At 54.8% G+C, this 57,671-nt stretch carries 53 protein-coding genes (2 of these 53 running past the window's edge); 20 read left to right on the forward strand and 33 right to left on the reverse strand.

Annotated elements, in window-relative coordinates; all coding sequences use genetic code 11:
- The 3 genes in view from paoC to paoA are tightly spaced (at most 3 nt apart) and all read right to left on the reverse strand, a layout consistent with a single transcriptional unit that may run on beyond the window.
- Positions 1-518, reverse strand: partial view of an aldehyde oxidoreductase molybdenum-binding subunit PaoC gene (gene paoC / locus WH298_RS20335; protein WP_180823817.1) — the 5' portion only. Its footprint begins 1,681 nt before the window's first position; 518 of the gene's 2,199 nt are visible here — the first part of the coding sequence; the start codon lies at positions 516-518; its stop codon lies off the left edge, out of view.
- Between the two features lie 3 nt (positions 519-521).
- Entirely contained in the window at positions 522-1,472 is a 951-nt protein-coding gene (locus tag WH298_RS20340; RefSeq protein ID WP_180823818.1) for an FAD binding domain-containing protein, read from the reverse strand.
- A complete protein-coding gene (gene paoA, locus WH298_RS20345) occupies positions 1,469-1,993 on the reverse strand; it encodes an aldehyde dehydrogenase iron-sulfur subunit PaoA (protein WP_009127993.1) in 525 nt (174 codons plus the stop codon). The genes WH298_RS20340 and paoA overlap by 4 nt, the downstream gene beginning before the upstream one ends.
- Before the next feature lie 353 nt (positions 1,994-2,346).
- On the opposite strand from paoA, the gene katE reads away from it, so the two are divergent.
- A complete protein-coding gene (katE, locus tag WH298_RS20350; protein WP_180823819.1) occupies positions 2,347-4,611 on the forward strand; it encodes a catalase HPII in 2,265 nt (754 codons plus the stop codon).
- A gap of 38 nt (positions 4,612-4,649) precedes the next feature.
- Here katE and WH298_RS20355 read toward each other — a convergent pair whose 3' ends face one another.
- Complete coding sequence (locus tag WH298_RS20355) at positions 4,650-4,775, reverse strand: hypothetical protein (protein WP_255438374.1); 126 nt, start codon at positions 4,773-4,775, stop codon at positions 4,650-4,652.
- A gap of 266 nt (positions 4,776-5,041) precedes the next feature.
- On the opposite strand from WH298_RS20355, the gene WH298_RS20360 reads away from it, so the two are divergent.
- The gene (locus tag WH298_RS20360) at positions 5,042-6,889 is read left to right on the forward strand and encodes a glycoside hydrolase family 15 protein (protein ID WP_422616041.1); all 1,848 of its coding nucleotides are present in this window, start codon (positions 5,042-5,044) and stop codon (positions 6,887-6,889) included.
- A gap of 86 nt (positions 6,890-6,975) precedes the next feature.
- On the opposite strand, the gene WH298_RS20365 is transcribed toward WH298_RS20360, so the two are convergent.
- Both WH298_RS20365 and WH298_RS20370 read right to left on the reverse strand, forming a co-directional pair.
- Positions 6,976-7,197, reverse strand: coding sequence for a hypothetical protein (locus tag WH298_RS20365; protein WP_049851615.1), 222 nt, complete (start codon positions 7,195-7,197; stop codon positions 6,976-6,978).
- Between the two features lie 104 nt (positions 7,198-7,301).
- Positions 7,302-8,219, reverse strand: coding sequence for a LysR family transcriptional regulator (locus WH298_RS20370; RefSeq protein ID WP_180823821.1), 918 nt, complete (start codon positions 8,217-8,219; stop codon positions 7,302-7,304).
- A gap of 128 nt (positions 8,220-8,347) precedes the next feature.
- Here WH298_RS20370 and WH298_RS20375 point away from each other — a divergent pair, with 128 nt between their 5' ends.
- The gene (locus WH298_RS20375) at positions 8,348-8,611 is read left to right on the forward strand and encodes a DUF2798 domain-containing protein (protein ID WP_049851613.1); all 264 of its coding nucleotides are present in this window, start codon (positions 8,348-8,350) and stop codon (positions 8,609-8,611) included.
- 381 nt (positions 8,612-8,992) lie between these two features.
- Here the strand turns inward: WH298_RS20375 and WH298_RS20380 are convergent, their stop codons facing one another.
- On the reverse strand, positions 8,993-9,502 hold the full coding sequence (locus WH298_RS20380; RefSeq protein WP_180823822.1) for a GNAT family N-acetyltransferase: 510 nt from the start codon (positions 9,500-9,502) through the stop codon (positions 8,993-8,995).
- A 179-nt stretch (positions 9,503-9,681) separates the two neighbouring features.
- Here WH298_RS20380 and WH298_RS20385 point away from each other — a divergent pair, with 179 nt between their 5' ends.
- Together WH298_RS20385 and WH298_RS20390 are read left to right on the forward strand one after the other, a co-directional pair.
- The gene (locus tag WH298_RS20385) at positions 9,682-10,023 is read left to right on the forward strand and encodes a helix-turn-helix domain-containing protein (RefSeq protein WP_180823823.1); all 342 of its coding nucleotides are present in this window, start codon (positions 9,682-9,684) and stop codon (positions 10,021-10,023) included.
- A complete protein-coding gene (locus WH298_RS20390) occupies positions 10,020-11,294 on the forward strand; it encodes a type II toxin-antitoxin system HipA family toxin (protein WP_180823824.1) in 1,275 nt (424 codons plus the stop codon). The genes WH298_RS20385 and WH298_RS20390 overlap by 4 nt, the downstream gene beginning before the upstream one ends.
- 57 nt (positions 11,295-11,351) lie before the next feature.
- Here the strand turns inward: WH298_RS20390 and WH298_RS20395 are convergent, their stop codons facing one another.
- The 11 genes from WH298_RS20395 to WH298_RS20445 form a co-directional block, all read right to left on the reverse strand.
- Entirely contained in the window at positions 11,352-12,047 is a 696-nt protein-coding gene (locus WH298_RS20395) for a GntR family transcriptional regulator (RefSeq protein ID WP_180824284.1), read from the reverse strand.
- 47 nt (positions 12,048-12,094) lie between these two features.
- Positions 12,095-13,318, reverse strand: coding sequence for an amidohydrolase (locus tag WH298_RS20400; RefSeq protein ID WP_180823825.1), 1,224 nt, complete (start codon positions 13,316-13,318; stop codon positions 12,095-12,097).
- The gene (locus WH298_RS20405) at positions 13,311-14,801 is read right to left on the reverse strand and encodes a chlorohydrolase family protein (RefSeq protein ID WP_180823826.1); all 1,491 of its coding nucleotides are present in this window, start codon (positions 14,799-14,801) and stop codon (positions 13,311-13,313) included. Before WH298_RS20405 ends, WH298_RS20400 begins: the two co-directional genes overlap by 8 nt.
- Complete coding sequence (locus WH298_RS20410) at positions 14,801-15,991, reverse strand: amidohydrolase family protein (protein WP_180823827.1); 1,191 nt, start codon at positions 15,989-15,991, stop codon at positions 14,801-14,803. The genes WH298_RS20405 and WH298_RS20410 overlap by 1 nt, the downstream gene beginning before the upstream one ends.
- A 17-nt stretch (positions 15,992-16,008) precedes the next feature.
- The gene (locus WH298_RS20415) at positions 16,009-17,016 is read right to left on the reverse strand and encodes an ABC transporter ATP-binding protein (protein WP_180823828.1); all 1,008 of its coding nucleotides are present in this window, start codon (positions 17,014-17,016) and stop codon (positions 16,009-16,011) included.
- Entirely contained in the window at positions 17,013-18,008 is a 996-nt protein-coding gene (locus tag WH298_RS20420) for an ABC transporter ATP-binding protein (protein ID WP_180823829.1), read from the reverse strand. The genes WH298_RS20415 and WH298_RS20420 overlap by 4 nt, the downstream gene beginning before the upstream one ends.
- 9 nt (positions 18,009-18,017) lie before the next feature.
- Positions 18,018-18,986 (reverse strand): ABC transporter permease, encoded by a 969-nt coding sequence (locus WH298_RS20425; RefSeq protein WP_180823830.1) that lies wholly within the window; start codon positions 18,984-18,986, stop codon positions 18,018-18,020.
- Between the two features lie 9 nt (positions 18,987-18,995).
- Positions 18,996-19,958, reverse strand: a complete 963-nt coding sequence (locus WH298_RS20430) for an ABC transporter permease (RefSeq protein ID WP_180823831.1) — start codon at positions 19,956-19,958, stop codon at positions 18,996-18,998.
- A 70-nt stretch (positions 19,959-20,028) separates the two neighbouring features.
- A complete protein-coding gene (locus WH298_RS20435; protein ID WP_180823832.1) occupies positions 20,029-21,615 on the reverse strand; it encodes an ABC transporter substrate-binding protein in 1,587 nt (528 codons plus the stop codon).
- 103 nt (positions 21,616-21,718) lie between these two features.
- The gene (locus WH298_RS20440) at positions 21,719-22,123 is read right to left on the reverse strand and encodes a nuclear transport factor 2 family protein (RefSeq protein WP_009127959.1); all 405 of its coding nucleotides are present in this window, start codon (positions 22,121-22,123) and stop codon (positions 21,719-21,721) included.
- The gene (locus tag WH298_RS20445) at positions 22,114-23,052 is read right to left on the reverse strand and encodes a polysaccharide deacetylase family protein (protein WP_180823833.1); all 939 of its coding nucleotides are present in this window, start codon (positions 23,050-23,052) and stop codon (positions 22,114-22,116) included. Before WH298_RS20445 ends, WH298_RS20440 begins: the two co-directional genes overlap by 10 nt.
- Before the next feature lie 427 nt (positions 23,053-23,479).
- On the opposite strand from WH298_RS20445, the gene WH298_RS20450 reads away from it, so the two are divergent.
- The 3 genes from WH298_RS20450 to WH298_RS20460 all read left to right on the forward strand — a co-directional run bounded on the left by WH298_RS20450 (position 23,480) and on the right by WH298_RS20460 (position 26,652).
- Complete coding sequence (locus tag WH298_RS20450) at positions 23,480-24,472, forward strand: sugar phosphate isomerase/epimerase family protein (protein ID WP_180823834.1); 993 nt, start codon at positions 23,480-23,482, stop codon at positions 24,470-24,472.
- Positions 24,473-24,739: 267 nt separating this feature from the next.
- Positions 24,740-25,663, forward strand: a complete 924-nt coding sequence (locus tag WH298_RS20455; RefSeq protein ID WP_180823835.1) for a substrate-binding domain-containing protein — start codon at positions 24,740-24,742, stop codon at positions 25,661-25,663.
- Positions 25,664-25,827: 164 nt separating this feature from the next.
- Entirely contained in the window at positions 25,828-26,652 is an 825-nt protein-coding gene (locus WH298_RS20460) for a creatininase family protein (RefSeq protein WP_180823836.1), read from the forward strand.
- A 58-nt stretch (positions 26,653-26,710) separates the two neighbouring features.
- Here WH298_RS20460 and WH298_RS20465 read toward each other — a convergent pair whose 3' ends face one another.
- Complete coding sequence (locus tag WH298_RS20465) at positions 26,711-27,610, reverse strand: LysR family transcriptional regulator (RefSeq protein ID WP_180823837.1); 900 nt, start codon at positions 27,608-27,610, stop codon at positions 26,711-26,713.
- 109 nt (positions 27,611-27,719) lie between these two features.
- Between WH298_RS20465 and WH298_RS20470 the strand changes: the two genes are divergently transcribed.
- From WH298_RS20470 to WH298_RS20510, 9 genes are all read left to right on the forward strand, one after another.
- Complete coding sequence (locus WH298_RS20470; RefSeq protein WP_238344495.1) at positions 27,720-28,727, forward strand: BMP family protein; 1,008 nt, start codon at positions 27,720-27,722, stop codon at positions 28,725-28,727.
- Positions 28,728-28,743: 16 nt separating this feature from the next.
- Entirely contained in the window at positions 28,744-30,297 is a 1,554-nt protein-coding gene (locus WH298_RS20475; protein ID WP_180823838.1) for an ABC transporter ATP-binding protein, read from the forward strand.
- Positions 30,281-31,396: an ABC transporter permease gene (locus WH298_RS20480; protein WP_180823839.1), complete on the forward strand. Its 1,116-nt coding sequence runs from the start codon at positions 30,281-30,283 to the stop codon at positions 31,394-31,396. The genes WH298_RS20475 and WH298_RS20480 overlap by 17 nt, the downstream gene beginning before the upstream one ends.
- Positions 31,393-32,331 (forward strand): ABC transporter permease, encoded by a 939-nt coding sequence (locus tag WH298_RS20485; RefSeq protein WP_009127939.1) that lies wholly within the window; start codon positions 31,393-31,395, stop codon positions 32,329-32,331. Before WH298_RS20480 ends, WH298_RS20485 begins: the two co-directional genes overlap by 4 nt.
- 3 nt (positions 32,332-32,334) lie before the next feature.
- The gene (locus WH298_RS20490; RefSeq protein ID WP_009127937.1) at positions 32,335-32,757 is read left to right on the forward strand and encodes a cupin domain-containing protein; all 423 of its coding nucleotides are present in this window, start codon (positions 32,335-32,337) and stop codon (positions 32,755-32,757) included.
- A 1-nt stretch (position 32,758) separates the two neighbouring features.
- A complete protein-coding gene (locus WH298_RS20495) occupies positions 32,759-33,532 on the forward strand; it encodes a cysteine hydrolase family protein (RefSeq protein WP_180823840.1) in 774 nt (257 codons plus the stop codon).
- Positions 33,529-34,914 (forward strand): amidohydrolase family protein, encoded by a 1,386-nt coding sequence (locus WH298_RS20500; protein WP_180823841.1) that lies wholly within the window; start codon positions 33,529-33,531, stop codon positions 34,912-34,914. Before WH298_RS20495 ends, WH298_RS20500 begins: the two co-directional genes overlap by 4 nt.
- A gap of 73 nt (positions 34,915-34,987) precedes the next feature.
- Entirely contained in the window at positions 34,988-35,884 is an 897-nt protein-coding gene (locus WH298_RS20505) for a glycosyltransferase family 17 protein (protein ID WP_339541595.1), read from the forward strand.
- Positions 35,885-36,013: 129 nt separating this feature from the next.
- A complete protein-coding gene (locus tag WH298_RS20510; protein WP_180823842.1) occupies positions 36,014-37,117 on the forward strand; it encodes an NADH:flavin oxidoreductase/NADH oxidase in 1,104 nt (367 codons plus the stop codon).
- Positions 37,118-37,573: 456 nt separating this feature from the next.
- Here WH298_RS20510 and WH298_RS20515 read toward each other — a convergent pair whose 3' ends face one another.
- The 7 genes from WH298_RS20515 to WH298_RS20545 all read right to left on the reverse strand — a co-directional run bounded on the left by WH298_RS20515 (position 37,574) and on the right by WH298_RS20545 (position 45,182).
- Positions 37,574-39,217, reverse strand: coding sequence for a GMC family oxidoreductase (locus tag WH298_RS20515; RefSeq protein ID WP_007892503.1), 1,644 nt, complete (start codon positions 39,215-39,217; stop codon positions 37,574-37,576).
- Positions 39,214-39,732, reverse strand: coding sequence for a sorbitol dehydrogenase family protein (locus WH298_RS20520; RefSeq protein ID WP_180823843.1), 519 nt, complete (start codon positions 39,730-39,732; stop codon positions 39,214-39,216). Before WH298_RS20520 ends, WH298_RS20515 begins: the two co-directional genes overlap by 4 nt.
- The gene (locus tag WH298_RS20525) at positions 39,722-41,131 is read right to left on the reverse strand and encodes a c-type cytochrome (RefSeq protein ID WP_180823844.1); all 1,410 of its coding nucleotides are present in this window, start codon (positions 41,129-41,131) and stop codon (positions 39,722-39,724) included. The genes WH298_RS20520 and WH298_RS20525 overlap by 11 nt, the downstream gene beginning before the upstream one ends.
- 116 nt (positions 41,132-41,247) lie before the next feature.
- Positions 41,248-41,955 (reverse strand): cupin domain-containing protein, encoded by a 708-nt coding sequence (locus tag WH298_RS20530; protein WP_180823845.1) that lies wholly within the window; start codon positions 41,953-41,955, stop codon positions 41,248-41,250.
- Positions 41,956-42,039: 84 nt separating this feature from the next.
- Complete coding sequence (locus WH298_RS20535) at positions 42,040-43,188, reverse strand: lactonase family protein (protein ID WP_007892495.1); 1,149 nt, start codon at positions 43,186-43,188, stop codon at positions 42,040-42,042.
- Positions 43,189-43,224: 36 nt separating this feature from the next.
- Complete coding sequence (gene otnC / locus WH298_RS20540) at positions 43,225-43,863, reverse strand: 3-oxo-tetronate 4-phosphate decarboxylase (RefSeq protein WP_180823846.1); 639 nt, start codon at positions 43,861-43,863, stop codon at positions 43,225-43,227.
- Positions 43,864-43,874: 11 nt separating this feature from the next.
- Positions 43,875-45,182, reverse strand: a complete 1,308-nt coding sequence (locus WH298_RS20545) for an MFS transporter (protein WP_049853425.1) — start codon at positions 45,180-45,182, stop codon at positions 43,875-43,877.
- A gap of 263 nt (positions 45,183-45,445) precedes the next feature.
- Here WH298_RS20545 and WH298_RS20550 point away from each other — a divergent pair, with 263 nt between their 5' ends.
- Positions 45,446-46,480 (forward strand): LacI family DNA-binding transcriptional regulator, encoded by a 1,035-nt coding sequence (locus WH298_RS20550; RefSeq protein WP_180823847.1) that lies wholly within the window; start codon positions 45,446-45,448, stop codon positions 46,478-46,480.
- Here the strand turns inward: WH298_RS20550 and WH298_RS20555 are convergent.
- Complete coding sequence (locus WH298_RS20555; RefSeq protein ID WP_180823848.1) at positions 46,477-47,166, reverse strand: substrate-binding domain-containing protein; 690 nt, start codon at positions 47,164-47,166, stop codon at positions 46,477-46,479. The two genes, WH298_RS20550 and WH298_RS20555, sit on opposite strands and share 4 nt — an antisense overlap.
- A gap of 2 nt (positions 47,167-47,168) precedes the next feature.
- Positions 47,169-48,416 (reverse strand): alpha-hydroxy acid oxidase, encoded by a 1,248-nt coding sequence (locus tag WH298_RS20560; RefSeq protein WP_180823849.1) that lies wholly within the window; start codon positions 48,414-48,416, stop codon positions 47,169-47,171.
- A gap of 207 nt (positions 48,417-48,623) precedes the next feature.
- Between WH298_RS20560 and WH298_RS20565 the strand changes: the two genes are divergently transcribed.
- On the forward strand, positions 48,624-49,289 hold the full coding sequence (locus tag WH298_RS20565) for an aspartate/glutamate racemase family protein (RefSeq protein ID WP_180823850.1): 666 nt from the start codon (positions 48,624-48,626) through the stop codon (positions 49,287-49,289).
- Positions 49,283-50,563 (forward strand): 3-oxo-tetronate kinase, encoded by a 1,281-nt coding sequence (otnK, locus tag WH298_RS20570; RefSeq protein WP_180823851.1) that lies wholly within the window; start codon positions 49,283-49,285, stop codon positions 50,561-50,563. Before WH298_RS20565 ends, otnK begins: the two co-directional genes overlap by 7 nt.
- 52 nt (positions 50,564-50,615) lie before the next feature.
- Here the strand turns inward: otnK and WH298_RS20575 are convergent, their stop codons facing one another.
- The 5 genes from WH298_RS20575 to WH298_RS20595 all read right to left on the reverse strand — a co-directional run.
- Positions 50,616-51,836: an aromatic amino acid transporter gene (locus tag WH298_RS20575; protein ID WP_180823852.1), complete on the reverse strand. Its 1,221-nt coding sequence runs from the start codon at positions 51,834-51,836 to the stop codon at positions 50,616-50,618.
- A gap of 128 nt (positions 51,837-51,964) precedes the next feature.
- Positions 51,965-52,975 carry a bifunctional inositol 2-dehydrogenase/D-chiro-inositol 1-dehydrogenase gene (iolG, locus tag WH298_RS20580; RefSeq protein ID WP_180823853.1) on the reverse strand — a complete coding sequence of 337 codons (1,011 nt, stop codon included), beginning with the start codon at positions 52,973-52,975 and terminating at the stop codon, positions 51,965-51,967.
- Positions 52,976-52,996: 21 nt separating this feature from the next.
- On the reverse strand, positions 52,997-53,818 hold the full coding sequence (locus WH298_RS20585; protein WP_180823854.1) for a TIM barrel protein: 822 nt from the start codon (positions 53,816-53,818) through the stop codon (positions 52,997-52,999).
- 132 nt (positions 53,819-53,950) lie between these two features.
- Positions 53,951-55,387 carry a sugar porter family MFS transporter gene (locus tag WH298_RS20590; RefSeq protein ID WP_180823855.1) on the reverse strand — a complete coding sequence of 479 codons (1,437 nt, stop codon included), beginning with the start codon at positions 55,385-55,387 and terminating at the stop codon, positions 53,951-53,953.
- Positions 55,388-55,704: 317 nt separating this feature from the next.
- Positions 55,705-57,671 carry the final stretch of an autotransporter outer membrane beta-barrel domain-containing protein gene (locus tag WH298_RS20595; RefSeq protein ID WP_238344496.1) on the reverse strand. Its footprint extends 3,922 nt past the window's final position, so only the last 1,967 of its 5,889 coding nucleotides appear in the window; the start codon falls outside the window, past its right edge; its stop codon occupies positions 55,705-55,707.

Raw genomic sequence — 57,671 nt, forward strand, 5'->3', positions numbered from 1 at the left:
TCGGCAGCAGCGAAAGCCCGCTCAAAATCTCCGACGCGTTTATCCGGTTGATCTTCGGGCGCCGACGTGACCGCTGCTTTTTCGGCAGCGAGATCATAGGCGCCCTCTGCACGTTGACACTGCACCTGCACCAAACTGGCCGCCGCGCGTGCCTGTTCAAAGGTTTCAGCCACCACCAGCGCTACTGCCTGGTGATAGTGTTCAATGTTGCCCTCAGCCAGCAGCAGGGCGGTATTTTTATCACCTTTACCCAGCTCGCCGGCCCTCTCTGCGGTGACCACCGCAAGCACTCCTGGCGCACATTTAGCGGCGTGAGTATCGATTGCCGTGATTTTGCCTTTCGCAATAGGCGCGCCGACCACATAGCCATATGCGGCATCGGGTGCTTCGCTATGCCACTCGTAAGCATAATGCGCCAGACCGGAGGTCTTAAGCGGTCCATCGATACGATTAAGCGGCTGACCGACCACCTTAAGCTGATCGATGGGATTAGATCCTGCAGGCTTTTCGAACTTCATCAGTTAACCCCTCGCTTCCGCTAACACCGAGGCAAGCGTTCGCTTCGCCAGAATGATCTTGAATTCATTTTCCGCCGTTGGCTGCGCGCTGGCGAACAGCCGATCGCTTGCCGCCTGCGCACCTTGGATTAAGGCGTTGTCAGCCGCCTCCATGCGCCACGGCTGGTGCGCTACGCCACCGAGCGCCACGCGACCCGAACGATCGGGCTGAATGATTGCCGCCACGGAGACCAGAGCAAAGGCGTAGGATGCGCGGTCGCGCACCTTGCGATAGATATGGGTGCCACCCAGCGGCGCGGGTAAGCACACCGCGACAATCAGCTCGCCGGGTTTCAGCACCGTTTCCAGATGTGGCGTGGTGCCTGGCGCACGATAAAACTCCGCAATCGGAATCTGGCGTTCCGTGCCGTCCGGGCTGACGGTTTCAATCACCGCATCCAGCAGGCGCATGGCCACCGCCATGTCGCTGGGATGAGTGGCGATACAGGCCGGGCTCACGCCCACCACCGCATGTTGACGGCTGAAACCATCAAGGGCGGCACAGCCGCTACCGGGCACGCGCTTGTTGCAGGGCTGATTGGTGTCGTAGAAGTAGGGGCAACGCGTACGCTGCAGCAGATTGCCCGCCGTGGTGGCCTGATTGCGTAACTGTCCAGAGGCACCCGCCAGCAGGGCGCGTGCTAACACGCCATAGTCGCGTCGGACTCTGGCATCGGCCGCCAAATCGGTATTACGCACCAGCGCACCAATCCGCAAGCCACCTTGCGCCGTGGCTTCAATTTTATCCAGCTCAAGGCCGTTGACATCAATCAGATGAGCAGGGGTTTCGATTTCCAACTTCATCAGATCAAGCAGATTGGTGCCGCCGGCGATAAATTTCGCACCGGCGTGTTGCTGCGCACTGGCAGCCGCTTCGGCGGCGGTTTTCACACGTTGGTAGCTGAAGGCTTTCATGGCGTTTGTCCCTCCGCATACTCCTCAATTGCCGCCAGGATGTTGGCATAGGCGCCACAGCGGCAGATATTGCCGCTCATCCGCTCGCGAATTTCGTCAGCGGAGAGTGGCGGTGCCGAGACCAGATCGTGGGTAACGTGGCTGGGAATACCCGCTTTGATCTCCTCCAGCACCGCCAGCGAAGAACAGATTTGCCCCGGCGTGCAGTAACCGCATTGATAGCCGTCGTGGTCGATGAATGCGGTTTGCAGCGGATGCAACTGGTCAGGATTGCCGAGGCCCTCAATGGTGGTGACGTCGGCATCCTGCTGCATTACCGCCAACGTCAGGCAAGAATTGATGCGCCGCCCGTTGACGATCACCGTGCAGGCACCGCATTGGCCGTGGTCGCAACCTTTTTTGCTGCCGGTTAGGTGCAGATGCTCACGCAGGGCATCCAGCAGCGTGGTGCGGGTATCGACGTCGAGTTGCTGGCGTACGCCATTAACTCGCAGAGTCACTGATGCGCTATGGCTGCTCATGCCAAATCTCCAGTAAATGAAAAGAGAAATCAGGATAGAACCTGTTTTTGTATGGTTATAGAGAGATAAGCATAGTCGGCATTTGCAAAAGAATTATCCGGAATCTCTGCTAGTCGCTGATAAGCCTTTATAAGGTGAATTTTTCGGCGAAATAGATAATTAAAAATAAACCGAAGCGGTTATTTAGGGCGATATGTTGGCGTTATCGCGCGTTAATTAAGCGCCTCGCTTAAAATTACTTCAGTTTAAATTGAGACTAATTATCCCTTTGCGCATGATTTATAAGTGAAGCGGCTATTTAAGTGAAATTTTGCTCTACAGTTAATAGGGTCTTAACTGGAGGAGCATGTGACATGTCGAAAGATAAAAAAGAACAAAATTTAGAACATACCGCGCCACATAAGGGGCCAGAAACTTCTCAACCGGGATTAGGTGACTTAGCGCCTAAAGATGGCGGACACAAACCTGCCGCTGAGCCGACGCCGCCGGGAAAACAACCCACTGCACCCGGCAGCCTGAAAGCGCCAGAGATTAAAAACGATAAGCTCGATCAGCTGAATGAATACCGCAAGAATGGCGAAAACGCTGGGCTGACCACGAATCAGGGCACGCGCATTGCCAACGATCAGAATTCGCTGACTGCCGGCGCGCGCGGGCCGACGCTGCTGGAAGACTTCATTATGCGTGAAAAAATCACGCATTTTGACCATGAACGTATTCCTGAACGTATCGTGCATGCGCGCGGTTCTGCCGCACACGGCTACTTCCAGCCTTATCGTTCGCTGGAAGCGCTGACTAAAGCGGGTTTTCTCAGCGACCCCGACAAAGCCACACCCGTCTTTGTGCGTTTTTCCACTGTGCAGGGCGGCGCCGGTTCGGCGGACACCATGCGCGATATTCGTGGATTTGCCACCAAGTTCTATACCGATGAGGGCGTGTTTGATTTGGTCGGCAACAATACGCCGGTGTTTTTCATCCAGGATGCGCATAAATTTCCGGACTTTGTGCATGCGGTGAAACCTGAGCCGCACAATGAAATTCCGCAAGGGCAGAGCGCGCACGACACCTTCTGGGATTATGTGTCGCTGCAGCCTGAAACGCTGCATAACGTGATCTGGGCGATGTCCGATCGCGGTATCCCACGCAGTTATCGCACCATGGAAGGCTTTGGTATTCATACTTTCCGCTTGATCAACGCTGAGGGTAAAGCCACCTTCGTGCGTTTCCACTGGAAACCGGTAGCGGGTAAAGCCTCGCTGCTGTGGGATGAAGCGCAGAAACTCACCGGGCGCGATCCGGATTTCCATCGCCGCGATCTGTGGGAAGCCATCGAAGCCGGCGATTTCCCGGAATATGAGTTAGGCCTGCAGCTGATCCCGGAGGAGGACGAATTTAAATTCGATTTCGATATTCTGGATGCGACCAAACTGATTCCAGAAGAGTTGGTTCCGGTCGAGCTGGTGGGCAAAATGGTCCTGAATCGCAATCCGGATAACTTCTTTGCTGAAACCGAGCAGGTGGCGTTCCACCCAGGCCACATTGTGCCGGGGCTGGACTTTACCAACGATCCGCTGCTGCAAGGACGTTTGTTCTCCTATACCGATACGCAAATCAGTCGACTTGGCGGTCCGAATTTCCATGAGATCCCGATTAATCGCCCGGTTTGTCCTTACCATAACTTCCAGCGCCAGGGCATGCACCGCACGGAAATCGACACCAATCCGGCCAATTACGAACCCAACTCCATCAATAATAACTGGCCACGTGAAGTGCCACCGGCAGCCAAAGCGGGCGGATTTGAGAGCTATCAGGAGCGGGTGGAAGGCAGCAAGGTGCGCGAACGCAGCCCATCGTTTGGTGAGTATTATTCGCAGCCAAGACTGTTTTGGCTGAGCCAGACGCCTGAAGAGCAGCAGCATATCATCGGCGCGTATTCATTTGAGTTAAGTAAGGTGGCGCGACCGTATATCCGTGAGCGCGTGGTTGATCATCTGCTGCAGATCGACGTCACGCTGGCCGAAGGCGTAGCGAAAAATCTGGGGCTGAAACTGAGTGATGAGCAGCTGAACACGGCGCCGCCAAAAGATGTCAACGGTCTGAAAAAAGACGACAGTTTGAGTCTTTATGCGCAACCGAGCGGTGACATCAAAGGGCGTCAGGTCGCTTTGTTGCTCAGCGATGGCGCAAAAGCAGCCGATGTGCTGGCGGTGCTTCAGGCGCTAAAAGCGCAGGGCGTGCATGCCAAAATTCTGGCGGCGCACATGGGGCAGGTGTTGGCGGATGATGGCTCAGTGCTGCCAATTGATGCCACTTTTAGCGGGCTTCCATCACTGACGTTTGATGCGGTAATAGTTCCCGATGGCAACATTGACGCCTTACTGCTGAGCGGCGATGCGCGTTATTTCCTGCTCGAGGCTTACAAGCATCTCAAACCTATTGGTCTTAGCGGTGACGCGCGCCGGTTCAAAGCGCAGTTCAACGTGCAGGATAATGAGGCAGAAGAAGGTTTGGTCGAAGACGTTAAAGCAGAAGGGACCTTTATGGCAGATTTCCTTTCGGTAATGGCGTCGCACCGTGTCTGGTCACGCAGTAAAAAAGCCCTGACCGTGGCGGCGTAAACAGCTAAGGGCGGAATGTGAATTCCGCCCTTTATTCATCAGTTAGACGACAAGTGGCTGCTATGCTGGGCCATCACCGGCTTCACCTCGAAAACACCCTGAGATGCCATTACTGAACAACTGATCGCCGCCGCTAGCGTTACACCAATCCATATCTTTTTCATTCGTCATCTCCGCCGAAACTGTTATTACCTCTTCAGGTTTAGCAGCAATTATTTGAAAGTCGAGAATGGCTGAGTTTTTAAGAAATATCTTTAGCGCATCTCGCTAAATAATAATCCTGTCACGCGTTACTTAAAGTGGTTTATATGGGTGACTACTGTATTGGCTATATATTTCGACAAGCAATGACCTGAATGAAATCCGAATTTTCTGCCAGGATTGATGCGGGCTTAATTGCTTGGCCGCAGGGTTTGACCACTTCACTTTTATGCAATTCAGGAAAACCATTTTGGAAAATCAGCAATATTTAAATCCACAACGTAGTGAAGGATTCGCTGGACTGGGCGACTATGCGGCCATCGGGGAGGGCAGATCGGTTGCGCTCATCGCGCCTGATGGTTCGATTGACTGGTGGTGCGCTCCCAATCTTGATTCCAAACCCCTGTTTGACCAGATCCTTGACCCGCAGATTGGCGGGTTCTTTCAGATCGTGCCGCTGGCGGATTATCGGGTGACGCGCAATTATCGCGAACACAGTAATGTGCTGGAGACCCGTTACGATACCGAGAGCGGATCGGTACTGCTGACCGAGTCGATTAACAGCACGCTGGCAGGGCGCTTACCCTGGAGCGAGCTGGCCAGGCGTATTGATGGGCTGGAGGGGGAAGTCACCTTAAAAATTACGCTGCGGTTTGCCACTGCTGCCGAGACGCGCTCGCCGTGGATTGCTGACAGTGCGCAAGGCAAGGTGTATCACATTGCCGATTTGATGGCGATGCTGCGTACCAGCGAAGAGATCATCCTCGACCACGTCGACGATGAACGGATTAGTGGCACCTTAACCGTGAGTAAAGGTGCTCGTTCACTTTGCGCTTTGCTGGTAACGGAAAAAGAGCCGCTGGCGGTACCGGACATGAAGGCCATTGATGGGCGCATTGACACCAGCGACATGGCCTGGCGCGACTGGGTCAACAGTCTGAGCTACAGCGGCCGTTATTCGTCATTAGTCATACGTTCAGCGCTATCGTTAAAATTCCTGTGGTACTCCCCAACGGGCGCACTGGCAGCCGCAGCAACCACTTCGCTGCCCGAAGGCATCGGTAAAGAAAAAAATTACGATTACCGCTACGCGTGGGTGCGCGATGCCTGTCTGATCATTAAAGCTTTCATTTGCCTCGGCGCGCTGGAAGATTGTAAGGCCGCGTTTTCCTGGCTCACTAAAACCATTATCGATCACGGCGTCAGGTTGCGTGCCTGCTATACGCTGGAAGGCGATATCGTTCCTGAAGAACGCTTTCCAGCACTGCGCGGTTATCAGGATTCGCAACCGGTACGCGTTGGCAATAACGCGCGCGATCAGATTCAACTCAGCATGTATGGCGATATGCTGGCCACGGCGCAGGGCTTTGTGGAAGCCGGGCACGTATTGGATCTCACCACTGCGCGCTTGCTGGGTGAGCTGGCTAACTGCTGTGCGGATAGCTGGCGCCAAAAGGATTCTGGCATTTGGGAGTTGCCGGAGGAGCAACATTACACCCATTCGAAGATGGCGTGCTGGCTGGCGCTGGATCGCGCGGTGATTTTAGCCGAGCGAAAATACATCGAACCAACCTGGGTTGAACGCTGGAAGCGCGAGCGTGACCGTATCAGTCAGTGGATTGAAAGCCATTGCTGGTCGGAAAAACTGCAGAGCTATACCTTTTATGTCGGCAGCGATGAGCAGGTGGATGCCGCGCTAACGCTGATGCATCACTACGGCAACAGTGTTAACCCGGAAAGAATGCGCGCAACCTACCGCGTGATCCGTCGCGAGCTGGGTAATAACGGCGTGATGCTCTATCGCTACAGCGGCGTGGACCGCGAGGAGAGTACCTTCCTGGCGTGTTCGTTCTGGATGGTAGAAGCCTGGGCGGCGATGGGGGATGGTGCAGGCGCGGAAGAGATGATGACGGAGATTTTGGCGCTGCTCAATCGACGCGGTAACGTCGATATTTTCAATGAAATGTATGATGTCCGTACTCAGTCATGGCGGGGCAATATGCCGCAGGGACTGAGCCACTTAGCCCTGATATTTGCCGCGCAGGGTTTAAGCAACGCTGAGAAATGCAAAGAGTAACAACTGCGGATAATTGCCAGGCATCAATATTAAAGCGGCCCATCCGCGCGATGTGGATGGGCCGTTGAGCGACGCGTTATAAAAACTTACTTCGACTGCTGCTGTTTGCTATCCGCTTCTTTCTGTTTCTTGTTGGCCATATGATGACCCACAGCGCAACCCGCCGCCGCACCCGCAACGCCATGATGCGCCATATGACCGGCAACGCCGCCGACCGCAGCGCCTTTCAGGCAGCCTTTAGCTTCAACCTGGGATGTAACAGACAACAATAAACCGGCAGTGAGCACGATGAATGAAAACTTACGCATCTGGATTCCTTCCTTTCTAGTTAGCAGGGCACAATAAGCCCTGACACAGCATAGTCACGGTGAAAAAGCAGAGCGTTAAAAAGTGTAAACGCATGAGACAATGCCTAATGACTGGGCTGCTCAATCGCCTGTTCCAGAAACTGGATGAATGCTCTTACTTTGGCATTCAATGCCGAACGTTCGTTGACGCAGGCAAAGATATTCATCGGTAAGGATTGCGCTCGATTTTCATCACTTTGATCGGTGTCGAACAAGGCGATCAATTGGCCGCTGTCTAACAATGGCTGAGCAACAAAGCTTGCAAGACGGGCAATGCCGCCGCCGTTGACTGCTATTTTTGCAATGATATCAATATCATCGCTAATAAACTCAGGGTTGAGCCTGGCGCTAACTGATTGGCCATTAACCCTAAAAGTCCAGGGAAGAAAACGTCCATCTGTAGGATAGCGAAAAACCAGACAGGCGTGCAGGATAAGATCTTCGGGCGTTTTAGGCATGCCCGCGCGCTGCAGATAACCCGGAGAGGCGCAGAATACAAATGGCAGTGAAGCAATTTTTCGGGCGATCAGTTGGTCATTCAGCTGTGCTTCAATGCGAATACTGACGTCGATACCCTCCAGCCGATGATCAACATTACGGTCGGTGCTTATCAGTTCAACATCGATATCGGGATAAGAGTGCTTAAAAGCGGGCATCAATGGCGCCAGAACGTAGCGGCCAAACGCGGCCGTAGTCGCGATGCAAAGTGAACCCTGCGGTTTCGTTTCGATGGCCGCCGCCTGCGAGGCGAGATCGATATCCTGAGGAATATGACGAACCTTCTCAAAATAGCGTTTACCACTTTCGGTTAACGCCATGCTGCGGGTAGTGCGTGATAGCAAACGCACGCCGAGGTGTTGTTCCAGACGAGAAATACTCTGGCTTACCGCAGCCGGGCTCATCCCTTTGGCGCGCGCCGCCGCAGCAATACTGCCATTCTCCACCACACGAATAAACGTCCCGATTAACCCCAGCAAATCCATACTATCTCCAGCGCCTGATTCGTCACTTTTATTAAGTAATGATTAAAGCAGATGCGTGCTACAACCATCCCATTTAGCTTGATAGTTTAGCCGCTGTTGCGCAAACCCCGACTGAACAGGAGAAGTTAATGACTGAAGCTACCACGAGAAATTCTGCCCGCATCCGCCTGCCAAAGCACACCACACCCTACATCTTTGCTCTCTATATGGCGACCATCATGGCGTTTTTGATGAGTTTAGTCATTACTTTCGCCGAGTTTGGAGTAGGGCCGCATTACATGGAAAATGTGATGAATGCCTATCAGGTTGCGATGCCCGCGGCTTTTGTCTGCATTCTGGTGGTGCGCCCGATTGTGGTGCGGTTGGTTGGGTTTACGGTGCATGGACACTGATTTAAACCCACACAATTGCTTTGCCTGTTGAGTTTTCTGCACGGCTTGGATAATCATTTAACTCTTGAATTGCAGCTTGTTTGCCTGCTGAAACTTTTCTAAGGCAAGTGTTGTGTGGCCAAACCCGACGTAACTTTCATGTAGCAACGTCAGTATGCAGAGGTGAAGAGCCACATCAATGCGATCCTTGCCAGCAATGCAGCGTCGTGATTTAGCCGTTACAAATCAAAGTGCATGTAATGTATATTATGTTAAATGAGATATCTAAACGCGCACTCTAAACTTGTTCAGTCCTATCACCTGCTCTTTTGAAAAATCGCATTGGTAAATGTTCAACTAGCCAGTAAGCCTGCTGGCTAGTTGAAATGGCCTTCAAGCGCCTCACTTTGTCATCTGCAACTCATACACCACGCAAGGTACATCGTAATGTCGCTCAATGCCTTTGTAGGTCATTCCCAGCCGCTGCATCACCTTGTGCGAAGCGCTGTTTTCAGGATCGGCAACGGCAACTAAATAGTTCACGCCGACATCCTCAACCGCAAACTTAACGATCGCCTGCGCCGCCTCTGTTGCATAGCCTTTGCCGTGATGATTGGCATTGAGACGCCAGCCAATTTCCAGCGGCGCACCATCCTGATTGGCCAGATGCTGAAGGCATGCTGCGCCAACTACCTCACCGGAGGCTTTTTCCCGCATTGCCCACCATGAAAATCCATACTGCTGCCAGCGCGCCTGCACGCGCTCAATCGTGGCTAGTGTCTCTTCCGGCGTTTTTACCACGCCATTACTGATGTAACGCATGATCTCCGGATCGTTTTCCATCGCATGCAGGCCATCAAAATGGGCGAGTTGAAAAGGTTCCAGCCGCAGCCGAATGGTCTCTAATTCCATGGTTCCTCCAAAGAGCGTCGATAGCTTTAAAAGGTTTTTAAAACAACCTTATCATTGAATTTAGCTTATAAAGTTGCTTTAAACAGCTCTAATTTTATGCAGATCTTTCATGGTAATGCTACTATAATGGCTTAATTTGAAGCCCTTAAGTTTGTAATTGAAACATAGGAGCTCTTTATATGTCCCTTAATCTATATTCAGAATCTGCTATGATAGCTGCGCTGGGGCAACGCCTAAAAGATCATCGATTGCGACGTAACATGCTACAGAAAGAGTTGGCTCATAAGGCGGGAATTTCGGTGTCAGCACTAAAAAAGCTGGAAAATGATGGCAAGGTGACGCTGGAAAACTTTATGAAGGTGGTTTTTGCGTTACGTCTGGAGAGAGAGATGATGACCTTATTCTCTGCGCCGGCGCTGAGCATAGCTCAGGTTGAGGCTCTCAATGCACCGATTCGTCAGCGGGCCGCACGGCCCAAAGCAAACTCCTTAACCCTCAATAAAGGTGATAAGGCGGAATGAGAAAATCAAACGTTAGCTTCGCGCCACTGCAACGAATGGAGGTCATCTATGAAGGCTGGGGTGAAAAGTGGTGTTTAGGCATACTCGCGGCGGGTAGACAACGCGGCGAATGGTTATTCGAGTTCTCAGAACAGAGCATTCAGCGCGGCATTGAGTTTTCGCCTGTGCTTCATCCACCGGCCAACACCACTTATAGCGATTTCGAGCGCCATCAGGAAGGTATCCCAGGATTTATTGCCGACTCTCTACCTGATGGTTGGGGACGTTTGTTGATGGATCGACTGCTGCGCCGCAATGATATTGAACCTGCTACCTTGTCTCCACTGGATCGGTTAGCGATGCTAGGCAGCAATACCATGGGTGCGCTTACTTACCGCCCGCTGTTGGACGTGCCAGGCCACGAAACGAATCCAAATAGTATCAGCGACCTGATGGTGCTAGCTCGGGAAATTGAGATTGAGGTAGCGGGCCAGGACTCCGATGTGCTGTCTGAACTGGTACGCCTTGGCGGTTCGCCGCACGGTGCTCGACCCAAAGTCCTGGTGGAGTTTGATTCTGCTAGCGGACGCATAAATTCATCGGCCTTTTCCGGCAGCGATCCCTGGCTGATAAAATTCCCCGCAGCGCAGGAATCGGCTTGGGTCTGTGCTTTGGAAGAGGTTTATGCGCGTATGGCGAGACAAGCCGGTATTGAATTCCCGGAAAGCCGCTGGTTTCCGCTCGAAGATGGCCTCGCGGCCTTTGGCGTTAAACGTTTCGATCGCTATCAGGGAATGCGTGTGCCGACACTGAGTATGGCGGGCGTACTGCAGGCAGACTTTCGACTTCCCTGCCTCGATTACAGCGATATTTTGCAAGCGACAGCGATGGTCACGCGATCTGCCGTGGAGCGCGAGGTCCAGGCGCGTCGTATGGTATTCAATGTGATCATGAATAACCAGGACGATCATGCGAAGAACTTCGCGTTTACCCTTAACCAGAATGAAGAGTGGCAAGTTTCACCCGCCTACGATCTCACCTTACAAATGGGGCCTGGTGGGCAGCATCAGTCATCAGTCGCTGGTTACGGCACGAAAATCAGTCGTAAAGCACTAATAAAGGCCGGGAAATCCGCTGATATTAACGAGAAAATCATTAATACCATTATTGAGGAAGTGTGCGACGTTGCCGCCACATTTACCACGATGACTAAAACATTAGACGATGCAATTCCTAAAGCGGTCATAAAGTCTACAGCTGCAAAAATTGAAGCTGCCATCAAGGCACTTTAATCGAAATATCATTTAGCGTGGCACGGGGAAAATTAAAGATTCCCCGCACAGGTTAAATCAATTGACCTTATGCAGCGCCTGCACCAGCGTCATGGCGTAAGGCGAGGCTTCTGAAATATCCAATTGCTGCTCAAGTTCAATAAGATGATCGCGCATCAGCTGCTGTGCATTGGCGGTATTTCCGGCGTTAAGTTGATCAATGATCTGCTGATGCTCATCACATTGGCACACCGGCATCTCATTACGCTGATAAAGCATGACAATCAGCGAACTTAGCACCATCAAATTATGCAGAATATCTTCCAGCACTTTGTTATCGGCAATTTTGCCCAGCAGCAGATGAAACGCACCAAGCTGATACACCACCCGTTGCCGCTCCTGGCTATGAATCGCCTCGTGTTCCTCTTTTTGCTGCTGTTGCAATTGCCAGGCAAATGCCGCCATTTTTTCCGGCGTTATGCAGGCAATAATCGCCGATTCTATGGCATGGCGAGCGGTGAAGATTTCACGCGCTGTAGTGGCGGATGGCTGTGCAACAATCGCACCTACATTGGGCTCAATGGTGACAATATGCTGCAACGCCATGCGCTGCAGTGCCGCCTGCACATGGTTGCGGTTTGCCGTAAGTGCATCAACAATCTGCGCTTCAATCAATCGCGTTCCCGGCCGTAGCTTATGCTGGGCAATGGCCATGGTTAGCGAATCATAAATGCGGGTGATCTCTTTTTGTCTGGGGGTTAATTTCGCGCCCATACTCAATCCTGTATCGGTCATGTCGGTCCCCCTGAAATATACATCATTTAGGCGCGGTAAACGCGTTGGCCGCGGAAGTAACTGGCTGAAATTGCAGGCAGACGCGCCACCGCTTCGGCTGAGCAGCTGGCGTTAAGCAGGATAAAATCAGCCGCGTCGCCCGCCATTGGCCAGACGCGTGCGCCCTGCTCATTCAGCGGCAGTATATCGCCGGTGGCAATCGCCAGCGCCCGGTTAAGCGCAAACTCGGTACCGCGCCCATAAAGTTGAGCCCACAAGTTGGCTTTTTCCAGCATGCTGCCGCTGCCAAATGGCGACCAATGATCAATCACGCTGTCGGTACCGGTCATCAGCTTTACGCCACATTGGCGCAACAACGGCAACGGCATAGCGTTTTTCCCCAACGGTAAACCGGACGCCAGACTAACGCCCAGCGTCGCCATACGTTCACCCAGCGCCTGCACTTCAGCATCGCCAATTTGCGCCAGACAGTAAGCATGGCTCAGCGTCACTCGCCCTTGCAGCTTCGGCGCCTGTTCTACTCTGTCCAGCAGATAGCGAATACAGGCAATACCGCTGCTGGCATCTTCATGTAGATGAATATCCACGCCGCTGTGACTGTCGTGCGCCAGATCGAGCATGATGTCCAGAGAACGCGGCATATCACCATCAACTTTGGTGGGATCAAGCCCGCCGGTCCATTGGCAGCCAAGTGCCAGCGCCTCACGCATCAGCGAGGTTACGCCCGAGCGCAACAGACCGTGCTGCGGAAACGCCACAGTTTCGCAGTTGATGACGCCATCAAACGCTTCCAGCGCCTGCAGCAGATGTTCAAGGCTGCGCAGTCCGCTTACCGGATCGATATTGCAGTGGCTGCGTATCGTCGTCGTGCCGTTGCGCAGCAGCAGTGTGATCAACTGTTGTGCATGCTCCACCGAATCCGCTAACAGCGTCGGTAAAAGCTGCTGCTCCAGCGCGATCATCTGGAAAATATCCTGCTCGTTATTCGGCTTAGCGGCTCGCCACGGTCGGCCATAAAACGTCTTATCCAGATGGATATGCATATCGCGCAGTGCCGGCAACATCAGCAGGCCGCCCGCATCCACCTGCGGCAATGGGCCTGGTGCTTCGTGCTGCGGCGTGATGGCGACAATGCGGCCGTGGTTAATTTCGAGCGCAAACAGATCGCTACGCGTACCCTGAATATGACCGTTATTTTCAATAAATCCGGTCTCTAACCTGACGTTGGTCAGTAGATAGTGTTCATTCATGGACTGCGCCTCGGGTTACGCGGGGAAATGACGATGTGACGATCTCTTCCACCGGCGGATGGCCCACGGTTCTCTCCGGATAAGTAGAAATGATGTGCGCAAAGACCTGTTGCGACTCGGCGTGTAACGCGGCGGCGCTCTGCCCGCTGTTCACCAACTCGCGATCCCACACCACTTTGCGTCCGGCGATAATCACGCCGGTGACATCCCGGCCGTTGCCGTTCAATACCAGCGACGTGATCGGATCGAAGATCTGTCCCAGCGCGGGTTGATCGAGATTGACCAGCATCATATCGGCCTGACATCCCGCCGCCAGCCGCCCGAGGTCGTCGCGTCCCAGCGCCTGGGCACCACCCAGCGTCGCCATGCGGTAATAATCTGCCGCGCTAGCAGCCGCGATATCGCCGGTAACCACGCGCGTAAGCACCACGCCCATCTGCATATTGGTAAACATATCGGCAGGAAAAGTATCGCTACCCAGCGCCAGATTGATGCCAGCCGCTTTGAGTGCCGGATAGTGCTCCAGATATTTGCCGTGGCGACCGGAAACCAGCGGACAGGCCACCACGGACGCGCCAGATTGTGCCAACCGGGCAATATCTTCAGCGACGCTTGCCGAACTGGGATTCACGCCGCCGAGGAACTGGCCATGCGGCAACAGCATATGGCGATTAAGCAGGCCATTCTCATCGAGAACCTGCAGCGAGCTGCGCCCCTGATAGCGCCGGGCGATTTCACCCACCTCTAGCTCACTCTGGCAGCAGTGCAGCCGCGTCGGGCACCCTAATGACGTGACAACGTCACCCAGATCTTGTAACCACACGGCATCCCCACCCTCAATGCGATCGGGAGCCAGCATGCCGCTTAGTGTGGAAACGCCGCGCTGCTGCATGCGCTGGTAGAAATTAACCGCATCGTCTAATCCCTGTTGGGCGCGCTGACGATTGCCGTTCCATGAAAACTGCCCCTGATTATCGCTGGCGTAGTAGCCGGCCATAAACGCCGGTCCCAGCCATGCTCGCGCGCCTAGAGATTCAGCAACATCGGCGGCGTACAGGTATTCATCGAAATCTTCGGCCCATTCGCGGTAGAGAATAGAGGTGATAGGCGCAAAACTGGTGATGCCGTTAAGCAGCAGATGGCTGTAAGCATAATGCTTGGCGAAGTTAAGCTGCTCGCGGCTGTAGAGATCGCGCCGGTGCCAGTCGGCGGCGACAATGCGCCCTTTTTTCCAGCCCGGCTGGTTGTCGAACGCCAGCACGGTGGTATCGAGATCGCCCAACGCATCAAGGTCAATAAATCCAGGACCGACCAGACAATTCCCGGCATTGATCTCTTCATCAACCTGGCCGGTGTAATCAAAGCCAACAAACAGAATGCGTTCGCCCTGCCACACCACTTCGCCATCCGGCAGCAGGCAGTGATCGCCATCGCGATAGCCCACTACCCAAGCGGCGCGCAGGCGGGTTACTTTCTCGCTCATCAGAACAGGCACTCCCCATTTGCGGCGATCAGTTTGCCGCCTTTGATCACTTTACGATCGCGCGGCAACTCCACTAGCGCTTCCACCATGCTGCGGCCGGGAATCAGCACCAGGTCGGCGCGATTGCCCGGCTGCAAACCATAGTTATCCAGTTCCATTACGCGGGCACCGCCGTAAGTAATGGTCTCGGCGGCGCGCATAATTTCTCGATCCTGACGCCAGCGATAACGCAGTCCCATGGTGACCGCGCGCTGCAGCATGTCGCCGCTGCCATACGGGCTCCAGGTATCGCGCACGCCGTCATTACCGGCGCAAAAGGCGACGCCCGCTGCGGTCAGCAATTCATACGGCGGCACCGCGATATCCGCCGGCGCGGTCGTCGCCACCGACATGCCCAGCTCTGCCATCTCTTCGGCAAACTGTTGCTGGCGCGCCGGTTCAACCATGCCAAGACAGAAGCCGTGGCTCAGCGTAACGCGATTCTGCATCTGATAACGGCGGGTAAAGTCCAGCAGCAGCTCAAGGCTGAACGCGCCCAGTTCACCGCGTTCATGCAGATGAATATCCAGCTTTTTATCGTGGCGCACCGCCAGGTCAAAGATGATCTGCAGATGACGCACCGGATCTTTATCGTATGAGCAGGGATCTAAGCCGCCCACCAGCTCCGCGCCCATCGCCAGCGCACGATCCAGCAACGCTTCCGTTCCCGGACTTTGCAGAATGCCACTCTGGGGAAACGCGACAATCTCAATATCGACCTGGTCAGCCAGCCGACGACGCGTCTCCAGCACACCTTCCAGGTTTGCCAGGCCAATTTCGTTATCAATGTCGACATGGGTACGAATAAACGAGGTTCCCGCCGCAATCGCGCGCCGCGTAATGCGTTCTGACTGCAGCTGCGCATCGGGCTGCTGCTCGCGGCGGTAATCACGCTCATTAGCAATAATCGCGGCAAGGTTGCGCGGCACTTCATTGCGATACCAGTCGCGTCCCAGCAAGGTTTTATCCAGATGAGCATGGCCATCTACCAGGCCAGGAAAAGCCTGCATGCCGCGCGCATTAATCAGGGTGGTGCCGGGTGCTAGAGGCAGATTAGCGCCACGCGCTGCAATCACGCCATTTTCCAGCAACAGGTCAACGGGTTGGCTTTCATCAAACGGCGTGACGTGTTGAATTAATAGACTTTCCATCAGCTCTCTCCTCATGATTAACAGGCCGCAGCGACCGCCGCCGGGAAATGACACTCAATCTGATGTTCTTCCGACAAGTTATGCACCGGCGGCATCATTTGCTGGCACAGCGGCTGTGCGTGACTGCAGCGTGCCGCGAAGGCACATCCCGACGGAGGTGACATCGGATTGGGGGCTTCGCCGACGATCGGTTCGCGTTCTGTCGACGGGCTATCAAACTGTGGGATCGCCGCAATCAACAGACGCGTGTAGGGATGCGCGGGACGCGAGAAAATTTCCTCCACGCTGCCCTGTTCGACGATACGACCGAGGTACATGACACCAACCCGATCGGAAATATGGGAAATGACCGCCATGTTATGGCTGATGAAAAAGTAGGTTAGCCCGTGCGTCTGCTGTAAGCGGCGCATCAGGTTTAATACCTGCGCCTGCACCGAGACATCCAGCGCTGAGGTGGGCTCGTCGCAAATCAGAAAGCCCGGCTGGGTCGCCAGCGCACGAGCAATGGAAATGCGCTGGCGCTGACCGCCGGAAAATTCATGCGGAAACTTATCCAAATCGTTGGCGGAGAGCCCAACCTGTTCCAGCAGCTGACCACAATAGCTGCGCGCCTGACGCGTGCTGCCCACTTTTTTACTCAGCACCAACGGCTCGGCCAGCGAACGCCCAATACGCCAGCGCGGATTGAGGCTGGCATACGGATCCTGGAAGATCATCTGAGTACCGTTCTGTGCCGCGTGCGTTTCGCTGGCGTCACCCTGCCAGGCGAACTTTATCGACCCTTCTGACGGCGTATACAGCCCTGCCAGCGCCCGCGCGATAGTCGATTTACCGCAGCCGGATTCGCCAACAATGCTAAAGGTTTCCCCCTGACGAATGGAGAGATTGATGCCGCGCACCGCATGCAGCTCGCGCCTGGCGCCGCGACGAAACAGCGAGCTGCGTTTTTCACGCCCGAGCTGAAAACGAATGTGCAGATCGCGTACGTTCAACACTTCAGGCGGCAGCACTTTTTCACTTGTCATGGCGTCTCTCCGTAGGGATAAAAGCAGGCGATTTGCGACAGATGGCTGAACTGCATGTCGGGCTGATGTTGGCGGCAGCGCTCGGTAACATGTGGGCAGCGTGGATGGAACGCGCAGCCGCCCGGCAGCGAATTGAGGCGCGGCATGGCGCCATCAATCTGCGACAGGAATTCATGGCGTTCGCGCATCGAGGGAATCGAGTTGATCAGACCGCGCGTATAGGGGTGTTTAGGGGCACGAATCACCTCCGCGACCGGGCCCATCTCGACAATCCGTCCGGCATACAGCACCGCGACTCGCGAGCACACATCCGCCACCACGCCCATGTCATGGGTAATCAGCATCACCGCCGTGCCATGCTGCTGGCAGAGACGTTTTAGCACCCGTAACACCTGCGCCTGCACCGATACATCCAGCGCGGTCGTAGGTTCATCGGCGATCACGAGCTGCGGATCAACGCAGAGCGCCAGCGCGATGACGACACGCTGACGCATCCCGCCGGAGAGCTGGTGAGGATACTGTTCCATACGCTGCGCTGGGCTGCTCATGCCAACTTCGGTGAGTAGCGTAATCGCCCGTTCACGGGCCTCGGCGGCGGAGAGCGGCAAGTGCGTGCGGATGGTTTCGGTTAGCTGCTGGCCAATAGTCAGCACCGGATTGAGACTGGTGAGCGGATCCTGGAAAATACAGCTGATGGCTTTGCCGCGCAGCTTACGGCGCGCATTATCATCGAGGTTATCGATGCGCTGCCCCTGAAACCAAATCTCACCCTGTTTAACTCGTCCTGGCTCTTGCAATAGCCCGCTGATGGCGGCGCCGGTCAGGGATTTCCCCGCGCCGGATTCACCCACCATGCCCAGCACTTCGCCCGGCTGCATGGTGAGCGAGAGGTTATGGATCGCCTGCAAATTTCCTTTCCGGTGCAGAAATTCAATACTCAGATCGCGAACGTCAAGCAACGTCTCGCTGGCTGTCTGGCTCTGCTGTGCCATGGCGCGCTCCTAACGTAATTTCGGGTTAAGGGCGTCCAGCAACCAATCGCCCAACATGTTGAATGAGAGAGAAAGGATCACCAGCAGCGCGGCTGGGAAAGCCACAATCCACCACTGTCCGGAGAACAGGTACTGATTGCCTTCGTTGATTAAGGTGCCCAGCGAAGGTTGATCTGGCGGCATCCCCACGCCGAGAAACGACAGCGTGGCCTCGGTCAGAATCGCTACGCCGAGGTGCAGCGTTGCCATCACCAGCACCGGACGCAGAACGTTCGGTACAATGTGGCGCAGCATGATGTGGATATGATGCGCACCGCTGATGCGCGAGGCCATAACATATTCCCGCCCTTTCTCCAGCATCGTCAGGCCGCGCACCGTACGCGCATATTGCATCCAGCCGGTCAGCGCAATCGCGCCGGTGAGGATCGCCGGGGCAAAGTGCCCCATCAATTCTTTCGGGATCACCACCCGAGCCACGCCGCTGACCAGCAGCGTGAACATAATGGTGGGAATACTCAGCATGGCATCGGCAAAGCGCATGATCAGCGTATCGACTAAACCGCCGAAGTAACCGCTCAACACGCCGAGCGCCACGCCTAGCATCACCGACAGCAGCACGCTAATCCCGCCAATGATCAATGAGATATTCAGGCCATACAGCATCAGCGAGAGAATATCGCGCCCCTGTACATCAGTACCCAGCCAGAAGCGCGCATCGCCGCCGCTCATCCACGATGGCTGTAACTCTGAATCCATCAGGTCAAAACTGGTGGTATCAAACACATTGTGCGGCGCAATCCAGTGGCTGGTGATTGAGCACAGCAGGATGATCAGGCAGCAGCTGAAGGCCACCACGGTACTTTTGCTGCGCCAGAACAGCCACAGCAGATCGCTGTCGGTGAAGGCTCGCCACTGCTGAGCCAGCCGGGTACGCCGCCGCACGGGCGCGACCGCAGGAGGAAAATTATCGTTAATCATGGCAACTCCTTACTGAGCCCGCATGCGCGGGTCGATCAGGTAATACAACAGATCAACCAGGGTGTTGATCACGATAAAAATCAGGGCGGTAAACAGCAGGTAGCCGGAAAGCACCGGCACATCGACGAAGTTAATCGACTGAATCAGCAGCAATCCCATTCCCGGCCACTGAAACACCGTTTCGATCACGATAGCAAAGGCGATCAGTCCGCCAATCTGCAAACCAATCACCGTTACCACCGGTAATAAGGCGTTCCTCAGCGCATGACGAAACCAGATGCGGTAGTTTTCAATGCCGCGAGCGCGGGCAAACTTGACGTAATCGGACTTCATTACCTCGAGCATTTCGGTGCGAATCAGTCGCATGATGATGGTCACCATCGACAGTCCCAGCGACAGCGCCGGCAGCACAATAGAGTGCCAGCCAGAAGCAGTTAATAACCCGGTACGCCAGAAACCAAGCTTCACGACGTCGCCACGGCCGCTGGAAGGGAACCATCCCAGCCAAACGGAGAAGACGATAATCAGGATGATGCCGGTGAGAAACCACGGCAGAGAAACGCCAATCAGCGACAGGATCTGCACCCCTTCTTTCAGCAGTTTGTTACGGCTGATGGCAGACCAGACGCCAAGCGGAAAACCGATCGCCATTGCCAGCACCACCGAAACAAACACCAGCTCCAGCGTGGCGGGCAAGCGCTCCATAATCAGTTGAAATACCGAAACCTGGTTGTAGTAAGAGATGCCAAAATTGCCGTGCAGCAGGCGCGTAATGTAGTGCCAGAACTGCATAATTACCGGGTCGTTGAGACCGAGGCTGGTGCGCAATGCCGCGCGTTCGACTTCGGTTGCGCTCTCGGGCAGCATGCTGGCAACCGGGTCGCCAAGGTACTGAAACAGAATAAAAGACAGCAGCGCGACGCCCGCCAGCAACACCAGCGCCTGCAGTAACTTGCGCACAAAAAAAACCATAACGGCCTCCTGACTTCAACGCGGCGCGATTGGCACTTCGCGCCGCTACGCTACGTGCATGTATTAAAAATTACTGACTGACTTTGCCGTACCACAGACGCTGAACGTTATCCGGCGTCTGTTTTAGCGTCAGCTTTTTGCTCATCGCCCAGACGGTGGGTTCAAAGTGCATCGGCAGATAGGGCAGGTCTTTATTCGCCAGCGCCACCGCCTGACTCAGCATGATAAGACGCTTCGTGTTATCCAGCTCGCCGACCGAGTCGTCGATCAGCTTGTCGGCCGCCGGATTGCTGTAGCGGGGAATATTGAAGGTGCCGAGACTTTTCCCGTTGCTGGTGTGCAGCAGCTGCACCGCCACGCTGTAGGGATCCATAATTGGCAGGTTGGCCCAGCCCAAAACGCCGACATCGGTACGACCATTCACCAGAATCGGGTCATAGACGCTGGCCGGATGCACGTTCAATGCCGCTTTCACGCCAATTTTTGACCAGTAACTCTGCACCGCCTGACACCATTGGGCGGCATTGATGTAGGTGCCTTCCGGGCAATCAAAGTTGAGGTTGAAACCTTGCGCATAGCCCGCTTCTGCCAGCAGCGCTTTGGCTTTAACCGGGTCATACGGGAAATCGACGCCGGCTTTCGCGTCGTAGCCCGGAATATCCGGCGCCAGATAGTTACTGGTTGGCTTGGTGAGACCGCGCATCACTTTCTGCGTGATCGCCTCACGATTGATGGCCATATAGAGCGCCTGGCGCACGCGGATATCTTTCAGCGGGTTGTCCGCTTTGGCGTTTTTAGCATTGAGCGTGTCGCGCATGTTCAGCGTCAGATAATCGACGCGCAGCGATGGGCTGACCTGCATCTGCACCGCCGGGTTATTCTGCAATCGCTGAATGTCCTGCAGGGGAACCGAAGTCACCAGATCGTATTCACCCGCCAGCAGGCCTGAGAGCCGCGTGGCATCGGATGAGATTGGCTTGAAGATGATTTTCTCGATGTTGGTGGTGCCTGCAGCGGCATTCCACCAGTTTGGATTACGCACCAGCACCATCTGCGTATCGCGCTGACGGCTCTGCAAAATAAACGGTCCGGTGCCGTTGGTATTATTGGTGGCGTAACCTTCCGTACCCTGGCTGATATCGGTAGGTTTCAGGGCGTTGTGCTCGCTGAGCCACTTCTTATCCATGATCATCACGCCGGTCAGCTCGTTGATGGCGATACCGGTCTTTTTCACCAGATGAATATCCACGGTGTATTTGTCTACCGCTACCGCATCTTTAATGGTCGACGCGTTGGCACGAATCCCCGACGCCGGATCCGTCACCCTGGCGACCGAGGCCACCACGTCCTCAGACGTCAGCTCATCGCCATTATGAAACCTCACCCCTTCGCGCAGCTTGAAGCGCAATGTGGTGTCATCCAGCTGCTGCCAGCTCAGCGCCAGCCACGGCTGAATCTTCAGGTCATTATCGCGCTGTACCAGCGACTCATAGATGTGGTTCTGGAAAGTTAGTGCCTTGGTGGAGGCGTACGCATCCGGATCCAGCGTCGGGATGTCGGCATCGGTGGCCCAACGCACGACGTTCTCCGCCAGCGCAGCGTGACTGCTAAGGCCTAACGAACCTGCGACTAACAACGACAGCAAAAGTTGCTTCATTATTTATCCCTCATCAATATGCTAGAGTTATTGCTAGCAATGCATGCAAAGCCAATGCCAGTTCATTTTTGTTCTTCATATCACGGCGATTAGGTGGAAAAAGCTACGCCTGCTGATTGAGCTCCGGAGCCAGAATCCACTCGGCGCTGTCGTTCCAGACATCCATTTTGGTAATCTGCCCTGCAACCACCTCATAGCGATCGAGATAGCGATTACCGGCGAACTCGCGGCCGTCCGGCCACACGCCATAGAGAAAGCCGGTACAGTAGACCACCACATGGCCCGGGCTTTTCTCCATCCAGTCAAACTCACCAAGCTGCTTCTTAACCCATTGATAACGCGCGGCGTTAAAGGCGGTGACGCCGTGAACCGTTGGCATCACCCGCTTACCTGTAAAGGTAATCAGCACCTCAGGCGACATCAGTGCTGCGGCGCGGTCTGGATCGGGCGCCATTGACGCTGCCAGAAACGCTTTCACAATCTCTACTTCTTCAGGTGCTACCGACATACTTGCTCTCCCGTGGCTAAGGTATTGGCTGTTGCAGAAATATTGAGTGAATGGGCGGCAATCGCGCCCGGCGTGGTAAGCCATACGTCTTCACACTGCGCGATAATTTTTTGCAGCGTCTGCCGCAGATGGTGCAGGCGGAAAGGCTGACCAACAATGTAAGGATGCAGCGCAATGCCCATCACCTGCGGACGCTGCTCGGCGCGCTGTTTCATCTCGATGAACTGGCTCTCGATCATGCTGCAAAAGGTTTCAATCGAGGTGCCGTTTGGAATGATGGTGGGAATATCATTGATCTCCTGCGGATAAGGCACCGAGAGCAGATCGCCGTGCGAGGTTTGCAGTGCGACGGGACGATCGTCATGCGCCCAGTTCAGCGTGTAACTGAAGCCGTTCTGTCGCAGCAGGTCTGGCGTATCGTGGCTCTCTGAGATCCACGGCGATAACCACCCCGCTACCGGCCGTTGCTGATAGGCGCTCAGTCGCTGCTGGCAACGGGCGATCAGCGCATATTCATCTTCACGGCTAAGTTCGCCCTGGCGCTGCGAGTTGGTATGACCGTGCCCAATCAGCTCACTACCGGGCAAGCTAACCCAGCGATCGAGCAGCTGGGGGCAGTAATCGAGAATGGAGGTGTTAGCGATCACCGCCGGTGGAATACCGAGCTCGGCAAACAGATCGGCCAGATACCAGCCACCGACCCGATTACCGTAGTCGCGCCACGCATAGTTCAGCACATCGAGACGATTTGCCCCTTGTGACAGCTTCGCGCCCTCCGGCATACCAAAGGCAAAATGCTCAAGATTCATAGCGATATACAGCGCCAAACCTTTACCCTGCGGCCACACGGGCAAAACCTGATGCTCAATGGAACTGTAGGCATAACGCTGATGGCTGGCGATATTCCACATAATCTGCGGCGATGACATTACGGCCTCCTGAATTAACACACCTGTAGCGATGGAAGGAGTAAAGCAAGTGGCATGCCACACTAGCCAAATTGCTAGCAATATTTCTGGTGCAGCAAGTAGTGACGCGATTCAGGGTGGTAAACAGGCTTAGAACAGATGAAGCAGATGGCCATTTTTAGCAGAGAACAATGATTGAAATGTGAGCTAATGGTGCACTCTTTGCCCTGAAAACGAGCAAGTGGAACCGAAGACCTGGCGTTGCTGTCGTGCTCCAATCCCTTTAAAGCGTCAAGGTGTTGGTCTTCCAGGCATGAAAATAATCTGTGATTAAACCTGCACTTTCACTATTGATTGCTGGTTAACTGCGCACCACGAGGCGCAGAATGGAATATATAACCATACATGAATATATATTCAACCATCAATCCTCTGAGGAGCAGGCCCTATGAGTAGCTATACGTATCCGAAATTCGGTGCCGGATTATGGCACTTTGCCAACTATATCGATCGCTACGCCGTTGACGGTTACGGGCCTGCACTGAGTACGCTCGATCAGATCAAACTCGCCGGCAGCGTTGAAGACCTCTCTTACGTGGATGTGCCCTATCCGTTTACCGAAGGCGTGACGGTCGCACAGGTTAAGCAAGCGTTAGCAGATGCCGGATTAAAAGCGATCGGCGTAACACCGGAGATCTATCTGCGCCGTTTCTCCCGCGGTGCCTTCACCAACCCTGATGCCGCCATCCGTAAACAAGCGTTTGATTTGATGCATGAAGCCGCCACTGTAGTGCGCGAACTGGGCGCCAATTACGTGAAAGTCTGGCCGGGACAGGATGGTTGGGATTATCCGTTCCAGGTCGATCATAAAAACCTGTGGAAGATGGCGGTGGACGGCATGCGCGAACTAGCGAGTGCGAATCCTGACGTCAAATTTGCCATTGAATATAAGCCACGCGAACCACGGGTAAAAATGACGTGGGATTCTGCAGCGCGCACCCTGCTCGGCATTGAAGATATCGGGCTGGATAACGTCGGCGTGCTGCTCGATTTCGGCCACGCGCTGTTTGCGGGTGAATCTCCGGCCGACTCCGCGCAGTTGATCATCGATCGCGGTCGTCTGTTTGGAATGGATGTGAATGACAACCTGCGCGGCTGGGATGACGACTTGGTGGTCGGCACCGTTCATATGACGGAGATTTTTGAGTTCTTCTACGTGTTGAAGATCAACAATTGGGATGGCGTGTGGCAACTCGATCAATTCCCATTCCGTGAAGATCATGTCGAAGCCGCCAATCTATCGATTCGTTTCTTAAAACACATCTATCGCGCGCTGGATAAACTGGATATCGCCGCCTTACAGGATGCACAGCGTGAACAAAACCCATTGAAAGCCCAACGCATTATTCAAAACGCCCTGTTAACCAGTATCGAACAATAACCTGTCTAGCCCGGCAAGTTTGTCGGGCTAACTGCTACTTTTGTAAAATTTGCACCCGGTTGCAAAAATGGAAGCAGATCGTGATGATTTTGTGACCAGGGTGTTAACTTCGCGCTTTGCAGCGTTGACTAATATTCAACCGCATCCGAAAGTGGGAACGCTTAAACGGTAAGCCCTCGCATATCGAATCTCTTACGTTGGGCTTAATCTCGTTAGTTTTGCACCCGGTTGCAAAACCATAATAACCTTCCCCTACAGAGATAAAAAATGAAACTAATCAAAGTGGTATTAATAATCTGTGGTCTGCTTAGCGGGTTCACCGTCCAGGCGAAAACCTATATGGTCGGCGTCGCCCTCGCTAACCTCGATCTGAACTTTGTTTCCATCTTACGTAGTCAGATGGAAAAACAGTTAAAAGAGAAAGGTCTGAAGAGCCAGTTCGCCGATGCCAAAGGGGATGTTTCGCTACAGATTCAGCAGGTGGATGATTTTATCAATCAGGGAGCTGACGCGATTATTATCAACCCGGTAGATACTCAGGGCGTGATGCCGGTGATTGCCGCTGCAAAAAAAGCCAACATCCCGCTAATTTTCGTTAACCGCAAACCCGAAGTGAAGTTGAGTGGCAAGATGGCCTACGTGGGGTCTGACTCTGCATTAAGCGGCAAGATGGAGATCGAAGCGCTGGCAAAACGTCTGGACAATAAAGGCAATATCGCGATTTTGATGGGCGCCCTCTCCACGGAGGAAGCGCGCCAGCGCACCAAAGCCGTTGAAGATTACGTGAAAGATCATCCTGGCCTGAAAGTGATCCAGAAGCAGAGCGCCAACTGGCAGCGTAACGAAGCAGTGGATAAAACCCTTTCGTGGCTGCAGGATGGCAATGACATCAATGCCATTATCGCTAACAACGATGAAATGGCGATTGGCGCGATCATGGCGCTGGATCAGCTGAAGAAAAGCAATGTGCTGGTGGCCGGTATCGACGGCACGCCGGATGGTTTGCAGTTCATCAAAAACGGCAAAATGGCCGTAACCATTTTCCAGGATGCAAAAGGTCAGGCAACTGGCGCAGTCGATGTGGCCAACAATATGCTTAATGGTAGGCAAACTGAAGCCTACAACTGGGTGCCTTATCAAACGGTTACGTTGGAGAACTATCAGGAATTCACCAGTCAAAATCAGAAGTAAGATCGGGTGTTTTCAGTGGTGCTAGCGTTACGTCGGTGGCCTGCAATGACCAGCCTGCACTGAACCGGCAGATTTCGGATGCCTAAAACGCAACGCTGAGTACGAATTTTGTTGCTTCCATTGCACTGCCAACCCGCTATGTTGGGGAAAAAATGGAGGTAAACATGCATAAACCGTCTTCGCCCTGGTGGTGGGATCTCTCTACGCGGGAATTCAGTGAGCTGGATATGGCGAATATCGTCGCCGTCCTGCCGATTGGTGCCGTTGAACAACATGGTCCGCATCTGCCGGTGCGCGTGGATGCGGCCATCAACGCTGGGATTATTCAGCGCGCCGTCGAACTGCTGCCTGACGATCTGCCACTGCTGGTGATGCCCGCCTTGCCGATCGGTAAATCGGACGAACATCTCGCCTATCCCGGCACCCTTTCCCTGCCTTATGACGTGTTAGGCAAAGTCTGGTTTGAAGTGGCGAAGAGCGCCTGGCGCGCCGGGATACGCAAGCTGATTTTCTGGAATTCGCACGGCGGACAGCCGCAGCTGATGGAAATCGTCTGTCGCCAATTGCGCATTGAACTCGGTATGTTTGCCGTCAGCGCCAGCTGGTTCCGCACCATTGATGCTTCTGACCTGTATAGCGCGCATGAACTCAATCACGGCATTCACGGCGGAGAGTCCGAGACCAGCATGATGCTGCATCTCCATCCAGAATTGGTGCAGATGCAGTATGCGGATGATTTTGTCTCTACGTCGGTGGCGCTCGAAGCCAGCGGCGGTATTTTGACGCCCGAAGGCGGCATTGGCTTTGGCTGGATGGCACAGGACCTGCATTTTTCGGGCACCACGGGTAATGCTGCGGCCGCCGATGCCGAACGCGGTGCTATCGCCACCGATCGCGCCGCGCACGCCCTGCTGAAACTGGCGCGCGAGGTGCACAGTTTCGACCTCGATTTTCTTACTGAGCGAACCGCATACAAAGACGCGCGATAAATCGCGCCGCTACAAATACCGGCACATTCCGTAGCGGCGCAATTCATTGCGCGTCTTGTTAGCGCAATTCTGACATCATGCCTTTAATGGTTTCGGCGAATACGCTGCCAATCGCGCTGGTGCCGCGATCGTGGCCGATCAGCATCAGCGTTTGCGTGTGCTGCGCCAGTTCGCGCACCGGGATATAGATCAGTCGGCCACTGCGCTGGTCGGATTCGATATCGATCGGCGTCAAAAATGTCAGCGTTTGATCCATCATCGCCGACTGGCGCATCACCTCGATCGAGTTAGTTTCGATAACCGCCTGCAGAGTGATCGAGGCGCGTGCAAACACTTCGTTCAGATACGGGCGGATCACCATCGATTTATCAGCAATCACCACCGGATAAGGCAGGCAATCACTCAGGCGCAAGCTGGATTTGTCCGCCAGCGGATGCCCTGCTCCTACTACCGCGCCCAATCGCACCGGCACGCTGGCAATATTGCGGTGCACCGACTGCAAATCGAAATCAAAACCAATCCCCAGATCTGCCTCGCCGCTGGCCACCGCGTTGGTAATATTTTCGCCGGTGGTGAGCTGTTGCAGTAGCAGTTTTACCCGCGGATTAGCGCGCCGAAATTCGGATGCGACGCGCGGGATTAGGTTCGCCGCCAATCCGCTCATCATCGCCACCGTCACTTCGCCGCGCCGTAGCCCTTTCAGCTCCTCGATCTTCATCTGCGCGATTTCAATCTCTTTAAAGCTCTGCCGCACGTGATGAATCAAGGCTTCACCGGCGGCGGTGAGGATCATTTTACGCGGTAGACGTTGAAACAGCGGCGTGCCTAACTCCTCCTCCAGCGCAATCAACTGACGGTTAATCGCCGAGGCGGAGATGTGTAAACGCTCGGCGGCTTTACGAATTGAGCCGCTGCGCGCCACCTGATCGATATAAACAAACAAACGGTGCTGAAGCATGTTTCATCCTGCGTTGCCTTTTAGGCATCGGTAAGTGCTAAAAATGATGCTTTTAAGATAATGCTCTTCCGGTGATTAATACATCAAAACCACACCAGGAGAACACATGATGGCAGACGTATCCCGCAGAAAGTTTGCGAAGTTAGTGGCTGGCGCGCTGTTGTTACCCGCGCTGGCACCGATGTTGTCGCGCAAGGCGCTGGCGGCGAATAACAGCATAAAAATCGCCCTGCTGTTGCCCGGTTCGGTCGCTGATGGCGGCTGGAGTTCGCTGGCCTATGCGGGATTGCAAAGCCTGCAAAAAGCCGGTTTTAGCGTGGCGCACAGCGAAAGCGTCTCGCAGGCGCAGATGGACCAGACTATTCGCGGCTACGCCGACGATGGTTACACGCTTATCATCGGTCACAGCTTTGAATATGGTTCGGCATTCGCCGAAATCGCGCCGGAATATCCCGATACCTACTTCTTCGCGTCAACCTTCAAGCCAGGGGAAAAATCACCGGGCAACGTTGAGTACGTGAACCTCGCCTACCTGCAAGGCGCTTATGCCGCCGGCGCGCTGGCTGCGCTGATCTCAGACAAAGGAAAAGCGGTAGGATTTGTCGGCGGCGGCGATAACCCGACCCAGCAAGCGATGATGCGCGCCTTTATCCAGGCTGCAGAGAAAACCCGTCCGGGCATTAAAGGCATGGGCGTGGTGACTGGCGATTACGATAATGCGGCCAAAGGACGCGAAGCGGCGACCACCATGATTGGCAACGGTGCCGATGTGATTTGGCACGCCGCCGACGTAACCGGCCTCGGCGCGATGCAAGGCGCAGCGGCGGCGAAAGTGAAAGCCATCGGCTGTTATGTCGATCAACGCGACGTCGCGCCCGACTACGTGGCCTGCAGTTTCCGCCAGAACCTCGACTGGATGGTGGAACAGGTTGGCGAATCCGTGGCAAACAAAACCTTTAAAGGCGGCGACGAATGGCATCCCACCGTCGCTAAAGCCTGGTCAGTGGTCAACGGCAGCGAGCATTACAATGCCAAACTGGTGAGTGCCAGCGCCTGGGATAAATTCCAGCAGATTTGGCAGCAGTTGGACAGCGGCGCGCTGAAGCCAACGGTTTGATAAGCGGGATCGACTCATGACAGCAACGGCAAACATCCGCGTCGCGCTTAACAACATCACCAAACGCTTCGCACGTGTGGTGGCTAACGACGACGTCTCGCTCAGCATTAAAGCGGGTGAAATTCACGCGCTGCTGGGTGAAAACGGCGCTGGGAAAAGCACGCTGATGCAGATCCTTTACGGCCTGTATCAGGCCGATGAGGGCAGCATCGTGGTGGATGGCAAAGCGCAGCGTTTTCGCGACCCCAGCGATGCCATCGCCTGCGGTATTGGGATGGTGCATCAGGAATTTATGCTGGTACAGCCGATGAGCGTGGTGGAGAACGTGGTGCTGGGGCTGAAAGAGAGCGCCAGCGGCGTGCTCAACCTGCATGCAGCGGCGGCACGCTTGCAGGCGCTGTCGGACAAGCACGGGCTGGCGATTGATCCCTGGGCCAAAGTGCAGCATCTGCCTATTGGCGTGCAGCAGCGCGTGGAGATCCTCAAACTGCTGTATCGCGATGCGCAGGTGCTGATTCTCGACGAACCCACTGCGGTGCTCACGCCGCAAGAGAAAGCCGGGCTGTTCGCGACCCTGAAATCGCTGTGCGCCGAAGGCCGTTCGGTGGTGATCGTCACGCACAAACTGTATGAAATCATGGCTATCGCCGATCACGTTTCGGTGATGCGCGGCGGAAAAATGGTGGATTCGGTCGATATTAAAGAGACCTCTGAACGCGATCTGGCACGCCGCATGGTGGGCCGCGATGTGGTGCTGCGCATGGAAAAAACGCCGTGTCAACCGGGTAAAACCGTGCTGCAGGTTGATAGCATCGCGGTGCGCGACGCCAGCGGACAGCAAAAAATCTGGCGCGTTTCGCTGAACGTGGCCGCTGGAGAAATCCTTGGCATTGCCGGCGTAGAAGGCAACGGGCAATCAGAGTTGGCGGAAGCGTTGCTCAATTTGCGCGAGCTGGAGGCTGGTCGCATTCTGCTTAACGGCGAAGATATCAGCGACGATTCACCCGCCACGCGGCGTCGTAAAGGCATCAGTTTTATTCCGGCCGATCGGCGCGGCGTGGGTTCGGTGACCGATCTTTCGATTACCGACAACGCCCTGCTCGGCCGCCAACGCAGCTTTACCCGCGCGGGCGGCTGGCTGCTCGACCGCCAGCGTATTAGCCAACATGCGCGCGATATCATCGCCCGATTTGCGGTGCGCACGCCGGATGCCGATTTTGAAGCGGGCAAGCTCTCCGGCGGCAATTTGCAGAAACTGATTCTGGGCCGTGAAGTCGCCAGCGATCCCTGCTTGCTGATTGTGGAGCAACCGACGCGCGGGCTGGATGTCGGCGCGATTGAGAGCGTGTGGCAAGGTTTGCTGGCCGCGCGCGATCGTGGCTGCGCCATTTTGATGATCTCCGCCGAGCTGGAGGAGATTATTAATCTCTCCGATCGCATTGCGGTGATGTACAGCGGTCAGATTGCCGGTGAGCTGGATGCCACCGCCGCCACGCCGGAACGCCTCGGCGAACTGATGGCCGGGGCGCATCTGAAAAAAAGCGGAGGCAAACATGAAGAAGCTGCTTGAACGGCGTCTGGCCCCGGCGGAATCCACCGGTGCACTGGTGCTGACCAGTTCTTGCGGCATCATTGCCGCGTTCATTATTGCTGGGTTGCTGTTTATTCCGTTTGGTGGCAATCCGCTCTCAGCCTACGGCTTCCTGTTTGACGCCGCTTTTGGTTCGCTACGCAGTTTCGGGCTGAGCCTGGTGCAGTCGACGCCTTTGATGCTGATCGCGCTGGCCACCATTGTGGTGTGGCGCGCCGGACTCGGCTACATCGGCTTTGAAGGCTGTTTTCTGTTAGGTGCCGCCGCCGCCAGCTGGATTGCGCTCTCCGGCACGCCGCAAGGTTTCCCGTGGGCAATTCCTGCGCCGCTCTACTGGCCGATGGTGCTAATCGCTGCCTTTCTCGCTGGGGCGATTTGGGCTGGCTGGGTCGGTGCATTGCGCGTTCGCTTCGGCGGCAACGATGTGCTGATTTCGCTGATGGCCAACTATGTCGCGCTGTTCATCGTGCAATATCTGGTCTCCGGCCCGATGCGTGCGCCGGGCGATTTGCCGCAGACACCGCGATTACCGGTCGATAGCTGGCTGCCCTTTGTGATGACCGGTATGCGCGCACATTGGGGCATCGCCATCGCGCTGGTCGCCACCGTGTTTGTCTTCTGGCTCATGCGCACTACGCCTGCCGGTTTCGAAATAAAAATCGCCGGTCTTAATCCGCGCGCGGCGCGCTACAGCGGCGTTGATGTCAATCGTCGCCAAATGAGCGCGGTATTGCTCGGCGGTGGCCTGGCGGCGCTGGCAGGATTGTGCGCGGTATTAGGCGTGCAGCATCGCCTGATGGAAGGCATCTCCGGCGGCGTGGGGTTTATCGGCGTGGTGGTGGCGTTACTGGCACGTCTCAACCCGATGCTGGTGATCCCGACCGCCATACTTTACGGCGGACTGGAAGTGGGCGGTAGCGCGATGCAGCGCCAAACCGGATTGCCGACGTCGGTGGTGCTGATTTTGGAAAGTTTGGTGGTACTGCTGATTCTGGCGGGCGATCTGCTGCGTTATTACCGCATCAATCTGCCCGGCAAGGGTAAAACCCGCAGCCAATTGGCGGAGGAGCAATCATGAGTCTGTGGATGAACCTGGATACCGCCTTTTTCGTCAGCTGGCTGGCGGCGGCGGTGCGTTTGGCCGGTCCGGTTTTATTGGCGGCGCTGGGCGAGATTTACGCCGAACGCTCTGGCGTTCTCAATATTGGCATTGAAGGTACCATTCTGCTTGGCGCGCTCTCCAGCTATATGATGGCGGTTGCAAGCGGCTCGACCGCTCTGGGATTTATCGCCGGTGGCGTCGGAGGGTTGCTGGTTGGCTGCGTGCTGGCCGCGCTCTATTTACGCGCCCATGCCAGCCAGATTGTGGTTGGCATCGTGTTCAATATTCTCGCTGCTGGACTCGCCACCTGGATTTACGCGCTGGTGATGGGCAATGAATCCTCTCCGACCATTCCCATGCTGGAACCCTGGCATGTGCCGCTGCTCTCTTCGCTGCCGTTTATCGGGCCGATTCTGTTCCAGCAGCCACTGCCGCTCTATCTCACCTTGCTGCTGGCGGTGCTGGCGCACGTTGGCTTGTTTCACACCCGCTTTGGCTTGTCGTTGCGCGCCGTCGGCGAAAATCCCCGCGCGGCGCATGCTGCTGGCCTTAACGTCTTAAAGATCCGCACCTGGGGCGTGCTGTTCTCCTGCGTGGGTGCGGGTTTAGCCGGCAGCTATCTGGTTACCGCGCAGATCGGTCTGTTCCGCGACAACATCGTCAGCGGGCAAGGCTTTATCGCGCTGGCGATTGTGATCTTTGGTCGCTGGAGCCCGCTTAAAGCGCTGATCGCTGCCTTTATTTTTGGTGCCGCAGATGCCTTACAACTGTCGCTGCAGCTGTTTGAAAACACGCTGCCGCCGCAGGTACTGCTGGCCCTGCCATATCTGCTCACCATTCTGGCGATGTCCGGCGTGGTGGGACGCACATTGCAACCCGGCGCGTTAACGCAGCCTTATCGAAAGGAATAACTTATGAAATCGTTTCGTTTCAACAATCTTGCCGATGTTAAGGCGTTTCGTATCACTCCGGATAGCAGCAACTACTTCGCCATCCTGTTCGACAAACCGTTAGACGGCATTGAAAACATCTTCGTGGTAGAGATCTTCAACGTTGGCGGCGCGACGCCGCCGAATGAACACGCCAGCGCGCACGAATTTTTCTATGTGCTGCATGGCGAAGGTATCGCGCGCTGCAACGATGCGGAACTGGCGATCAAAAAAGGCGATTCGTTGCTGCTGCATCCGGGCAACGACCACGCCATCCGCAATACCGGTGATAGCAAGCTGTATACGCTGACGGTGATGACGCCGAATGAAGGCTTTTCGGAACTGATTCGTAGCGGTGACCCTGTCACGCTGGATGCAGAAGATCTGCGCATCTTAACGGGAGCCTGATATGCCGGAAAATGTTTTAGGCAGCAGTCGATATAATCAGTGGCGCGTCTCAGCGCAGGTGATCGACACGCGACGTCCGCATCCAGCATCGCGTGCGGTGCAGCTGACGACGCGCGATCGTGCGGTGATTTTTGACGTAACGCGCACCGCCATCATCGTGGTGGATATGCAGAACGACTTCTGTCATCCCGACGGCTGGCTTGGGCATATCGGCGTTGATGTCACGCCGGCGCGCGCGCCAATTGCGCCGCTGCAAAGCTTGCTGCCAACGTTGCGCGCCGCCGACGTGCCGGTGATTTGGCTCAACTGGGGCAATCGCCCCGATAAGCTCAATCTCAGCCCGGCGTTGCTGCATGTCTACAACCCGCACGGTGATGGCGTGGGTTTAGGCGATCCGCTGCCGGTTTCCGGCGCGCCAGTGCTGCAGGCGGGCAGTTGGGCGGCGGAGGTGATCGATGAGCTGACGCCATGTGCCGAGGACATTCGCGTCAATAAATACCGCATGTCCGGTTTTCAGGACAGCGAGCTGGACAGCATCCTGCGCAATCTCAACATCACCACCCTGCTGTTTGCGGGGGTAAATGTCGATCAGTGCGTGCTCTGCACCCTGCAGGATGCCAACTTCCGCGGTTACGATTGCCTGCTGCTGGAAGATTGCAGCGCCACCACCTCGCCCGACTATTGTCGCGACGCCACGCTGTATAACGTGCAGCAGTGCTTTGGTTTTGTGGTGCAGGCGCGGGAACTACAACAGCAGCTGGAGCGTGACTCATGAGTTATTTATTGGCTGACGGCTGGGTCATCACCATGAATGCTCAGCGCGAGATTCTGCAACAGGCCAGTTTGCTGATTGAAGGTCATCACATTGCTGCCATCGGTACGCGCGAGGATTTGCAACGGCGTTATCCGGAAGCAGAAATTATCGACTGTCGCGAGCGCATTATCATGCCCGGCATGGTGAATACCCACACGCATCTGTTCCAGACGCTGCTGAAAGGTCTCGGCGATGACATGGTGCTGAAAAAGTGGTTTACCTGCATGACCGGGCCGAGCGCCGTGGCGTTGACCGAAGAAGATGTCTATGCCGCCGCGCTGCACGGCTGTATGGAATCGCTGCGTTCTGGCGTCACCTCGCTGGTTGATTTTATGTATGCGCATCCGCGCCCAGGTTTGACCGCGAAAGTGATCGAAGCCTTTGAAATCAGCGGTATTCGTGGCCATGTTTGCCGTGGCTTCCTCACCAGCGGCGCTGAGCATGGTATTCCCGCCGAACTGATTGAGACGCCAGAGCAGGCGCTGGCCGATGCGCGCGCGGTGATTGAGCGCTATCACCAGGTGGATGGCCGGGTAAAAGTCGGGCTGGCACCGAGCATGATTTGGGCGCTGGATGAAAAAGTGCTACGCGGCACGCGCGCGTTGGCGAATGAAACCGGTGTGCTGATCACCACCCACGTGGCCGAAACCGATTTTGAAATCGAGCAGGCAACATTGCGCTTTCAGGCAACCGATACCGAGTTCCTCAGCGATATCGGCTTCCTTGGCCCTGATGTGCTGGCGGTTCACTGTGTGCAGTGCAACTCACGTGATATCCGGGCGCTGAAGCATCACGACACGCGCGTCTCGCACAATCCTTGCAGCAATCTCTATCTCGCCTCGGGCGTGCCGCCGATTCCGGAAATGCTGGCCGCCGGATTAACCGTAGGTTTAGGGTCCGATGGTCCTGCCAGCAGCAACAATCACAATCTGTTCCAGGCGATGAAAGTGGCGGCGCTGCTGCAGAAAGGCGTGCATCGCGACCCGACGATTATGACGGCGGAAAAAGTGCTGGAGATGGCTACCATCGACGGCGCGCGGGCGATTGGTCTCGATCATCTGGTAGGCTCGCTGGAAGTGGGTAAGCGCGCTGATGTGGTGATTGTTGATACCTCACATCCAGCAATGACGCCGATCCATCATCCGGTCTCTTCGCTGGTCTATTCCGCGCTCGGCCACGAAGTGAGTGATGTGTTTGTCGACGGTGCCTATCTGCTGCGTGCCGGTGAATTTACCCAGCTTAATCAACGGGAAGTGATGGCGCGATCGCAACACGCTGCCCATTCCCTGGCAGTGCGCACCGGCAATGATAAAGCGCGCGGCTGGCGTTCAGCGGCGTTTTAGACTGAACATCAATTGCAACTTAAAAGACATTTCCTTATCGTTTTTACGTGGTAAATGATAAAAATATGTCAAAATGCTGACATTAGATGTGGGCTGTATTGAGCTTGAAGTAGAGTTATACGGAAAAATTATGATTTATGATTGTTTTTTATACTATGACGAAGACATGTTACTTGACGTTCGTCTGCATACCCTCAACGATGTTGTGGATCGATTTGTCATAGTAGAATCCACACATACATTTACCGGTAAACCGCGACGTCTTCATTTCAATATAAATAAATTTGCTGAATTTAAAGAAAAAATTATTTACGTTGTTTATGACGAATCACCTTTCGTTAAAGAAGGTGTTGTCGATGCCTGGAGGAATGAAGCCTCTACCCGAAATGCAATAATGAATGGCCTTAGTAAGGCCGACAATGACGATCTTATTATCGTGTCTGATGTTGATGAAATTCCCGACCCACGGGCTGTTTTGCAACTGGATAAGCGCCACCTTTGCACTACTCTGCATATGAATTTCTACAATTATCAGTTTAACTTACAGGTATTTAATGCCGATGGCACTCCAAGGATCTGGTCATTCCCACGCGCCACATCGTTTAAAAATTTGCAAGGTTTCTTCGGCGGTAAACCGGAAGATTTCCGCAACGTTAAAAAAAGCCTGATCAAATCCAACTTTATTAAGTGGAATCTATTTAAGTTACGAAATAAAAATATGTTATCCGCAGGCTGGCATTTTTCCTGGATTATGCGGCCTGAACGCATTTCTGAGAAAATGTCTTCTATCTCCCACACCGAATACGACCTGCCAGAGTTTAATAACAGCGAGCACATTATTGATGCGCTGAATAATGGTAAAGATATTTGGGGAAGAGATAGAAAAATGGTTAAACAAGATCTAAATAACGCTACCTTCCCTGTTTATCTTGTTAACCATCGTGAGAAGTTCCGCGAGTTCATTCTTTAAGCTTTTGCAGCGCGGCGGCACATTCCGCTTAACTTACTTTTTGCTACAACATTCAAACTCATAGCCCTCTGCAAAATGCGCTTTTAGCCCTAAGCTTTAAGACATCCAGCCACTATTGATGAGGTTTCAATGAGTTTACTGTTTAGTGCTACGCAACTGGGTAAGTTAACGCTCGATAATCGCATCGTGATCGCTCCGATGTGCCAATACTCCGCGCAGGATGGCAAAGCCACTGCCTGGCACCGCATCCATTTAGGCCAACTGGCGCTGTCGGGTGCTGGCTTACTGATCATTGAAGCGACCGCGATCGAAGCCGCAGGTCGTATTTCTCCGGGCGATTTAGGCTTGTGGGACGATGAAACAGAAGCCGCTCTGGCAAGCGTGCTGCAGGATATCCGCCACTACTCTGACATTCCGTTCGGTATTCAACTTGGTCACGCCGGACGCAAGGCGTCATGCGCCGCGCCGTGGTTAGGTGGTCAGCAGCTGTCACTGGATCAGGGCGGCTGGCAAACTGTTGCGCCTTCTGCGCAGGCATTTAATCCTGAAGATCGCGCGCCAGCGGCGCTGGATAAACAGGGTCTTGAGCGCCTGAAACAGGCTTACGTGGATAGCGCCCAGCGTGCGGCGAAACTGGGTATCCAGCTGATTGAGCTGCATGCCGCACATGGCTATTTGTTGCATCAATTCCTGTCACCATTAAGTAATCAGCGCGACGATGAGTACGGCGGTTCGCTGGAAAATCGCATGCGCTTCCCACTGGAAGTTTTCCATGCGGTGCGTGAAGCGTTGCCAGATTCCGTTGCGGTTGGCGTGCGTCTTTCGGCCACAGATTGGGTTGACGGCGGCTGGGATGTTGAGCAGTCGATTATCTTCAGCCAACAGCTGGAAGCCGCGGGCAGTGATTACGTGCACGTTTCCAGCGGCGGTCTTTCACCACAGCAAAAGATTACGGTTGGGCCTGGCTACCAACTGCCGTTTGCGCGTGACATCCGTAAACAGGTGAAGATTCCAGTGATTGGGGTGGGTTTGATTACCGAACCGCAGCAGGCTGAACAAGCGCTGCAGGTTGGCGATGCTGACCTGATTGCGCTGGCGCGCGCGGTGCTGTATGACCCGCGCTGGCCGTGGCATGCTGCCGCCGAGCTGGGCGCGCAAGCCAAAGCGCCACCTCAGTATCTGCGTTCCGAACCGCACGGTTTGAAAGGCACATTGATTACAAATAAAGCGTAAAAAATGGCGCGATAATCGCGTAATGCCGATCAGTTAAGCGCTGAGCGACTTTCGTTCGCCATCGGCTGGGGCAGTTTCAGTTATGCCGTGAGGCGACCGAGAAGAGGGCGTCTGGGCCACGCCCTCTTCACTCCCCGGCCCTGCGCCAGCCCATCCCGCCGCTGCGCGGTACCTTCACTCGTTCACGATTCCTGACGGACCGGCGGCGATTCGCTCCTGCTCAGCGCCGCCTCTCGCCGCATCCCTGCGGCTCGCCCTGGAATCCCTCGCTCGCTCAGCGGGTTGGGATGTCGCCTCAACACCCGCGCTGCAGCATCAATGCCTATTCCTGAATTATCATCGCTGTAACGCCTGTAGAGTCGCCATTCATGGCGACCAGGTAACCCCCGCGGAGCCAGTGCGCTACTTAACTAACGAGCATTACGCGATAATCGCGCCGATTTTAATTTTACTGTTTCAACTCGCCTGCATGGTCTGCAACATATGCTGCGCCAATCGCAAACTCAGGGCTGCTCCGGTTAATGTTGGATTCATGCAGGAAGCCGATGGCATGACGCTGGTACCAGCAATCCACATATTCGGATGATCGTGCGTGCGGCAATGGCTATCGACCACCGAGTTCTTTGGATCGTCGCCCATAATGGTAGTGCCCATAATGTGCTGACGATCCTGGAATTTGGTATCGATCGACAATATCTCCGCATTCAGCAGTTCGGCAAATTTGTGGAAATCCTTAATGCCCTCTTCTTTCCCGGCATGCCAGTAATCCGTCACGCTATAGTAGATCTCCGGTAACGGGATACCGATGGCATCCTTCTTGGTTTTACTCGGCGTAACGCGGTTTTCCGCCAGCGGTAAGGTCTCAAAATCAATGGCAAAGTTGAGCGAGCGGGCCGACTGCCGGCGAATTTCTGCATCAAGCTGAGAACCCAGCACCCCTTTCTCAATCAGCGAGGCAGCATAATCAGCGGTGGGCACGGTGTTGCGCACTTTAATCTTATAGCTGGGAAAATCCTTGCGGAACGCGCCATCGCGATTGTTGAGATACACCAGCAGCTCGGTCGGTCCCTGACCCGGCCAGACATCTTCCGACATCATCACGTTCATGCTGATGCCGGTATGGCCCATCAGGTTGCGCCCAACCTGATCCGACGAGTTGGCGATGCCGTTCGGATATTTCTCCGAAGTCGACATCAACAGCAGTTTGGGCGATTCGATGCCGTAGGCCGCCAGCACAAAGTAGTTAGCGGTTAAATGATGCTCAGAGCCGTCCGGTTTTTTATACCAAATGCCGGTGATCTTGCCGTCATCAGCCGCTTCGATACGATAAACCACCGCGTTATCCAGTAGTTTTGCGCCCAGTCGTTCCGCTTCATCAATATGCATTGAGCCATCATATTTAGCGGCGATAGGACAGACCGGATTGCAGTTATTATTGCCGCCGCACATTGGACGCTTGCCCCACGGCTTGGTCGCGCGCCCGTTCGGCTCCAGCACCGGGTTGTAGCCGCCTTTACCCAGCATTGCGGTTAAGCGGTCAAACAGATAACTGGTTGGCAATCCCGGCATTGGGAACGGCGTGGAGCGCGGCGGCCAGGCTTTGCCGCCCTGTCCACTCTCATCCTGGCCATCGACGCCCGATACGCCTAACTCATGCTCGGCTTTGCCATACCAGGACTCCAGCTCGTCGTAGCCAAATGGCCAATCCCGTCCACGTCCATAAAGCGTGTTGAGCTTAAAATCATTGGGAATCATGCGCCACAGCGCAGAACCGAAGTGCCACGTGGTTCCACCCACCACGCGCAAATACTTGGTGGGATATTTTACCGGGCCTACCTGCTGCAAATAATCCCCGTAGGTGGACGGGATATGCGGCGGGTTGGGATAAGGCGAGCCAACGCCCTGCAATTTAATGTTGGTTAACGACATCTTGAACGGCGAGTTGCGGAAACGTTCGACGATCTCCTGGCGAGCGACGCGCGGGCCCGCTTCAAGAATGATCACCGATTTACCGGCTTTTGCCATTTGGCAGGCGATTAAACCGCCCATTACGCCCGAGCCAATAATGATGACATCGGCATCAACTTTTGGTGCACTCATGCGCCTTCTCCTGTGGTTGCCACTTTGCCATCTTGCGTCACTGCCCAATAGAACGGCCCGCCGCCGTAGGTCGGTACCACCAGAATATCTTTGGTGGGCAGGTACATCATCGCTTCTGCATAGGCAATCAGCTCCAAATCGCTGCCGTCACCCACCACGCCGGTGTACCAGGCGGAGATAATGCGTTTAGCCGTTTGCCATTCAGGTTTATCTGCACCGAATGCAGCAAGAAAATCATCCACATGGGAAAAGTTGCGCTGCTGCAGTAACGAACGTAGCTGGGCGAGTTTCTCTGCGAAGGCTGCATCATGACGCAGCAAAGCGGCGAAATAGCGCTGGCCGAGGATCGGACCTACTGGGCGACTGACCAAAAACGTTGAAACATCAAGGAAGCCACTATCGGCTATCTGTTCCGCGGCGCGCGCGCGGGCTGGGAAGATTGAATTACACATCGCACCCAGTGACAAAATCCCCATGCCTTGCAGCAGACGACGTCGGGAAAGGTTATGCGCCATGTTTTTTCCCCCTGCGCGTAATGGCAAACAGCAGCACCAGTAAAATAATCACCACTATCGCGCCTCCGCCCCAAACTGCAGGCTGCGCCAGACGTGCGATCAATGGACGCTCTCCGCCCTCACGCAACGTTTTTACCTGATCAGGCGTGACGTTGAGTTCGGCATTGCCAAAGTTTTTCAGCACATAGTTACTGACGTCGGCGATTTGCCGATCGGTTAATCGATCGGTAAACAATCCATCCGGGCCAAAGCCTGGCATCGCAACATCTTTGCCATTTACCTGGCGATGTACGCCATAGACGATGGTGGCAATCAGGTTATCCGCCTGTGGCGCACCGGTTGCGGTGTTATGGAATAGCGAAGGATAGAATTGATTACCCGCACCGTCCGCCTGGTGGCAGTTGGCACAGGAACTGGCGTAAACCTGCCAGCCCGCGTCGGGATGGTTAAGTGCGCGCTGGGCCATTTCATCGCTTGCCGGTTTACCCATGCGATCCCGTGGTTGACGAGTCGGTTGGCCCACGGCGGGAACCTGGCGCAGGTAAGCAACCATCGCGTTGATATCATCATCCGACAGATGCTGCAGGCTGTGCTCTACCGCTTCTGCCATCGGACCCGCCGCCTGCGCTTTACCCGCTACGTGGCCGGTTTTGAGATATTGCGCAATCTCCGCATCGCTCCAGTTGCCGATGCCTGCTTGATTGTCAGGCGTGATATTCGGCGCATACCAGCTGCCAAGGCTGCCGCCACTTAGCGCGCGATCGTTGTTCTGCCCCATCAGTGCATTACGTGGTGTGTGGCAGGTATCACAGTGCGCCAGAGCATTGACCAGATAATCGCCGCGATTAACCTGCACCGATTTATCCTGGGCCGGAATAAACGGCTTATCATCAGCAAACAGCATATTCCAGAAAAACATACTTGAACGAATATTAAACGGGAAAGGTAAATCCGTTTTTGGCGGCACATTATCGTCCGCTTTCACCCCGTGCATAAAATAAGCATACAGAGCGTGAATATCCGCATCTGAAATTTTAGCGTATGAGGTATAAGGCATCGCCGGATAAAGATGCTGTCCCTGCTTATTTATTCCACTGCGTACTGCTTTAGCAAAATCTTGTTCGGTGTAATTACCAATCCCCGCTGTTTTAGACGGAGTGATATTGCTGGCGACGATATTACCGAGTGGTGAAGAGATAATATAACCGCCGGACATTTCCCTGCCCTGATTCGGTGCGGTATGGCATGCGCCACAGTCCGCGGCAATAGCCAGATACTTGCCTTTCGCAATAAGAGTCGCAGCATCGTCCGCACTTTCAGCATGTGCTGAAAATGTTGCCGACATGAGAATGCTCAACGCGAAAGGCAGACAACTCTGTCTCACCTTTCTTGCTTTCATTGTAATTGCTTCCGGTAAATAATTATTAGTATGGTAAAAACAATAATGCACTTCTGCAGCAAGGCCACAGAAGTGCAGATTATCAGAACGCTTAGATTCACAAAATACAAACATTGCTATAACAATTCATAATCATTGAAGATGATATTTTCGCCACTGGCGGCCGTTATATCGACCTTGCCAGGGTCGGTTAAAAACGCATCGCCGGGATGGACCCAAATTTCTTTTACCCGATTGGCGTGAGCCTGATCGGCAATCAGAACCCGCCCCTCAGTAAAGAACACGCGCACGCCAGGCCCGTGTTGCGTGTATTCTCCGGTGCTGGCTCCCGGTTTCAGTGTGACCTTCCAGCCGCGGACGGTTTCCTTATCCAGTACCTGCTGGAAAGCATCACTGGCAGGCCGGGTGGCGTTACCAAAATGTTGCGGCCCGGGGATATTAATTTCAAAAGCGACCTGATGATTAACGGTGCTACCGGTATTGGTCACTTTATCGGTTTCTGACTTGCCCTGATGCGCGCCAAATTTAACATTACCGCTTTTCATTTCAGTGTTGTTAACGGGTTTATCCGGATATTCAATTTTCACCGGGCTGCCCTCAATATGTGTATTCACATAATCAAGATGCTGCTCATGAAACTGGGTTGATTGTCCCGGCTGAATCAACACGCGCATTACGGTGACGTATTTATTTTCCAGAATAACGTGATGTAGCGGTTCAAGATGGGTGGCGACGCCTTTTTCTGCAGCCTGCGCCTGCATTGCCACACTAAATAGGGTTGAGCAAAATAAGGTGCTCAGTAATGTCTTGCGAATAGTCGACATAAAAACTCCTTTACTGACAATATATATAACGCATCGAAAAAATAACGTTCATCAATTACACAGAGAAAATAATGAGTACTTTATTTACTCAACGATGGTGACCCAGTTCGCCCCCTTTCCGGTGGGCACACGCTCAATTAATGTGAGTTTGCCGCTGTCTTGATCAATGGAGTAGAGCGACACCTGGGTTGACTTCTGACCCGATTCAATTAAATAGCGGCCAGAATTATCAATCGCAAATCCGCGCGGTTGTGCTTCTGTTTTGGTGCTATTAATCAGCGTTAAGCGGCCATCCTGCGGGGAAACGCGAAACGCCGTAATATTACTGCTGGTGCGTTCGGTGGAATACAGGAACCGGCCATTAGGGGTGAGGTGAATATCGGCTTGCCATAAGCGTGGTTTGGCCGATTTCGGCAAATCATCATCGCCAGTCAGTGGCCGCGCTTCGCCGCGCTGCATGTTCGCCGCGATGAGCGGATCGAGTGATGGCGTCGCCTCATGCTCCGTCAGCGTGCCATCTTTATTCAGCGTGAGGCGCGAAATGTTGCCCGCCATTTCGGTCAGCAAATATAGATTCTGTTCACCTCGCCCATCACGCTGCGGTGCGAAGGCGAAATGGCGCGGCCCGGTGGCGGCTTCGCGCTGGATATTCACAAAGGCGGGGCTATTGGCCGTCACTTTTCCACTTTTGCTATCAAACCGATATTGCAGCAGCTGATCGGCGCCCAGCAACGGTACATATAAAAATTGATTGCTGGGATCGGTTTGGATCGCATGCGCTCGCTTGCCGGTATGCACGACTTGTACCGGCGCACTCTCTACTTTGCCATCGCTGGCGATGCGATTAATGCTGAAGAGATCCCCGCCGTAAGAGGAGGAGAGCAGAAAGCGCCCGCTTTTATCCAGCGCTAAATACGCCATCGCTTCAGGCAATGGGGTATCGGCAAAATGGCTCAGCGTCCCATCGGGCTGAATATGCCAGGCCGAAACATGGTATGGCTGGCTGCGGACCGAGACGTAAAGCGTTTTCTTATCCTGCGATACCACCATTGGCATACTTTTCAGGCCGCTGGGATATTCACCCACCGGCTTGAGCTGCTGCTGGGTCTTATTCAGCGCATAGGCCGTCACCGTGCCACTGTCACCATTTGATACGTAGACAAATGACTTTTCCTGCGCCATTACCGCGGATGCAAACAGCATCATGCCGGCGGCCATTACCGTCTTGTTCATTGATAGGTCTCTTTTTTGTAGGGGACAGCGATTGAGTTACCAGCGCGTATTAAAGTGCTCACACAACTCCAATACCGCTTTCTCCGGCAGCGCGTCAGGCTTATCCACACAGTTCAGCCACAGTCGTGCGGTTTCCTCCAGCTCCTCAAGGGCAAAACTCACCGTCGAAACTGATTTGCCCCACATCACGGGCCCTAATCTTTCCAGCATCACGCCGCGCACCTCGTTTGCCAGTTCAGCAACCTGCTCTGCAACGTCGGCATGGCCCGGACGGCGATAATCGATCAACGGGATGCGCCCTACTTTCATCACCTGATACGGCGTGAGCGGCGGCAAAATACTGTCGCGTTGCCAAACGCCTGCCAGCGTTAGCTGTACCAGATGGGTGGAATGGGTGTGCACCACGCCGTGCGCTTCCGGGTTGCGATCGTAAATCTGGCGATGCAGCAGCAGCGTTTTTGACGGTTTATCGCCCGAAACCCATTCGCCATCGCGATTGACCTTAGCAATGCGGCCCGGCTCCAGATGCCCCAGGCAGGCGTCGGTTGGCGTAATCAGCCAGCCATCCTCCAGGCGAGCACTGATGTTACCCGCCGTGCCGGTGGTATAGCCGCGATTAAACAGATCGGCTCCCACCTGGCAAATTTCCTCACGCAACGACTGTTCATTTTGCATCGAAATCACTCCTATTGGTTGGCGGTGGCAATCACGTTGGTATCACCTTTGGGGCTGATCGGTAAGGGTTCCAGCTTGCCGAGCACAAACATAAAGGTCAGCGCGCCCAGCACACAGATGCCGCCCGCAACCAGCAGTGGTACCACAAAGGAACCGTGGCTCAGGCTCAACATCAAGCCGGTGAATGACGCGGTGACAATCCCAGCGAGGTTGCCGGCAAAGTTCTGAATACCGCCCAGCGTGGCGACGTAATTACTGGCTGGCGCCACGTCCGCGGGCAGCGTCCAGATATTGGCTGCGGTAAACGCTAAACCGGCGTAAGTAATGGAGAAAAGCGTCAGAATGACCGCAATGCTGTCGGTAAAGGCCGCGAAGGCAATGACGCTGGAGAGCAGCATGCCGCTAATCAGGCAGGTTTTGCGTGCTACGGTCAGACTAAACCCTTTGCGATACAGGGCATCTGAGACCACCCCACCCAGCAGGCTGCCCGGAATCCCCATCAGAGCAGGAATGGCACCCAGCGTACCCAGCTCTTTCAACGAAAAGCCGTGCGCAACGGTGAGATAGGTTGGGAACCAGGTAACAAAAAAGTAGGTGGCGAAATTCATGCAGAAGAAGCCAATCATCATGCCCCACACATTGCGATGGCGGAACAGCGACCACAACTCGACTTTCGCGTTGGCCTGCGTGGTGGGTAACGCGCGATCTTCCAGCAAATTCTGGCGCTCGGTTTCATCCAGGCCTTTCATCTCTTCCGGTTCGCGATAGAACACTAACCAGATCACCACCCAAATCAGCCCTAAAGCGCCAGTCACGATAAAGGAGGTTTCCCAGTTCCACACGCTAATCAGCCAGGCGACCAACGGCAGCGCCAGCGCACTGCCAGCACGCGGGCCGGCATCAAAAATACCGCTCGCCGTCGCACGCTGCTTTTTCGGGAACCAACTGTAAACCACTTTCACACAGCCCGGATTTCCGCCGGCCTCACCCAACCCTAATGCTAAGCGTGCCGCAAAAAGTGAAGTGAAACCTTTACCAAACGAGGTAAACACCGTAAACAACGACCACCAGCCCACCGCGATGGCCAGACCGGCGCGGGCACCGAGGCGATCGAGTAAGCGTCCAGCGGGGATTTGCATCAGCGCATAGGTCCAGAAAAAGGCGCCCAGAATCAGCCCCATGCTGGTGTCATCCAGCCCTAAATCGGCTTTGATGTGCGGTGCAGCGATCGCAAGGTTAATACGATCGATGTAATTGATTGCGATAGCGAAAAAGCAGAACACGATCATCAGCCAGCGAATTCGTGGATATCTGCGCATGGTGAATTCCTTTATGATTTATTGAGAGGTAACAAAGGTTCTGCGGCCCTGCGACGCCCGCAGCCCGCGTTGTGGTTAAATTTGGGGGTGACAGGTCATAAACGTGTTAAAAAACGTGAGCAGGCACACCCAACCTGATAACATGATGTCAAAAGTAAGCGATTACAAAATTCAGTCAAGCCAAAAGTAAGCGCTTTCAAAATTGATAGTGAGTTGTCTGCAATTTTTGTGGGCAAGCTCACTCTTTCTGCAGGAGTGACTTGATGAGTGAGAAGCAAAATGGATCTGGCCGCGTATCACTGGATGATGTTGCGCGTCTCTCAGGGGTATCAACGGCGACGGTTTCGCGCGTACTCAACGGCAGCACCACGGTAAAGGCGTCGCGTCGTGAAGCCGTGGAGAGAGCCTGCGAGGAGTTGGGATATGTGATCAACCGCGCCGCTCGCACCCTCGCCTCACGCCGCAGTATGACCATTGGCGCGGTGGTGCCGACGCTGGCAACCGAAACCTTTTCGCGCCCGTTGGCGGCTTTTCAGCAATTGATTCACGAAGCCGGTTATACGCTGCTATTGGCCAACTCAAACTTCGATCCGGAAACCGAGCTGAAAGAAGTTAATAAGCTGATTGAATACGGCATTGATGGCCTGATGCTGGTGGGAAATACCCACCATCCGAAGCTTTGGGAGCGCATTGTTCAGCAGGGGATCGCCTGCGTGCAGACCTTTTCGCAAGACAGCGAAAGACCTTGCGTAGGCTATGACAGCGAGGGTGCAGCGGAGAGCATGGCGCAACATTTGTTGGGCTTAGGGCACCAGCATTTTGCGGTGATTGTCGGCACGCCGCCGTCGAATGATCGGATTTCCGAACGTCTTAACGGTACGCGCCGCGCCCTACAGCAGCGCGGATTAACGCTGCCGGACACACATCTCATTGATAACGCCTTCAGCATGAATGATGCGCGCCGAGCGGTGTTCCGCCTACTCGATGGCCCGCAGCCGCCTACCGCCATCATTTGCGGTAACGATCTGCTGGCGTTTGGGGCGATGCGCGCGGCCAGCGAGCGCTATTTGCGCATCCCTAATGATATCTCCATTGTCGGCTTCAACGACTACGAATATGCCGAGCATCTGGAGCATCCGCTGACCACCATGCGCGTCGATTTAGCCTCAATTGGCGAACATGCAGCCCACTATTTGTTGAACACGCTGAACAATCTGCCGGCACAAACGCATACGCAGATTGGTACCGAACTGATTGTACGGGGCAGCAGCGGCTCGGTGCCCCGTCAGGAGCGTTAATCGCGGCTGACCATGCCAAACCGGCTGAACACGTCCGTCACCGGCGGCGTTTTCAGCCAGGTGAGAAAGGTTTGCGCCCGCTCTGGCTGCTGAGCACGGCTCAACACCGCCGCAGAGAGCGAAATGGCCTGCTGCGTGCCGGGCGGCAGCGGCCCAACCACATCAATGCCCTCTACCATTAGCAATTCACTAATCTGCTGTATCGCCAGATCGGCCTTGCCGTTCACCAGTTGTTCCGCAGTAAACCCTGCCGGAATCACCGTACCGCGCGCGCGCAGTTCTGCATCGATATTGAGCTGTTTTAACAGCTGCGAAAACCATACGCCGCTGGCCCCCGCTTCTGACCAGGCTACCGAGCGTGCCGCCAGCAGCGCCTTGACAAGGTTGTCACGATTACTGATATCCGGCTGTGCCGCGCCTGCCCGCACCGCGACACCGATCGGCGAATCAACCAGTTCAATCCGCGTGCGCGCATCAGCGATACCCGATTGCGTTAGGCGATCGAGCGTTTCAACCGTCGCAATCACCACCTCGGCCTGCGCGCCCGCATTGAGCTCCTTTTCAATAATGGTGCTGGGATGCCAGCGAATCGCCAGCGGTGTCGCTGGCTGTTGCGCCCGCCATGCGGGAATCAGCGTAGTAAAGGGCGCACTCAGTGCCAGCGCGCTGTAGATCGGCAGTTCCATGCTTAAGCCTCCCGCGCGAAAAGCGGTGCGCGACGCAGCAGCGCAGCGTTAAGTTGGTCAGGACGCGTCACGCCAATCAGCGCTAAGTCGCGGTCAATTTCATCACGCAGGATATGCATAGCGTGCTCAATACCCGCCTGCGCGCCAATCACTGCGCCATACAGGAATGGGCGTCCCAGAAACACGAAGTCGGCGCCCAGCGCCATGGCTTTCATTACATCGGTACCACGGCGAATACCGCTGTCGATGATCACCTTCATATCGCCCTTCGCGGCAGCAATTTCCGCCAGCGTATGCAGAGGCGGCACGGTGTGATCAAGCTGGCGGCCGCCGTGATTGGAAAGAATCACCGCATCCGCCCCGAGATCGCGCGCAATGAACGCATCATCCGGTGACATCAAGCCCTTGATCACCAGATTACCTTTCCATTTTTTGCGGATCGCTTCGACATGTTTCCAGCTCAGCTGGTCGCGGGCATTGGTGTTGCGCACTTTACTCGACATCATCGGCGGGCCGCGTTCGGCATCGGTATTTTCAAAGTGCGGCGCACCATGGCGCAGGAAGGTTTGCGCCACCGTACCCAGCAGCCAGCGTGGGCTCATCGCGCTTTGCCACATCACTTTTGGCGTGAGTTTTATCGGCATACTGAAGCCGCTGCGGGTGTTGTGTTCACGATTACCCAGCATTGGCGTATCGCCGGTGACCACTAATGTTTTGTAGCCCGCGCGTTCAACGCGATCGACTAAACGATCGATACGCGGTTGATCGCCCGCCAGATAAGCCTGGAACCAGGCTTCCGGGTTGGCAGCAATCACCTCTTCCAGCGGAATCAATGACGATGCGCTGAGGATCATCGGGACATTCATCGCTCTTGCCGCTTTCGCCAGCATCAGATCTGCGCGGTAACTGACAAATGACGCGCCGCCCAGCGGAGCAACGCCAAACGGATGCGACCAGTCATGACCCAGCAAATTAACCCGCTGATCGCGCCCCGACACGTCACGAAACATGCGCGGCACAAACACATATTGCTGGTAAGCCTCATAGGCGGCAGCCAATCCTCTGCCGGTTTCCACGCCGCCTTTAACGTACTGATAAATCATATTGGGTAACCGCTTGCGCGCGTGACGTTCAAAATCCTCCAGCGCCAGCAAGTCACGAAAATGGCGTGGCACCGTATTCGCAGGACGCACCTGCGCTTCGGGTGACACGTTTACGTTAATAGCGGTGGTTTCTCCACGAATGGTCATAGTGCGTTCTCAGTGTTATCCAATAAGTAAGCGATTTCAAAATAGGCATTCTGACGAATGCTTCCAATCTATATCCTGCCAGATACACAGTTTTTTTATGTGACAGCTGTCACTATATCAAGACAAATGTAAGCCCTTACATTTTCATCTCAGATTAAGTATGGTGTGCTGTAATTCACTTGTGTATCGCTGGTGACGGAGAGAATGATGAGCCAACGCATAGTTTTATTGCATGCCACCCCGGTGGCGATGTCCCCTATTCAGGAAGCGTTTAACGATCTTTGGCCTGAAGCCGAAGTGGTGAACTTACTGGATGATGGTTTGACCCTCGATCGCGCCAAAGAGGAACAGCTGTCGCGCCCGCTGATCGATCGCTTTGTGGCGTTTGGCCGTTACGGTTATGCGATGAATGCGCAGGGCATTCTGGTGACCTGCTCCGCTTTTGGCCCGGCGATTGATGAGCTCGCTGCAGCACTGCCGGTGCCGGTGCTGAAACCCAATGAAGCGATGTTTGAAGCGGCACTGCAGCAAGGTGAGCGAATTGGTATGTTGGCCACGTTTGGACCGTCATTGGTAACCATGTGCGATGAGTTTAACCACTATGCCGCGCAAATTGGCTCAAACGCGACGCTGGAAACCGTGCTGGTTCCGGACGCTATCGATCTGCTGCGTAAAGGTGATGTCACCAACCACAACCGTTTAGTGGCGGAGTTCGCACCCCAGCTGAGCCACTGCGATGTAATTATGCTGGCGCACTTCTCAACGTCGCGAGCCGCAACCGCTGTGCGTGAGCAGGTGGCGATTCCCGTGTTAACCGCGCCGCACGCGGCAGTGAAAAAAATGCAGTTGGCCATCGGAGGTGCATCATGCTGATTGGGGTCATTGCCGATGATTTTACCGGTGCCAGCGATATTGCCGTGACGTTATCGAAAGGATTGGCGGGTGAAGGCGGTTTACATACCACGCAATATCTCGGCATACCGCAACAGCCTGCAACGGCAGACGTTGAGGCCGGCGTTATCGCCCTGAAGTCGCGCTCCCTGCCCGCCGCAAAAGCGGTGCAGCAATCATTGGCCGCCTGCGAATGGTTATTGGATCAGGGCTGTACGCAGATCGTGTTTAAATACTGCTCCACCTTTGACTCCACCGACGACGGCAATATTGGCCCGGTGCTGGACGCACTCGCCGCACGTTTAGAAGCGCGGCGCGTCATTGTTTGTCCTGCGTTCCCCGCCATGGGACGTACGGTTTATCAGGGCAATCTGTTTGTCCACGATCGCCCACTGAATGAGTCCGGGATGGAACATCATCCGCTCACGCCGATGAAAGATGCTGATATTCGCCGCTTACTGGCGCGTCAGGCTCGCACGCGCGTCAGCCACATTCGCTGGCAGCAGGTGGTACAAGGCAGTGAACAACTGCGTGAGACGTTGCAAGCCTACAGCGAAGATGAGCCGCAATTACTGGTTGTCGATGCGCTGAGCGACCACGACCTGACGATTATCGGCGTCGCGGCGGCGGAAGCGCGGCTGATCAGCGGTGGTTCGGGCATTGCACTGGGTTTACCGCACAACTTTATCAGTGCGGGTAAGGCACAGGGAGATAGCCGTAAATTCCCCGCGATCGCTGGCCCCAGTGCGATTCTGGTGGGCAGCTGTTCTGGCGCTACGCGCGGGCAGATTGAGGAGCACCAAAAACACCATGCGGTGCTGGCGATAGAGATTCAGGATGTGATGGCGCAACGCATTCACGCCGATGACGTGGTGAACTTTATCCTTGCGCATCAGGATGATTGCCCGCTGGTTTACTCATCGGGCGATCCGACCAGCGTGAGGCAAGCGCAGCAGCAGTTTGGTCAGCACAACATCTCACAACGTCTTGATCAGCTGTTTGGAGACAGCGCACGCAAGCTGGTGTATGAAGCGGGCATTCAGCGTTTGGTGGTGGGCGGCGGAGAAACGTCGGGTGCGGTCGTCAGTGCGCTTGATTTAGGTTGTTTGCAGGTTGGCCGCGAAATCGATCCCGGCGTGCCGGCGCTGTTTGCTCAGCGCGATCGCCCGCTGGCGCTGGCATTGAAATCGGGTAATTTTGGCCGGCGCGATTTCTTCTCCCATGCACTTAAGGTTTTAGCCGCTTCAGGCGATTAACTCCCCCAAAAAACAGAAGACAACCTCTAGATGACGTTGTCTTCTGTTTTCGTTAGCGCCCACCGAACGCCGGCAGCAGTTGAAACCAGCTCAGCAGCCAGGCGAGAATATTCAGCGCACCAAATACCAGCAGTAATATCACCGCCAGCGAACAGCGCTGCTGTGACTTCCATGCCAGCAGCGCCGGAATAAACACCGCCCACAAAGTCGCAAAAAGTCCGGCAAAACCAATCGCCGCGACAAATCCGTGCGGCCACAGGATCGAAGCCATCAGCGGCGGCAAGAATGTCAGACACGCCGTTTGCAGGCGTGCCCCCGGTGAATTACCGAGGCTAAGGCGATCGGCGATGAAATCAAACAGTCCGGCGGTGACGCCCAGAAATGAGGCGATTACTGCAAAATGCGAGAAGATCGACATCATGAGCGAGAGCGCATTGACGTGCAGATGTTCACGCAGCGCCGCCATCAGCGCAGCGATATCGCCGCCCTGCTTCACGATCGCGGGAAACGCCGCGCGCGGCAGATTACCCATGGTGCTGGTTAGCCAAAACAGATACAGAGCCAGTGACATCAGCGTGCCCAATACCAAAGCGCGCGTGATGTGTTTTTTATTGCCGGCGTAATAGCTGACTAACCCGGTGATATTGCCGTGATAGCCAAACGAGGCGAGACAAAACGGCAGTACGCCCAGCGCATACGGCCAGTAACGTTCCCCGGCCGCTGGCGCGCTCAGCAGCGATGAAACATTCACCTGCGTCAGCAAGCCGCCGAATAGCAGAATAAGCAGCAGAATTTTGGCCAGTACGCAGAAGGTCATTAAACGACTGACGCCGGTGGTGCCGAGCCACACCACCGCCGCCACACACACGGCCAGCAAAATTTTCGCCTCAGCGGTGGAGATGGGCAATCCCGCCTGGTTAAGTGAATGTTGATAGACCGGGCCGCTGGCGGAAATGTAGGCGTAGGTGAGAATGCCGAGTACAAACAAGATGCTGAGGCCATTGAGCGCTGCCCATCCGCGCCCCAGCAGATCTTTGGTCAAGGTATCGTAGCCCGCGCCCGGCGGATAGGTCAGGCTCACGCGCATAAACAGTAAGCCGGATAGCAGCATGCCGCCCCAGCTGATCAGCAGCAGCACCATTGCCCAGCCAAACCACGCACCCGCCATCACCACCGGCAGCGTAAACATGCCGGCGCCCACCACGGTGCCGCAAATAATCATCGCGCCCCACCAAACGGAAGGCTGGCGGCGGGACAATGTCATCTCCGTCATCACTTATTCCCTACAAAACAGCTTAAAGGCGGCGATGATACACGGGATAACGCTAAGAAGAGAGTTTGTAACCAGATAAAACGCGCGTCAGCTGAATCTGAACGCGCGTTTGGCGAGAGGAGAGTAACTCAGCGATAGAATGCAGGTTTTGCCGGCATGGTGACCGGCACGATGTCACCGGAGGTTTGCGCCGCCACGCAGGCATAGGCGGCGACCGCCGCCGCGTAACCGTCCCACGCCGAAGGACCGGTCATCTCACCGGACAACACGTTGTTAATGAAGTCCTGCAATTCCACGTCATAGGCATCGATGAAACGCTTTTTCCAGTCGGTGAGAATGCGGGTAGAGAGCTTCGCTGCGCTGCGTGTTTGCACGGACATCGGCTCAGGAAGCCGCGCAATACCGCTTTCGCCCACCACTTCACACTGGATATCGTAGCCGTAAGCACAGTTGACGAAGATTTCAACGTCGATGCGCACACCTTTGGCGGTTTCCAGCAACACGATTTGTGGATCTTTCAGATGCGCAGAGGCTTTACGGGTTGTGCGTGGATAGATCACCTGCGCGCTGACATAATCGTCTTTTAGTAACCAGCGCAGCACATCGAGCTCATGAATCAGCGTATCGGTGATCGCCATGTCGGTAGTGTATGAATCTCCCACCTCGGGATTACGGTGCGCGCAGTGCAGCATCAACGGTTCGCCAATCTCGCCACTGTCAATTACCGCTTTCAGCGCGCGATAGCCGCTGTCATACGGTCGCATAAAGCCAACCTGCACCAACTGCTTACCGGCTGCCATTTCGGCTTCAACAATGTTCATGCAACCTTGCGCGGTGACCGCCAGGGGTTTTTCACAGAACACCGCTTTACCCGCTTTGATCGCCGCGAGCACGAACTCTTCATGCGTCGGCCCCCACGAAGTAACCAGAATTGCCTGCACCTCGGGCGCGTTAATCAGGTCGTGTGCGTTGTCGAAGATCTCGGCCTGAATGGCCAGATCCTTGATGATCTGTTCGCAGTTAGCGCGGTTAATGTCATTCAGCGCCACCACGCGTGAATGCTGCAGCACCTGGCTGCAACGACGAATGTGTTCGCGGCCGATCGCGCCCGTGCCAATTACACCAATATTGAGCGTCATTGAGTGTTCCTTAGGGGGAGGTTAGTCATTCAGGTAAGCAATGCTGGATTTAATTTGCTGAGCAATCTCTTCTTCGCTCCATGCCTCCATCACCGAAGAAAAAGGTTCAAAGGCATAAATACCGCGATAACCCCTCTCTTCCAGACGCTGCACCTGCTGTTTTGATTTCAGCAAATCATCAGCGCTCAGCATGATGCGCTCTTCGTCGGTGAGCAGATGCGTTGGACGCGCGTCAGTCACACCCGACAAGTGCACCAGCCCGATGTTGCTCACCTCAATACCGCCAGCGAAATCCTGTTCAGCGCCTTCGTACAAGTGGTGATGAAAGGTATCCAGTACGATTTTAAACGGTACACCAGCCTGCTTAATCAGCTGTTGTGCCAGCGCGGCAGAACGCAGTGAGCTTTGTGGGAAGCCGAGCGGCTCGACCAGACCCGCAATGCCATATTCGGCAAACAGCGGCGCGAGGGTTTTCAACGCGTCTATGGTTTGCTGCTGGGAAATAGCGGTGCCATCATTCAATGGACAAAGTACCAATGCTTTAGCACCGGTTGCTTGCGCGTCTTTTAATAAGCCGCGCGTTTTTTCCAGTACCTCATCGGTTAATTGATTAAACGGATAAACTGCATTAATCGTTTCGATGGTGAAAGCATGTTGAGTCGCGAGATCACGCACTTCCTCAGCGGATAAATTATCGGTCACGCGGCCACTTTTCATATCATTACGGATTTCAACTTTATTTAAACCCAGCGGTTCAACCAGCGAGAAAAAACGCTCAATGCTGAGGTTAGGGGCAATTTTACGATTAACGCACAGTCGGTCATGGCTTATTTTGTAGGTCATGGTGTGTTCTATCCTGAAATAATGATGTTGTTTTGATTTCTGTTTTGTTGTGACGCGACGACATCTGGCGATAATAAGCTATCTTTTTATGCTGCTCTGCCAGAACTTTGATGGATTTACATCATTGCACCATCATTTATACAACTCATGGAAATAGTGCTCGACCTGTTCCAGGCTGCGTCCCTTGGTTTCCGGAATCGTGCGCAGCACGAACATCGAACCGCCAATGCCAATCACGGCAAAGGTTAAGAAAGCGCCTGCCAGACCAAACGCCGCCAGCAGCAGCGGGAACGCCATCGATATGGCAAAGTTAGCCATCCACAGTGCAAACACCGCGCCGCCCATGCAGATACCACGCATGCGCGCGGGGAAAATCTCCGACAGCAGCAGCCAGGTGACCGGCGACAGCGCACCTTGCTGGAAGCACAGGAACATCAACATGCCCGCTAACACCAGATAAGCACGCAGCAGATTGACCTCACCCGCCTGATGATATTCCGGCATGAAGAAGCACACGGCAGCGATTAAAAACAGGCAAGCGGTGCAGCCCATCTGACCGACCAGCACCAGCGGGCGACGGCCAATTTTGCCAATCAGCCAGATACCAACCAGCGTCATCACGACAGAAATCACGCCGTTGGCGATAGTGGCAAACAGCGCTGCATCGTTGCTTAGACCGGTTGCCGTGAGCATGGTCGGTGCGTAATACATGATGGTATTGACGCCGGTAAGTTGCTGGATCGCGGCAATACCAATCCCGAGCAGGAATACTTTGCGCAGCCACGGTGTGCGCAGATCGCGCAGGCGGCCTTTGCCCTGCTGCCGGTTCTCTTCGAGGGTCTCTTCAATTTCCTCCAGTTCCCAATCGACATCATCGGCCGCACGCGTTTTCTCCAGAACTTTGCGGGCTTCGTTGTTATTACCGCGCATCACATGCCAGCGTGGGCTCTCCGGCATGAAGATCATGCCAAACCACAGCAGTACCGCTGGCACGGTGGAAATGGCAATCATCCAGCGCCAGGTGTGTTCGCCGCCCCAGATTTCATTAAAGGTGGCGTTGGAAACGTAAGCCAACAGCTGGCCCGAGACGATCATCAGCTCCTGTAAGGTCACCAGCTGGCCACGTTTGTTTGCCGGTGCGATCTCTGCGATATACACCGGCACCGTAGCCGCCGCGCCGCCGACGGCGATGCCCAGAAACAGTCGTGAAGCGATCATTGAGATGACATCGGGTGCGAAGGCCGAACCGATGGCGCCAAGCGCGAAGATAAAGGCCAGAGAGATGATAATCTTGCGGCGGCCCCATGCATCAGCAAAATGGCCAGCAAGCAGTGCACCAAAGGCGGCGCCAAACAGCAGTGAACTGGTGACTAATCCGGTGGTAAAAGGCGTGAGCTGTAGATCGTCACGCATAAACAGTAAAGCTCCCGATACTACGCCGGTATCGTAGCCAAACAGTAACCCACCCAGCGTCGCGACCAGCGCAATAATTTTAACAAAAGGTTCAGTTCGCGTGATGCTATTTGGGCCTGATGCCGTGTTGGTCGATATAAAAAGTTCTCTTTCCATAATACCTCCTGGTAAAAAATGCTTAAGGAAATACGGCAGAACAAAACAGAACATTTACGCTATCGACATTTTTATTTCATGTTAATTTTTACTTGAAATATAATTTCCGAAATGTGAGTTCAAGCATTTTGCGATTTTTATTTTGATGGAATTGCATCAGGCGGGAAGATAGTTATTTAAGCGGTTTTGGATTGGCAATAAATAAAAAGGTCGCTGTGAATGGCGACCCTTCAGAAGAACAGCGCGGTTATCATAGTATGCACGGATGAGTTTCGTAGGGTGCGCATTGATGCGCACCTGAAAACAATACGCCTAAATTAAAACATCCAGCGTACTCCCGCATTATAACGCCAGCCTTTAGCACCATTACCGTCAATCTCCTGGCGGTAATCCGCTTCCGCATACAGCGATACATCACTTTTCAGCGTTGCCGTGCCGCCCAGGCCAATATCCCACATCTGACCGAACTTGCCGCTGTCAAAGCGCACGCTGTCTGGCGCACCGCTGGCACCGGCGCGCGTAGTCGCCGATCCGCCCCAACCGCGCGTATAGCTGGTCCGCAAATAGGGCGTATATTGCTGACCGGCCTGATCCTGCCAGGTGCGATCGAGACGCGCACCCACGCGGCCAATGGTTTGATCGTAATTGCCCCAGCTCACGCGGGTGTTATCGCGATCGACCACATCATCCATGTTCAGCTGCAAATACATCAGCTGCGCCTGCGGTTCGAGGCGGATGCCGTTGGCAAACTGCCATGGATAACCGCTTTCCAGCGAGGCGCCCCAGCCGTTGCCTTTAAGCTTGCCGACCTCTTTTTGCCGGGCAATGTCGGTGTCGCCGCGATGCCAGTCAAACGACAGCGCGCCATCAAGATACAAACCGCTGTCGCGCAGCCAGGTTGCATACAGCGACAAGGTGTCGTTATCAAAGCTGGTCGAGCTGTAGCCATCGACTGCATCGGGGCGGATACGCGCATTACCGCGCGTGTAAGCCACACCCGCCCGCAAGCTGTCGTTGGCGCCCTGCAGATACAGCAGATTGCCGCCGAGCTGAACCGCGCTGTAATCAAGGTCAAAGTCATAGCCGTATTGGCTAACATCGCGATTAGTTTTGTACTTCAGGTTTGAACCGAGATAACGGATAAACATTTCACCGCTGGCGGCACTACTATCTGAACGCAGCTCGCCAAGACGCTTATGCAGATCGTCCATGACCGCCATGTTGTAATATGCCAATCCAACCGGCGCAGAGATATACGCGGGCATCTGCGGCGTCACCTGCGGCCGCACCACGCTACCTGCCGCATCCGTAATAAAATTGTTTGCCAGGCGATAATTCCATGCGGCCGCGTTTTGTGTTCCGTACAGCCCATATTGCCACGGACCGCTTGCCACATAATCGTTGCTCAGCACAAAACTGCTGGCGCTGGCCGTGCCGCTCACCTGCGCCAGTGAGATGCCTTGTTCTGGCGTGAGGATTGCCGCACTGGCTGCCACTGGCGTGACATCAAGCAAAGTGGTGCCACGGGTATTGCCGTTCACGCGCAGGGTGTCGCTGGATCCGCCCGCTGCGATTTGCGTATTCAGCTTCACGCGTCCGCCGCTGGAGGCCAGATCGCCATCAATCGTCAGGGTGTTGCCAGGCGCGCCGCTGCCGTTGGTGAGATCCAGCGTGCCGGCATTATTCACTACCAGCGAGTCGTCAGTGGCGCCGCTCAGCAGCGGATTCACGCCGTCGCCGGCAAATAGCGTCGATCCTGCGCCAATATTGATGGTGCTGTGCGCCAGTTTGAGGTTGTCGGTGAGCGTCCATTGCGTATTGGCGAAGTTGATGGTGCTCCAGCCGCTGCCAAGATTCGTACCTTTGCTGAGATCGTCTGCCGCCAGCGAACCGCCACGTGCCGTTATCTGATTAAAGCTCAGCGTGCTGCCGGCACCGTTTCCAGTGGTGATATGGCGCGTGTTGGCAAGGCTGACATTCTCTACCAGCGCCTGATTGCTGCCGCTGCCCATCGTCAGGCTGCCATCAAGAGTGCCACCGGAGAGTTGCAGTGTGTCATTACCGTTGCCGGTATTGACGTCACCGACTACCTTGCCGGACAGCAAAGCGAATTGATCGTTAGTCGCCCCGCCCGCCACGATAACGGTTTCGGGGAATGGCGCGCTGATATTGCCCTCGTTGATAAACACCGATTGGCCACCGCGTAAGTCGATGATGGGCGATACCGTGCTCAGCGAGATGATGCCGCCACGGTTGATCACTTCGCTGGCGGTACTGGTGACGA

The sequence above is a fragment of the Pantoea nemavictus genome (assembly GCF_037479095.1).
GTDB classification, from domain to species: domain Bacteria; phylum Pseudomonadota; class Gammaproteobacteria; order Enterobacterales; family Enterobacteriaceae; genus Pantoea; species Pantoea nemavictus.

Coding starts and splice junctions, on each gene's coding strand:
- WH298_RS20340 (WP_180823818.1), bottom strand. CDS start 1,472: ATGAAAGCCTTCAGCTACCAACGTGTGAAAACCGCCGCCGAAGCGGCT.
- paoA (WP_009127993.1), bottom strand. CDS start 1,993: ATGAGCAGCCATAGCGCATCAGTGACTCTGCGAGTTAATGGCGTACGC.
- katE (WP_180823819.1), top strand. CDS start 2,347: ATGTCGAAAGATAAAAAAGAACAAAATTTAGAACATACCGCGCCACAT.
- WH298_RS20355 (WP_255438374.1), bottom strand. CDS start 4,775: ATGAAAAAGATATGGATTGGTGTAACGCTAGCGGCGGCGATCAGTTGT.
- WH298_RS20360 (WP_422616041.1), top strand. CDS start 5,042: ATGCAATTCAGGAAAACCATTTTGGAAAATCAGCAATATTTAAATCCA.
- WH298_RS20365 (WP_049851615.1), bottom strand. CDS start 7,197: ATGCGTAAGTTTTCATTCATCGTGCTCACTGCCGGTTTATTGTTGTCT.
- WH298_RS20370 (WP_180823821.1), bottom strand. CDS start 8,219: ATGGATTTGCTGGGGTTAATCGGGACGTTTATTCGTGTGGTGGAGAAT.
- WH298_RS20375 (WP_049851613.1), top strand. CDS start 8,348: ATGACTGAAGCTACCACGAGAAATTCTGCCCGCATCCGCCTGCCAAAG.
- WH298_RS20380 (WP_180823822.1), bottom strand. CDS start 9,502: ATGGAATTAGAGACCATTCGGCTGCGGCTGGAACCTTTTCAACTCGCC.
- WH298_RS20385 (WP_180823823.1), top strand. CDS start 9,682: ATGTCCCTTAATCTATATTCAGAATCTGCTATGATAGCTGCGCTGGGG.
- WH298_RS20390 (WP_180823824.1), top strand. CDS start 10,020: ATGAGAAAATCAAACGTTAGCTTCGCGCCACTGCAACGAATGGAGGTC.
- WH298_RS20395 (WP_180824284.1), bottom strand. CDS start 12,047: ATGGGCGCGAAATTAACCCCCAGACAAAAAGAGATCACCCGCATTTAT.
- WH298_RS20400 (WP_180823825.1), bottom strand. CDS start 13,318: ATGAATGAACACTATCTACTGACCAACGTCAGGTTAGAGACCGGATTT.
- WH298_RS20405 (WP_180823826.1), bottom strand. CDS start 14,801: ATGAGCGAGAAAGTAACCCGCCTGCGCGCCGCTTGGGTAGTGGGCTAT.
- WH298_RS20410 (WP_180823827.1), bottom strand. CDS start 15,991: ATGGAAAGTCTATTAATTCAACACGTCACGCCGTTTGATGAAAGCCAA.
- WH298_RS20415 (WP_180823828.1), bottom strand. CDS start 17,016: ATGACAAGTGAAAAAGTGCTGCCGCCTGAAGTGTTGAACGTACGCGAT.
- WH298_RS20420 (WP_180823829.1), bottom strand. CDS start 18,008: ATGGCACAGCAGAGCCAGACAGCCAGCGAGACGTTGCTTGACGTTCGC.
- WH298_RS20425 (WP_180823830.1), bottom strand. CDS start 18,986: ATGATTAACGATAATTTTCCTCCTGCGGTCGCGCCCGTGCGGCGGCGT.
- WH298_RS20430 (WP_180823831.1), bottom strand. CDS start 19,958: ATGGTTTTTTTTGTGCGCAAGTTACTGCAGGCGCTGGTGTTGCTGGCG.
- WH298_RS20435 (WP_180823832.1), bottom strand. CDS start 21,615: ATGAAGCAACTTTTGCTGTCGTTGTTAGTCGCAGGTTCGTTAGGCCTT.
- WH298_RS20440 (WP_009127959.1), bottom strand. CDS start 22,123: ATGTCGGTAGCACCTGAAGAAGTAGAGATTGTGAAAGCGTTTCTGGCA.
- WH298_RS20445 (WP_180823833.1), bottom strand. CDS start 23,052: ATGTCATCGCCGCAGATTATGTGGAATATCGCCAGCCATCAGCGTTAT.
- WH298_RS20450 (WP_180823834.1), top strand. CDS start 23,480: ATGAGTAGCTATACGTATCCGAAATTCGGTGCCGGATTATGGCACTTT.
- WH298_RS20455 (WP_180823835.1), top strand. CDS start 24,740: ATGAAACTAATCAAAGTGGTATTAATAATCTGTGGTCTGCTTAGCGGG.
- WH298_RS20460 (WP_180823836.1), top strand. CDS start 25,828: ATGCATAAACCGTCTTCGCCCTGGTGGTGGGATCTCTCTACGCGGGAA.
- WH298_RS20465 (WP_180823837.1), bottom strand. CDS start 27,610: ATGCTTCAGCACCGTTTGTTTGTTTATATCGATCAGGTGGCGCGCAGC.
- WH298_RS20470 (WP_238344495.1), top strand. CDS start 27,720: ATGGCAGACGTATCCCGCAGAAAGTTTGCGAAGTTAGTGGCTGGCGCG.
- WH298_RS20475 (WP_180823838.1), top strand. CDS start 28,744: ATGACAGCAACGGCAAACATCCGCGTCGCGCTTAACAACATCACCAAA.
- WH298_RS20480 (WP_180823839.1), top strand. CDS start 30,281: ATGAAGAAGCTGCTTGAACGGCGTCTGGCCCCGGCGGAATCCACCGGT.
- WH298_RS20485 (WP_009127939.1), top strand. CDS start 31,393: ATGAGTCTGTGGATGAACCTGGATACCGCCTTTTTCGTCAGCTGGCTG.
- WH298_RS20490 (WP_009127937.1), top strand. CDS start 32,335: ATGAAATCGTTTCGTTTCAACAATCTTGCCGATGTTAAGGCGTTTCGT.
- WH298_RS20495 (WP_180823840.1), top strand. CDS start 32,759: ATGCCGGAAAATGTTTTAGGCAGCAGTCGATATAATCAGTGGCGCGTC.
- WH298_RS20500 (WP_180823841.1), top strand. CDS start 33,529: ATGAGTTATTTATTGGCTGACGGCTGGGTCATCACCATGAATGCTCAG.
- WH298_RS20505 (WP_339541595.1), top strand. CDS start 34,988: ATGCTGACATTAGATGTGGGCTGTATTGAGCTTGAAGTAGAGTTATAC.
- WH298_RS20510 (WP_180823842.1), top strand. CDS start 36,014: ATGAGTTTACTGTTTAGTGCTACGCAACTGGGTAAGTTAACGCTCGAT.
- WH298_RS20515 (WP_007892503.1), bottom strand. CDS start 39,217: ATGAGTGCACCAAAAGTTGATGCCGATGTCATCATTATTGGCTCGGGC.
- WH298_RS20520 (WP_180823843.1), bottom strand. CDS start 39,732: ATGGCGCATAACCTTTCCCGACGTCGTCTGCTGCAAGGCATGGGGATT.
- WH298_RS20525 (WP_180823844.1), bottom strand. CDS start 41,131: ATGAAAGCAAGAAAGGTGAGACAGAGTTGTCTGCCTTTCGCGTTGAGC.
- WH298_RS20530 (WP_180823845.1), bottom strand. CDS start 41,955: ATGTCGACTATTCGCAAGACATTACTGAGCACCTTATTTTGCTCAACC.
- WH298_RS20535 (WP_007892495.1), bottom strand. CDS start 43,188: ATGAACAAGACGGTAATGGCCGCCGGCATGATGCTGTTTGCATCCGCG.
- otnC (WP_180823846.1), bottom strand. CDS start 43,863: ATGCAAAATGAACAGTCGTTGCGTGAGGAAATTTGCCAGGTGGGAGCC.
- WH298_RS20545 (WP_049853425.1), bottom strand. CDS start 45,182: ATGCGCAGATATCCACGAATTCGCTGGCTGATGATCGTGTTCTGCTTT.
- WH298_RS20550 (WP_180823847.1), top strand. CDS start 45,446: ATGAGTGAGAAGCAAAATGGATCTGGCCGCGTATCACTGGATGATGTT.
- WH298_RS20555 (WP_180823848.1), bottom strand. CDS start 47,166: ATGGAACTGCCGATCTACAGCGCGCTGGCACTGAGTGCGCCCTTTACT.
- WH298_RS20560 (WP_180823849.1), bottom strand. CDS start 48,416: ATGACCATTCGTGGAGAAACCACCGCTATTAACGTAAACGTGTCACCC.
- WH298_RS20565 (WP_180823850.1), top strand. CDS start 48,624: ATGAGCCAACGCATAGTTTTATTGCATGCCACCCCGGTGGCGATGTCC.
- otnK (WP_180823851.1), top strand. CDS start 49,283: ATGCTGATTGGGGTCATTGCCGATGATTTTACCGGTGCCAGCGATATT.
- WH298_RS20575 (WP_180823852.1), bottom strand. CDS start 51,836: ATGACGGAGATGACATTGTCCCGCCGCCAGCCTTCCGTTTGGTGGGGC.
- iolG (WP_180823853.1), bottom strand. CDS start 52,975: ATGACGCTCAATATTGGTGTAATTGGCACGGGCGCGATCGGCCGCGAA.
- WH298_RS20585 (WP_180823854.1), bottom strand. CDS start 53,818: ATGACCTACAAAATAAGCCATGACCGACTGTGCGTTAATCGTAAAATT.
- WH298_RS20590 (WP_180823855.1), bottom strand. CDS start 55,387: ATGGAAAGAGAACTTTTTATATCGACCAACACGGCATCAGGCCCAAAT.